The organism is Streptomyces sp. NPDC050388 (assembly GCF_040655635.1).
In the GTDB taxonomy this organism is placed as follows: Bacteria; Actinomycetota; Actinomycetes; order Streptomycetales; family Streptomycetaceae; genus Streptomyces.
Genome location: NZ_JBFAKH010000024.1, coordinates 1 through 54,857 on the forward strand (window position 1 = coordinate 1; position 54,857 = coordinate 54,857).

At 71.4% G+C, this 54,857-nt stretch carries 56 protein-coding genes and 4 pseudogenes; 31 read left to right on the top strand and 29 right to left on the bottom strand.

Annotation, left to right across the window (positions count from 1 at the left end; genetic code table 11):
• The 4 genes from AB0I73_RS15965 to AB0I73_RS15980 all read right to left on the bottom strand — a co-directional run.
• Positions 1–156, bottom strand: a 156-nt coding sequence (locus AB0I73_RS15965; protein WP_363037880.1) for a transposase, incomplete at its 3' end; no start/stop codon positions are given.
• A gap of 204 nt (positions 157–360) precedes the next feature.
• Positions 361–681 (bottom strand): GYD domain-containing protein, encoded by a 321-nt coding sequence (locus AB0I73_RS15970; RefSeq protein ID WP_363037696.1) that lies wholly within the window; start codon positions 679–681, stop codon positions 361–363.
• Positions 682–929: 248 nt separating this feature from the next.
• Positions 930–1,640, bottom strand: a complete 711-nt coding sequence (locus tag AB0I73_RS15975; protein WP_363037698.1) for a zf-HC2 domain-containing protein — start codon at positions 1,638–1,640, stop codon at positions 930–932.
• The gene (locus tag AB0I73_RS15980) at positions 1,637–2,188 is read right to left on the bottom strand and encodes an RNA polymerase sigma factor (RefSeq protein WP_363037700.1); all 552 of its coding nucleotides are present in this window, start codon (positions 2,186–2,188) and stop codon (positions 1,637–1,639) included. Before AB0I73_RS15980 ends, AB0I73_RS15975 begins: the two co-directional genes overlap by 4 nt.
• Positions 2,189–2,415: 227 nt before the next feature.
• On the opposite strand from AB0I73_RS15980, the gene AB0I73_RS15985 reads away from it, so the two are divergent.
• The 3 genes from AB0I73_RS15985 (at position 2,416) to AB0I73_RS15995 (ending at position 3,543) form a co-directional block, all read left to right on the top strand.
• Positions 2,416–2,706 (top strand): hypothetical protein, encoded by a 291-nt coding sequence (locus AB0I73_RS15985; RefSeq protein WP_363037702.1) that lies wholly within the window; start codon positions 2,416–2,418, stop codon positions 2,704–2,706.
• An 18-nt stretch (positions 2,707–2,724) separates the two neighbouring features.
• A complete protein-coding gene (locus AB0I73_RS15990; RefSeq protein ID WP_363037704.1) occupies positions 2,725–3,201 on the top strand; it encodes an SRPBCC family protein in 477 nt (158 codons plus the stop codon).
• 162 nt (positions 3,202–3,363) lie between these two features.
• The gene (locus AB0I73_RS15995; RefSeq protein WP_363037706.1) at positions 3,364–3,543 is read left to right on the top strand and encodes a hypothetical protein; all 180 of its coding nucleotides are present in this window, start codon (positions 3,364–3,366) and stop codon (positions 3,541–3,543) included.
• On the opposite strand, the gene AB0I73_RS16000 is transcribed toward AB0I73_RS15995, so the two are convergent.
• The 4 genes and pseudogenes from AB0I73_RS16000 to AB0I73_RS16015 all read right to left on the bottom strand — a co-directional run bounded on the left by AB0I73_RS16000 (position 3,536) and on the right by AB0I73_RS16015 (position 5,549).
• On the bottom strand, positions 3,536–3,763 hold the full coding sequence (locus AB0I73_RS16000; RefSeq protein WP_363037709.1) for a DUF6480 family protein: 228 nt from the start codon (positions 3,761–3,763) through the stop codon (positions 3,536–3,538). The two genes, AB0I73_RS15995 and AB0I73_RS16000, sit on opposite strands and share 8 nt — an antisense overlap.
• 85 nt (positions 3,764–3,848) lie before the next feature.
• Positions 3,849–4,271, bottom strand: coding sequence for a CBS domain-containing protein (locus tag AB0I73_RS16005; RefSeq protein ID WP_363037711.1), 423 nt, complete (start codon positions 4,269–4,271; stop codon positions 3,849–3,851).
• A gap of 115 nt (positions 4,272–4,386) precedes the next feature.
• A pseudogene (locus AB0I73_RS16010) lies at positions 4,387–4,575 on the bottom strand (DUF6766 family protein); the annotation flags it as partial.
• A gap of 254 nt (positions 4,576–4,829) precedes the next feature.
• Positions 4,830–5,549 (bottom strand): histidine phosphatase family protein, encoded by a 720-nt coding sequence (locus AB0I73_RS16015; RefSeq protein WP_363037713.1) that lies wholly within the window; start codon positions 5,547–5,549, stop codon positions 4,830–4,832.
• A 252-nt stretch (positions 5,550–5,801) separates the two neighbouring features.
• On the opposite strand from AB0I73_RS16015, the gene AB0I73_RS16020 reads away from it, so the two are divergent.
• The 3 genes from AB0I73_RS16020 (at position 5,802) to AB0I73_RS16030 (ending at position 9,071) form a co-directional block, all read left to right on the top strand.
• Positions 5,802–6,467, top strand: coding sequence for a response regulator transcription factor (locus AB0I73_RS16020; protein ID WP_363037715.1), 666 nt, complete (start codon positions 5,802–5,804; stop codon positions 6,465–6,467).
• Positions 6,464–7,567 (top strand): histidine kinase, encoded by a 1,104-nt coding sequence (locus AB0I73_RS16025; RefSeq protein WP_363037717.1) that lies wholly within the window; start codon positions 6,464–6,466, stop codon positions 7,565–7,567. Before AB0I73_RS16020 ends, AB0I73_RS16025 begins: the two co-directional genes overlap by 4 nt.
• A gap of 694 nt (positions 7,568–8,261) precedes the next feature.
• Entirely contained in the window at positions 8,262–9,071 is an 810-nt protein-coding gene (locus AB0I73_RS16030) for a hypothetical protein (protein ID WP_363037719.1), read from the top strand.
• Between the two features lie 62 nt (positions 9,072–9,133).
• Here the strand turns inward: AB0I73_RS16030 and AB0I73_RS16035 are convergent, their stop codons facing one another.
• From AB0I73_RS16035 to AB0I73_RS16060, 6 genes are all read right to left on the bottom strand, one after another.
• Positions 9,134–10,387, bottom strand: coding sequence for a cytochrome P450 (locus AB0I73_RS16035; protein WP_363037721.1), 1,254 nt, complete (start codon positions 10,385–10,387; stop codon positions 9,134–9,136).
• Positions 10,388–10,511: 124 nt separating this feature from the next.
• The gene (locus tag AB0I73_RS16040) at positions 10,512–11,786 is read right to left on the bottom strand and encodes a cytochrome P450 (RefSeq protein ID WP_363037723.1); all 1,275 of its coding nucleotides are present in this window, start codon (positions 11,784–11,786) and stop codon (positions 10,512–10,514) included.
• The gene (locus AB0I73_RS16045) at positions 11,783–12,382 is read right to left on the bottom strand and encodes an ATP/GTP-binding protein (protein ID WP_363037725.1); all 600 of its coding nucleotides are present in this window, start codon (positions 12,380–12,382) and stop codon (positions 11,783–11,785) included. Before AB0I73_RS16045 ends, AB0I73_RS16040 begins: the two co-directional genes overlap by 4 nt.
• Positions 12,360–12,725: a DUF742 domain-containing protein gene (locus AB0I73_RS16050; protein WP_363037727.1), complete on the bottom strand. Its 366-nt coding sequence runs from the start codon at positions 12,723–12,725 to the stop codon at positions 12,360–12,362. The genes AB0I73_RS16045 and AB0I73_RS16050 overlap by 23 nt, the downstream gene beginning before the upstream one ends.
• A complete protein-coding gene (locus AB0I73_RS16055; protein ID WP_363037729.1) occupies positions 12,722–13,129 on the bottom strand; it encodes a roadblock/LC7 domain-containing protein in 408 nt (135 codons plus the stop codon). The genes AB0I73_RS16050 and AB0I73_RS16055 overlap by 4 nt, the downstream gene beginning before the upstream one ends.
• Positions 13,130–13,131: 2 nt before the next feature.
• The gene (locus AB0I73_RS16060) at positions 13,132–14,691 is read right to left on the bottom strand and encodes an ATP-binding protein (RefSeq protein WP_363037731.1); all 1,560 of its coding nucleotides are present in this window, start codon (positions 14,689–14,691) and stop codon (positions 13,132–13,134) included.
• Between the two features lie 468 nt (positions 14,692–15,159).
• On the opposite strand from AB0I73_RS16060, the gene AB0I73_RS16065 reads away from it, so the two are divergent.
• From AB0I73_RS16065 to AB0I73_RS16075, 3 genes and pseudogenes are all read left to right on the top strand, one after another.
• Positions 15,160–15,366, top strand: a complete 207-nt coding sequence (locus AB0I73_RS16065) for a hypothetical protein (RefSeq protein ID WP_363037733.1) — start codon at positions 15,160–15,162, stop codon at positions 15,364–15,366.
• Between the two features lie 170 nt (positions 15,367–15,536).
• On the top strand, positions 15,537–16,955 hold the full coding sequence (locus AB0I73_RS16070) for a hypothetical protein (protein ID WP_363037735.1): 1,419 nt from the start codon (positions 15,537–15,539) through the stop codon (positions 16,953–16,955).
• 345 nt (positions 16,956–17,300) lie between these two features.
• A pseudogene (locus tag AB0I73_RS16075) lies at positions 17,301–17,479 on the top strand (VapC toxin family PIN domain ribonuclease); the annotation flags it as partial.
• 45 nt (positions 17,480–17,524) lie between these two features.
• Here the strand turns inward: AB0I73_RS16075 and AB0I73_RS16080 are convergent.
• Both AB0I73_RS16080 and AB0I73_RS16085 read right to left on the bottom strand, forming a co-directional pair.
• Positions 17,525–18,790: an MFS transporter gene (locus AB0I73_RS16080; protein WP_363037737.1), complete on the bottom strand. Its 1,266-nt coding sequence runs from the start codon at positions 18,788–18,790 to the stop codon at positions 17,525–17,527.
• The gene (locus tag AB0I73_RS16085; RefSeq protein WP_363037739.1) at positions 18,787–20,169 is read right to left on the bottom strand and encodes an MBL fold metallo-hydrolase; all 1,383 of its coding nucleotides are present in this window, start codon (positions 20,167–20,169) and stop codon (positions 18,787–18,789) included. The genes AB0I73_RS16080 and AB0I73_RS16085 overlap by 4 nt, the downstream gene beginning before the upstream one ends.
• Positions 20,170–20,237: 68 nt before the next feature.
• Here AB0I73_RS16085 and AB0I73_RS16090 point away from each other — a divergent pair, with 68 nt between their 5' ends.
• From AB0I73_RS16090 to AB0I73_RS16105, 4 genes are all read left to right on the top strand, one after another.
• Complete coding sequence (locus AB0I73_RS16090; RefSeq protein ID WP_363037741.1) at positions 20,238–20,915, top strand: metalloregulator ArsR/SmtB family transcription factor; 678 nt, start codon at positions 20,238–20,240, stop codon at positions 20,913–20,915.
• Positions 20,912–21,229, top strand: coding sequence for an aminotransferase class V-fold PLP-dependent enzyme (locus AB0I73_RS16095; protein WP_363037743.1), 318 nt, complete (start codon positions 20,912–20,914; stop codon positions 21,227–21,229). The genes AB0I73_RS16090 and AB0I73_RS16095 overlap by 4 nt, the downstream gene beginning before the upstream one ends.
• Positions 21,226–22,074 carry an aminotransferase class V-fold PLP-dependent enzyme gene (locus AB0I73_RS16100; RefSeq protein ID WP_363037745.1) on the top strand — a complete coding sequence of 283 codons (849 nt, stop codon included), beginning with the start codon at positions 21,226–21,228 and terminating at the stop codon, positions 22,072–22,074. The genes AB0I73_RS16095 and AB0I73_RS16100 overlap by 4 nt, the downstream gene beginning before the upstream one ends.
• 455 nt (positions 22,075–22,529) lie before the next feature.
• On the top strand, positions 22,530–23,879 hold the full coding sequence (locus AB0I73_RS16105; RefSeq protein WP_363037747.1) for a phosphatase PAP2 family protein: 1,350 nt from the start codon (positions 22,530–22,532) through the stop codon (positions 23,877–23,879).
• 226 nt (positions 23,880–24,105) lie between these two features.
• Here the strand turns inward: AB0I73_RS16105 and AB0I73_RS16110 are convergent, their stop codons facing one another.
• Entirely contained in the window at positions 24,106–24,651 is a 546-nt protein-coding gene (locus AB0I73_RS16110) for a DUF4232 domain-containing protein (protein ID WP_181383395.1), read from the bottom strand.
• A 325-nt stretch (positions 24,652–24,976) separates the two neighbouring features.
• Between AB0I73_RS16110 and AB0I73_RS16115 the strand changes: the two genes are divergently transcribed.
• The 3 genes from AB0I73_RS16115 to ppk2 all read left to right on the top strand — a co-directional run bounded on the left by AB0I73_RS16115 (position 24,977) and on the right by ppk2 (position 27,884).
• Entirely contained in the window at positions 24,977–26,404 is a 1,428-nt protein-coding gene (locus AB0I73_RS16115; RefSeq protein ID WP_363037749.1) for a helix-turn-helix domain-containing protein, read from the top strand.
• A 230-nt stretch (positions 26,405–26,634) separates the two neighbouring features.
• Entirely contained in the window at positions 26,635–26,877 is a 243-nt protein-coding gene (locus AB0I73_RS16120; RefSeq protein WP_363037751.1) for a DUF6411 family protein, read from the top strand.
• Positions 26,878–26,909: 32 nt separating this feature from the next.
• Positions 26,910–27,884 carry a polyphosphate kinase 2 gene (gene ppk2, locus AB0I73_RS16125; protein WP_363037753.1) on the top strand — a complete coding sequence of 325 codons (975 nt, stop codon included), beginning with the start codon at positions 26,910–26,912 and terminating at the stop codon, positions 27,882–27,884.
• A gap of 149 nt (positions 27,885–28,033) precedes the next feature.
• On the opposite strand, the gene AB0I73_RS16130 is transcribed toward ppk2, so the two are convergent.
• From AB0I73_RS16130 to AB0I73_RS16140, 3 genes are read right to left on the bottom strand one after another with little or no spacing between them, the layout of a single operon-like run.
• The gene (locus AB0I73_RS16130) at positions 28,034–28,228 is read right to left on the bottom strand and encodes a DUF4190 domain-containing protein (protein WP_363037882.1); all 195 of its coding nucleotides are present in this window, start codon (positions 28,226–28,228) and stop codon (positions 28,034–28,036) included.
• 44 nt (positions 28,229–28,272) lie between these two features.
• Positions 28,273–28,998 (bottom strand): 5-formyltetrahydrofolate cyclo-ligase, encoded by a 726-nt coding sequence (locus tag AB0I73_RS16135; RefSeq protein WP_363037755.1) that lies wholly within the window; start codon positions 28,996–28,998, stop codon positions 28,273–28,275.
• A 17-nt stretch (positions 28,999–29,015) separates the two neighbouring features.
• Complete coding sequence (locus AB0I73_RS16140; protein ID WP_363037757.1) at positions 29,016–30,182, bottom strand: helix-turn-helix transcriptional regulator; 1,167 nt, start codon at positions 30,180–30,182, stop codon at positions 29,016–29,018.
• Between the two features lie 179 nt (positions 30,183–30,361).
• Between AB0I73_RS16140 and AB0I73_RS16145 the strand changes: the two genes are divergently transcribed.
• From AB0I73_RS16145 to AB0I73_RS16165, 5 genes and pseudogenes are all read left to right on the top strand, one after another.
• Positions 30,362–30,901 carry an ATP-binding protein gene (locus AB0I73_RS16145; protein WP_363037759.1) on the top strand — a complete coding sequence of 180 codons (540 nt, stop codon included), beginning with the start codon at positions 30,362–30,364 and terminating at the stop codon, positions 30,899–30,901.
• A 152-nt stretch (positions 30,902–31,053) separates the two neighbouring features.
• Entirely contained in the window at positions 31,054–31,197 is a 144-nt protein-coding gene (locus AB0I73_RS16150; protein WP_363037761.1) for a hypothetical protein, read from the top strand.
• Positions 31,198–31,212: 15 nt separating this feature from the next.
• Positions 31,213–32,396 (top strand): annotated as a pseudogene (locus AB0I73_RS16155) (cupin domain-containing protein).
• Positions 32,393–33,289, top strand: coding sequence for an aldo/keto reductase (locus tag AB0I73_RS16160; protein WP_363037763.1), 897 nt, complete (start codon positions 32,393–32,395; stop codon positions 33,287–33,289). The pseudogene AB0I73_RS16155 and the gene AB0I73_RS16160 overlap by 4 nt, the downstream one beginning before the upstream one ends.
• Before the next feature lie 22 nt (positions 33,290–33,311).
• Positions 33,312–34,163, top strand: coding sequence for a phosphotransferase (locus AB0I73_RS16165; RefSeq protein WP_363037884.1), 852 nt, complete (start codon positions 33,312–33,314; stop codon positions 34,161–34,163).
• Positions 34,164–34,722: 559 nt separating this feature from the next.
• Here AB0I73_RS16165 and AB0I73_RS16170 read toward each other — a convergent pair.
• A complete protein-coding gene (locus AB0I73_RS16170) occupies positions 34,723–36,192 on the bottom strand; it encodes a hypothetical protein (protein WP_363037886.1) in 1,470 nt (489 codons plus the stop codon).
• A 161-nt stretch (positions 36,193–36,353) separates the two neighbouring features.
• Between AB0I73_RS16170 and AB0I73_RS16175 the strand changes: the two genes are divergently transcribed.
• Both AB0I73_RS16175 and AB0I73_RS16180 read left to right on the top strand, forming a co-directional pair.
• Positions 36,354–37,589: a molybdopterin-dependent oxidoreductase gene (locus tag AB0I73_RS16175; RefSeq protein WP_363037765.1), complete on the top strand. Its 1,236-nt coding sequence runs from the start codon at positions 36,354–36,356 to the stop codon at positions 37,587–37,589.
• Entirely contained in the window at positions 37,556–38,080 is a 525-nt protein-coding gene (locus tag AB0I73_RS16180; protein WP_363037767.1) for a hypothetical protein, read from the top strand. Before AB0I73_RS16175 ends, AB0I73_RS16180 begins: the two co-directional genes overlap by 34 nt.
• Before the next feature lie 125 nt (positions 38,081–38,205).
• Here the strand turns inward: AB0I73_RS16180 and AB0I73_RS16185 are convergent, their stop codons facing one another.
• From AB0I73_RS16185 to AB0I73_RS16195, 3 genes are all read right to left on the bottom strand, one after another.
• Positions 38,206–38,862 (bottom strand): DUF2064 domain-containing protein, encoded by a 657-nt coding sequence (locus AB0I73_RS16185; RefSeq protein ID WP_363037769.1) that lies wholly within the window; start codon positions 38,860–38,862, stop codon positions 38,206–38,208.
• Positions 38,859–39,554: a glycosyltransferase family 2 protein gene (locus AB0I73_RS16190; protein WP_363037771.1), complete on the bottom strand. Its 696-nt coding sequence runs from the start codon at positions 39,552–39,554 to the stop codon at positions 38,859–38,861. The genes AB0I73_RS16185 and AB0I73_RS16190 overlap by 4 nt, the downstream gene beginning before the upstream one ends.
• 234 nt (positions 39,555–39,788) lie before the next feature.
• Positions 39,789–40,790 (bottom strand): NAD-dependent epimerase/dehydratase family protein, encoded by a 1,002-nt coding sequence (locus AB0I73_RS16195; RefSeq protein ID WP_363037773.1) that lies wholly within the window; start codon positions 40,788–40,790, stop codon positions 39,789–39,791.
• Positions 40,791–40,915: 125 nt separating this feature from the next.
• Between AB0I73_RS16195 and AB0I73_RS16200 the strand changes: the two genes are divergently transcribed.
• Both AB0I73_RS16200 and AB0I73_RS16205 read left to right on the top strand, forming a co-directional pair.
• The gene (locus AB0I73_RS16200; protein ID WP_363037775.1) at positions 40,916–41,647 is read left to right on the top strand and encodes a flavodoxin family protein; all 732 of its coding nucleotides are present in this window, start codon (positions 40,916–40,918) and stop codon (positions 41,645–41,647) included.
• Between the two features lie 631 nt (positions 41,648–42,278).
• Positions 42,279–43,115 carry an alpha/beta hydrolase gene (locus AB0I73_RS16205; protein WP_363037777.1) on the top strand — a complete coding sequence of 279 codons (837 nt, stop codon included), beginning with the start codon at positions 42,279–42,281 and terminating at the stop codon, positions 43,113–43,115.
• A 128-nt stretch (positions 43,116–43,243) separates the two neighbouring features.
• On the opposite strand, the gene AB0I73_RS16210 is transcribed toward AB0I73_RS16205, so the two are convergent.
• Both AB0I73_RS16210 and AB0I73_RS16215 read right to left on the bottom strand, forming a co-directional pair.
• Complete coding sequence (locus AB0I73_RS16210; RefSeq protein ID WP_363037779.1) at positions 43,244–43,507, bottom strand: hypothetical protein; 264 nt, start codon at positions 43,505–43,507, stop codon at positions 43,244–43,246.
• An 885-nt stretch (positions 43,508–44,392) separates the two neighbouring features.
• Positions 44,393–45,007, bottom strand: coding sequence for a TetR/AcrR family transcriptional regulator (locus AB0I73_RS16215; protein ID WP_363037781.1), 615 nt, complete (start codon positions 45,005–45,007; stop codon positions 44,393–44,395).
• Between the two features lie 70 nt (positions 45,008–45,077).
• Here AB0I73_RS16215 and AB0I73_RS16220 point away from each other — a divergent pair, with 70 nt between their 5' ends.
• The 4 genes from AB0I73_RS16220 (at position 45,078) to AB0I73_RS16235 (ending at position 48,457) form a co-directional block, all read left to right on the top strand.
• Positions 45,078–45,680: a peroxiredoxin-like family protein gene (locus AB0I73_RS16220; protein ID WP_363037783.1), complete on the top strand. Its 603-nt coding sequence runs from the start codon at positions 45,078–45,080 to the stop codon at positions 45,678–45,680.
• 402 nt (positions 45,681–46,082) lie between these two features.
• Positions 46,083–46,517, top strand: a complete 435-nt coding sequence (locus AB0I73_RS16225) for a hypothetical protein (RefSeq protein ID WP_363037785.1) — start codon at positions 46,083–46,085, stop codon at positions 46,515–46,517.
• 479 nt (positions 46,518–46,996) lie between these two features.
• Positions 46,997–48,124 carry a glycosyltransferase family 2 protein gene (locus tag AB0I73_RS16230; protein WP_363037787.1) on the top strand — a complete coding sequence of 376 codons (1,128 nt, stop codon included), beginning with the start codon at positions 46,997–46,999 and terminating at the stop codon, positions 48,122–48,124.
• 204 nt (positions 48,125–48,328) lie between these two features.
• Positions 48,329–48,457, top strand: coding sequence for a hypothetical protein (locus AB0I73_RS16235; RefSeq protein ID WP_363037789.1), 129 nt, complete (start codon positions 48,329–48,331; stop codon positions 48,455–48,457).
• Positions 48,458–49,046: 589 nt separating this feature from the next.
• Here AB0I73_RS16235 and AB0I73_RS16240 read toward each other — a convergent pair.
• Entirely contained in the window at positions 49,047–50,279 is a 1,233-nt protein-coding gene (locus AB0I73_RS16240) for a threonine/serine exporter family protein (RefSeq protein WP_363037790.1), read from the bottom strand.
• A gap of 63 nt (positions 50,280–50,342) precedes the next feature.
• On the opposite strand from AB0I73_RS16240, the pseudogene AB0I73_RS16245 reads away from it, so the two are divergent.
• Positions 50,343–51,171 (top strand): annotated as a pseudogene (locus AB0I73_RS16245) (tyrosine-type recombinase/integrase); the annotation flags it as partial.
• Between the two features lie 341 nt (positions 51,172–51,512).
• On the opposite strand, the gene AB0I73_RS16250 reads toward AB0I73_RS16245, so the two are convergent.
• Together AB0I73_RS16250 and AB0I73_RS16255 are read right to left on the bottom strand one after the other, a co-directional pair.
• On the bottom strand, positions 51,513–52,535 hold the full coding sequence (locus AB0I73_RS16250; RefSeq protein WP_363037792.1) for an MBL fold metallo-hydrolase: 1,023 nt from the start codon (positions 52,533–52,535) through the stop codon (positions 51,513–51,515).
• 83 nt (positions 52,536–52,618) lie between these two features.
• Positions 52,619–53,548 (bottom strand): serine hydrolase, encoded by a 930-nt coding sequence (locus AB0I73_RS16255; protein WP_363037794.1) that lies wholly within the window; start codon positions 53,546–53,548, stop codon positions 52,619–52,621.
• 159 nt (positions 53,549–53,707) lie between these two features.
• Here AB0I73_RS16255 and AB0I73_RS16260 point away from each other — a divergent pair, with 159 nt between their 5' ends.
• Positions 53,708–54,667: a LysR family transcriptional regulator gene (locus AB0I73_RS16260; RefSeq protein ID WP_363037888.1), complete on the top strand. Its 960-nt coding sequence runs from the start codon at positions 53,708–53,710 to the stop codon at positions 54,665–54,667.
• Positions 54,668–54,857: the final 190 nt, after the last annotated feature.

A 54,857-nucleotide genomic window follows, 5' to 3' on the forward strand; every position in this document is an offset into this window, starting at 1 on the left:
CTGATCCTGCCTGACCCAGTTGCGCAGCCCCTCGGCGCTGACGCCGAGTTCCCGGGCCACCTCGGTGACGGTCCTGCCGGAGGAGCGGACGAGGGCGACCGCGTCCCGCTTGAACTCCTCCGTGTACCGCCTGCTGCGGTTGCTCTTACTTCCCACCTGGCACTACTTCCTCTGGAACCTCACGTCCCAGTCTCCAGGTGTCCAACATCAAGGGGAAGCTTCAGTCGGGCGTGGATCCGGTGCTTGAGTTCTCCCACGGTGACAGCGTGCGGAACCCGTCCGACGCGCGCCATCGAATTCCCCGGGCACTCGGTCGCCGATGGAGAGATCGGGTCTCAGCGGAAACACCCGTGGCTTCGGCTACGCGCCGGGGGCGCGGAAGGTGACCTCTCGGCGGGTGGCCTCGTCGATCTCGTCGAGGGTGAGGAGCGGGGTGGCCCGGGTCTGGAGGGCGCCGCTGGCCTTGACGGCGAGACTGACGGCGGCCATGGAGACCGCGTCGGGGAGGTCGACGATGATCACGGTGTCGTCCTCCCCGAAGGCGAAGTACATGGCCTCGACCTTCCCGCCGAGGCCGGTGACGACCTGGTCGACGGCGGCGCGGCGGCCGCTCGCGCCGTCCTTGAGCAGGCCCTTCGTGCCTTCGGACGTGTAGGTGGCCTGGATGAGGAACTTCGGCATGGGGAACGCTCCGTGCTCATCGATTGTCGGTGTGCGGAATGACCTTCCCGTTGTCACGTCGGCCGTCGCCCACCGAGCGGCCGGATTCACCCGTTGGAAGCCGAACCACGGCGTAGGGCCGACGAAGGCGCGGACACGGCCCGCCGCGTTCTTCGCGATCGGAGCACCAGGATCCGACCGGGGTTCCGCCGGAACCCGATCGGAGGTGGGCCACGAGGCCGGCCGGGCGGGGCCCTGGCCGACGCAGCTCAGTCGGACGGATGGAGGGTGGCGTGGGCCACGACCGACCTGTCGGCCGCGAGCAGGTGCACCTCGGTCACGGGCGACGAGCCGTCGGGATAGGGGGTGACCCACTGGGCGTAGCCGGCGGCCAGGGAGAAGGTGCCGATGGCGGCGGTGGAACCGTCCGCCCGTTCGATCTGGCAGGTGAGTGTGCCGTGAAGGGCCGCCCGGACGCGCGCGGGGAGGTTGTCGGCGTCCACCGACACGTACAGCCAGTGCGGCCGACCCGTGTAGGCGAAGACGCGTCCGACGTCCTGGCTGTGGGAGGTGAGGCCGGCGCTGAGCAGCCGGTCGGGCCGGGCGGGGCCGGTGTCGGACGGTGAGGACGCGGAGGTGACGCCGATCGCCCATCCGCCCACGGCCAGCGTCGCGGCTGCCACAGCGGCTGCGAGGCCGAGGGCGAACCGTTGGCGCAGTGTCCGGCGACGGCGTCGGGGCGACAGTCCGATGCGCTGGAGCACGCGGGTTTCGAACCCCTCCGGCGGCTCGCGTCCGGGAACCAGGTGGAGCAGTTCGTCGGCCGTGCGCGCCAGCTCCCGGACGCTCTCCCGGCAGGCGGGGCAACGCTGCAGGTGGGCCAGGACAGCGGCGCGCTCCTGGGCGGGCAGTACTCCCAGCGCCACTTCGGCGGCGCTGTCCCGCAGCCGTCGGCACGCGAAGGCGTCGTCGCCGGTCATGATGTCGTGTCCTGCCTGTGCGTCAGGGTCTCGCGCAGTTTGGCCAGCGCCGTCCTGATCCGGGTCTTGGCGGTGCCGAGGGGTATCTGCTCCAGGTCCGCCACTTGCTGCGCGGTCATGCCGTAGATGCCGGCCATGACGATGGCACGGGCCTGGCCCGGTGGCAGCTCCGCGATGGCCCGCCGCAACTCGGCCGACTCCTCGTCGGCCACCGCCAGCCGCTCGGGGGTCTCGGTGGTCACTTCCAGCAGCGGCGCCATCCGGGTGGGGTCCACGGGGACGGCCCTGCGGGAGCGCACGGCGTCGATCGCCAGGTTGTGGGCGATGGCCGCCAACCAGGTACGGACCGATCCGCGGCGCGAGTCGTAGACCTGGGCGTGGCGCCAGGCCTGTTCGAAGGTCTGCTGGGCCACGTCCTCCGCGAGCTGGGCGTCGCCGGTGACCGTCATGGCCACCCCGAAGACCTTGTGCTGGAACCGGCGGACGAACGCCACCGCGAACTCGGGGTCGCCGGTCGTCAGTCCCGCCAGCAGCGCGTCATCGGGCATCTGCTCCAGAGAAAGCCCAAAATGATGCATGTTCCTCATACGTAGCACCATTGCGCAGGGATTGTCCGAGGGTCGGCTCGGGCGCCGGTGGTTCCACGTTCCCGCGGTGGGAGGGCGGCAGCGCGTCGAACGCCGCGGCGAGGGAACCGAGGCCGGGCCGGGCGGCGGGGTCCGGTTCCAGGCACGCCTCGATCGCGGTGGCGAGCGCACGCGGCAGGCGGCACCGGGTGCCCACGGGCGCGTCGCGGATCGTGGCCCGGGCGATCGCCGGGCGCCGGCGCCCGGCCTCCGGGCAGCAGCCTGCCGCGCCGGCCCACGACGGTGTCGCAGCCCTCCGGCAGAGCGGTGACGAAGTCGTGCGCGTCCGCGGCGCGGGCCGCCGCGAGGACCTCCCGCTCACGGGCGATCTGCGCCGGCACGTCGTGTCCGACGAACGTGAACCGGGCTTGATCCGGGTCTTCATGTCCCTGGACCTGGGTACCCGGCGTCGTGCCCGAACGACCGCGAGTGAGCGGTAAGCGAGTAAGGAGGAGTCAGTGAGCACGGTGAAGGAGACGGTGGACGTCGAGGTGCCCGTCCACACCGCCTACAACCAGTGGACGCAGTTCGAGGACTTCCCGAAGTTCATGGAGGGCGTCGAGGAGGTGCGGCAGCTCGACGAGCGGCACAACCACTGGAAGACCAGTATCGGCGGGGTGCGGCGCGAGTTCGACACCGAGATCGTCGACCAGTTGGCGGACGACCGGATCACCTGGCGGGTCGTCGACGGCGATACCCGGCAACGGGGATCGGTCAGGTTCGAGCGGCTGGACGACACCCGCACCCGCGTGGAGCTCACGATGGACGTCGAGCCCACCGGCATGGCCGAGAAGGGCGCGGACATGCTGGGCGTGATCGACCGGCGGGTCAAGGGAGACCTGCACCGTTTCAAGGACTACATCGAACAGCGCGGCGGGGAGACGGGCGCCTGGCGAGGACGCATCCGGCCCGAAGAGCCCGGTTCGGCAGTCTGACGACCCGGGACGCGAGACAGGAAGTCGAGCCGAACGAGCCGAACGAACAGCTCGGCTCCCCTCGGCTTCCGGAAGCGGCCGGATCCCCGGATTCGTCGGCCCTGTCGGCCGAGCCGCTCGGCCGACAGGGCCGACCGGCCCCCTGTCGCCCTTCCTCGCTGTATGAGGGGGCTCGAGCTGCTCACCCAGGTCATGGCGCCGGCACGGAGCGAGCACGGGATCACCGTCGGCTCCGTCGCTCCCGACGGGGTCGCCACGCCGACGACCGGCCGGGGAGTCACCGCCGAGCGACGGCTCGGTGCGCTCCTGCAGCCCCTGCGCGCCGCGGGAGGCGTCACGTGACCAGGGCCACCACCATGGCGATCAGGCCGATCGCCACCAGCACCACCACCGCCATGATCAGAACGATGGCCATCGTCCCCCACCCTTTGCGCGGTTCGTGCGGCTCCGGGTACGAGATGCCGTAGGTGCCGCCTTCGGCGGGTGGCGTCTCGCCGGGGGACACGCCGCCGCCCGGCTCGATCCCCGGGGTTCGCCTCGGATCGGGATCAGGAGTCGTCATGGCGCACGCTCCTCTCGGCGCTCGTCTGCCATCCGCCTACGGGGCGGTTCCCCGGAAATCGCACCACCCTCATGTCGGGGGCGCACTACTGGTTGGGCTCGGCGGCGCTGATGCCGCCGAGGGCCGACTCGGGGTCGCGTTCGATGGCCAGGTCGCCGAGGGAGACGATGCCCACCACGTGTTGGCCTTCGTCGACGACCGGCACCCGGCGGACCGCGTGCTCGCGCATCACCCGGATCGCGAGGGTCAGTTCGTCGTCGGGGCCCACGGTGACCAGGTCGGCGCTGCACGCCTCGGCCGCCGTGGTCCGGTCGGGGTCGCCGCCGCCGGCCAGGGCGCGCACCACCAGGTCGCGGTCGCTGACCAGGCCGCGCAGCCGCTCGCCCTCGGTGACCAGGACGGCACCGATGTCCTCGTCCCGCATCATCCGGGCCACGGCCGTCACCGAGGTCTGGGGCTCGACGGTCACCGGGGCACTCGTCATGACGTCGCTGACATGCTGGGTCATGGGACCATCCCTCCGGGGAGTGGGCGGTGCGTTCACCGCCGTTCGGCCTCCCGAGTACCCGTGGGCGACCGGTCCTCACGTGGTCACCGGAGGCATGTGGGGGGTGGGCCGCGCCCGCCGGCTTCGACTCCGGGGAGCCCCGTTGCCGCGGGTGGGTCGAGAAGACCGCCGTCGAGGCGACGGCCGGCAGTTCGGACCGCCGGTGTTGCGGGGTGCGGTTCCAGAAGTCCGCCGCGCCGAGGTGATCGGCCCGGTTCGGCGGGGCCTGCAGCTGCCGTAGCCGCTGTTCGTCGGCGCACCTCACCCGACCGGATCATCTTGGACAAGTCGGCCGGGGGAGGCCGTCCTGGGCGCCGTTGCCGTCACATCGCATCGGTCGTCACCGCCGCCCGCGCACAGTCGGCCGGCGAGGACATCGCGCCGGCTTGCCGTACGCCCTGACCTGAGAGGGAGCCTGCCCGGGATGTGCCAGGTGGGAGCCGAGCACCACTGCATGGGCACGCTGTGGGAGCGCCGGGGGTGCGTGGTGCGTCAGGGTCGCCGAGCCGAGAGCGGCGCTCAGCGGATGTGCGGCGAGCCCGACGCCTTGCCGCAGGGGCCGCCCGGAGACGGCCCGATGTGGCCGCACAGGGTGGGTGCGTTCAGCCGCGACCCGGCAGCACCACGGCTTCCCGCCCACCGGGGCCTCATGCCCGCAGCAGGAAGACGGCCCGGCCCGACCCGGGGCGTGGTGCCGGGGCGCACGTGCCAACGGCCGTCCCGGGAGGACAGGGACACCGCGGCCGGCGGCACCGTGATGTGCCAGAACGCGCGCACCGGTTCCGACAGGGCGTGGACCAGCGCGGCCCGGGCCACGGCCGGTTCGGTGACGGCCACCACGTGCCCCGCGTGCGGCGGCAGGCCGTCGAGCCAGTCCGCGACCCGTCGGCAGAGCTGGCGCACGGATTCGCCCCCGTGGGGTACGGCATCCGGGTCCGTCAGCAGGGCGGAGAGCCCGTGGGGGTCGGTGGCGGCGACTTCGGCAGTGGTACGGCCGCGCCACATGCCGGGGTCGAAGTCGCGCAGCGCGGGCTCCACCTCGGTCCTGAGGGCGAGAGCATGAGCGGTCCGCGCGCAGCGGAGGGAAGGCGCCCGGACGGCCGTCGAGTGTCGGGGCAGGACCGCTCCGGTGACGTCTGCGCCGGCCGGGCCGTGCGCGCGCACCGCGACGTCGTCGAAGAGCGGTCCGCTCGTGTGGTCCGCGGCGATCGAACGGAGAAACGTCAGACTGATCGGCATCCGGCTGCTCTCCTCACTGTGATCAAGCCCTTGGGAACAGGCGTGTGGTCCGGGTGGTGACACGAGGCACCGACTGCTGTCTCCACAGTCGGGCACCGCCGCTCAGGAACCCATCCGGCACATGTCCGGAGCCCTCCCGCCGACCGGCTGGAACAGCCCCGCCACCTGGCGGCTGTCGGTCTCCGCACCGGGAAGCGCGCCCGGCGGTGGGTACGCATCGGACGGTGGGTCCCGACGGCGAGTGGAGCACGCATGATCCGGGTGATGGTGGTCGACGACGAGGCGCTGATCCGTACCGGCTTCCAGCACATCCTCGAGGCGGCGGACGACATCGAGGTCGTGGCGGCGGTCCCCGGCGGCCAGGCGGTCCGAACGGCACAGGAACGACGCCCCGCCGTCGTACTGCTGGACATCCGCATGCCCGACGTGGACGGCCTCACCGTCCTGGCCGGCCTCCGCGGACTGCCGCACCCTCCGGTGGTGGCCATGCTCACGACGTTCGGCATGGACGAGTACGTCACCGCGGCACTTCGCTCGGGTGCCGCCGGCTTCCTGCTCAAGGACACCGATCCGGAGCAACTGCCCTCCCTGGTACGGGCCCTGGCAGACGGCGGCACCGTCCTGTCGTCGGAAGTCACCCGAACCGTCGTGGACGGCTACCTGAGCGCCGGCCCGCAGCAGGAGGCCGTCCGCAGCCTCGACCGGCTCACCGACCGCGAGCGTGCCGTACTCGCAGCCGTCGCCGAGGGCCTGACCAACGCCGACATCGCCGCCCGGATACACCTGAGCACCGGCACGGTCAAGGACCATGTGAGCGCCGTCCTCACCAAGCTGGAGGTGGGCAGCCGCGTCCAGGCCGCCCTGCTCGCGGAACGCGCCGGCTTCCTCAGACCGCCGCGGGACCAGGAGGAACCATGAGCACCCGCCGCCCGCCCGCCCCGCTGCTGGATGCCGCCCTGGTCGGGGCGGCACTGCTCGATGTCTGGGCCCATGCCGAGGCCTCCGAACCGCTGCGCACGGCCTGCGCCCTGGTCGCCGCGTTCGCCCTCCTCCTGCGCCGGCGCCTGCCGAGGCTCACGTTCCTGTTCACCCTTCCCGCCGTCATCCTCTCCGACTCGGTCTTCGCCGCCCTGGCCGCGCTGTACACGCTCGCCTCGCTCACTCGTGGCCGCACCCTGCTGGTCGTCTGCGCCGTGGCGTTCACCTTCAGCGATCTGATCTCGTTGCCCTCGCCGGGATTCGACTTCTCGACACCGGCGACCTTCATCGCCCTGGGCTACACGGCGGCGACGGCGGCCGCGCCGGTCTTCCTCGGTCAGCTCGTGCAGGCCCGGCGCGATCTGTCGTTGCGACTCGTGGAGATCTCCCGGGCACGCGACCACGAGCGGCAGCTGACCGCCCAGACCGTGCTGGCCAGGGAACGCACGACGCTCGCCCGCGAAATGCACGACGTCGTCGCTCACCAGGTCAGCCTCATCGCGGTGCGGGCCGGAGCACTCCAGGTCGGCAGCCGCGACGCCGAAGTCCGGCAGGCCGCGGCCACGATCCGGAAGCTGAGCGTGCAGACGCTGGAAGAGCTGCGGCACATGGTCAGCGTCCTGCGCACCGCCGGGGGCGATCCGGTGGAACTGGTTCCGCAGCCCTCCCTCGCCGATCTCCAGCGGCTGGTCGACAACAGCGGTATCGAGACCGAGCTGCGGACGGACCTGCCGGACAGCCTGCCACCGCCGGTCCAGCGCGCCATCTACCGCACCGTCCAGGAGGCGCTGACCAACGTGCGGAAGCACGCGCCCGGCGCGACAGCGGTCGTACGCATCCGCCACGAGCAGGCGACGGTCCGCGTCACCGTCACCAACTCACCGCCGACGCGGTCCGCCCTTTCCCTCCCCGGCGCCAACCACGGCCTGGTCGGCCTGCGCCAGCGTGCCGAGCTCCTCGGCGGCACCGTCACCTGCGGCCCCACGACGGACGGCGGCTATCGACTGAACCTGACCCTCCCGGCCACCGCCACCCGGTGACGAGGCGAGCCGGGTGCTCAGCAGGCCCGCGTGCACACGCCTCGCGCCGTTTCCGTGACTCCTCCTCCACTCACCGTCACACGACGCACCGACGTGAGGGGGCCGAAGGGTGCTGAACGGAGCGGCCGGGCAGGGGGGACGCCGCAGCGGGGCCGCCCAGTTCCTCCGGGGCACGTGCCACGGGGCGGGCACGGCCGTGGCGGGTCTGCCGGCGGTGTGGGCGCGGACCCGCTGACGACGAGGAAGCCCCGGGCCGACGGTCTGGGGCTCTCTTCGTCTCTCGTGGAGCGGGTGACGAGAACCGCACCCGCGCTCCCGGCTCGGGAGGCTGCGGGCATCTGCGGCGGACTCAAGGTCGGATGAGACGGAAAGCGAGACGGGCGCAGCGGGCCGTAGCCGTCGACACCGTGCGCGATGCCGCCGGCTCGGGAGCGGCCGCGGTGGTCTTCGGGCCGGGCAGGTCGGGGCCGGCTCCCCCGGACGCGCTGCGGGCGGCCGCCGAGGACGCCGGTACGGCCTCGTACGGGGCCGCACTCGGCTGTTCGGCCGACGAAACGAGATGCCGTGCCGGGCGTCGCGAGCGTCGAAGGCCTTCGGCCTGTGACCATGGGGCGTTCCTCGAAGGTGACCGACGAGGAGCTCCGGGCCGCGGGGCCGATGTGGCGCCACCGCGGGGTGCTCGTGCGAACGCGCTGTGGGTGATGTGGTGGACTGGTTGACCTCGCTGCCGCCGGCGGTGCTGGTGGTGGGCGGGCTCTTGCTCGCCTTGCTGGTCGCGGCCGTGGCGCGGATCGGCGTCCGGATGCTCGTACCGGTCGAGGAACGGGACCGGGTGCCGCAGATCGTCACACCCCTGATGCCGACACTCGGCGCTGCCTTCGCGATCTTCGCGGCACTCTCACTGGCCAGCGAGGCCGGCTACCTGCGTGCGGCAGAGGGGCTGGTGAGCGACGAGGCGGCCGCGGCCTCCCGCCTGGCATGGGCGGCGACAAGTCCGCGAGTCCAGTCGGAGCCGATCCATGCGGCGCTGCTGGACTACTTGCAGACCACGCGTGCCAAGGAGTGGAAGAGTCCGGCAGCGGCGTCCGGCGACGACCCGGCCACCGCTCACGCGATCGCACGGCTGGAGCGGACCGTGCGCACCGAGGCGGCCCGGCCCGCGGTGGGGAGCACGACGGGCACGGAGCTGGTGGTTTCCCTGGACGAGGTCACCAACAGTCGTCGCGCCCGCATCGCGGCCGCCTCGCGCGAGGTTCCCACGCTCTACGTCGTCACGCTGGTGGTCAGCGGACTGGCCCTGATCGTGAACTCCGGCGCACTGGTCTTCCGCAGCAGTCTGCGCACGTCACTGCTCGTCGCGGGTGTGGCGAGTGTGGTCGGGCTGAGCCTGGCGTTGCTCTTCGCACTCAGCGCGCCCTGGAGCGGACCGTTGATCGTCAGCGGGCACCCGCTCGACTCCGTCATCGGGGACCTGAAGTCGGGCTTCTTCCACAGCGGGTCGTAGGCGGCGGGCGCGATCCACCAACGGCCCGGCGGAACCCCCCGTCCGCCGGGCCGCGCAGTGGCTCAGCTCCCGAGCCGCACCGGCAGCGTCGAGGAACTGTTCGAGAACAGGGACGGCACCGGCACGAGGTCGTCCGGATCGACGGCCAACGACAGGTCCGGATACCGCTCGAACACCGCGGGAAGGGCAAGTGCCGCCTCCAGACGTGCCAGTGGTGCGCCGAGGCAGAAGTGCGGACCGTTGCTGAAGGCCAGGTGCCTGCGCTGCTCCCGGGTGATGTCGAAGCGGTCGGCGTCCTCGCCGTGCTGGGCGGTGTCACGTCCGACAGCGCTGAACGGAGCCATGATCGCCTCGCCCTTCGGGATGCGTACCCCGGCGATCTCGACATCCTCCAGTGGATAGCGGAACGGGAAGTTGCCGATCGGAGCGTCCCAGCGCAGCGTCTCCTCCACCACGTTCGCCCAGGTCTCCGCGTCCCCCCGTACGGCGAGCTCCCGCTGGTCGGGATGGGTCAGCAGCGCGCGGACCGCGTTGGTGATCAGGCTCAGCGTGGTTTCCTGCCCTGCCGAGAGCATGAGCAGCAGCGTGCCGACCAACTCCTCCTCGCTCAGCGCGTCCGGGTCGGCGGCACGGGCCGCGATCAGCGCGCTGGTGAGGTCGTCGCCCGGCTCACGCCTACGGCCCTCGACCACCCGCGCCAGCAGCTCGTACTGCTCGATCTGGCTCGCCTGGACCTCCTCGGGCAGCAGATCGGAGCGGAAGATGTTGTCCATCAGCTCCTGCAGACGAGGACGCTCGTCGGCCGGCACCCCGAACAGTTCGCAGATGACCTGCATGGGCACGGGGTGCGCGAAGTGCCGGCGGAGGTCGACGCTGCCGTCGGCCGCGGCGTGCGACGGCAGGTCGTCCAGCAACTGCTCCACGATCTGCTGGATACGGGGACGCAGCTCCTGCACCCGGCGCGGGGTGAACGTCTGGGTGACGAGTTTGCGCAGACGGCGGTGCTCCTGGCCGTCCGAGGTCACCATGTTGGTGACCTTCACCATGCCGATGAGCGGCCAGCCGTCCGCTATCTCACCCCGGATGATGGCGTTCCAGTTGCGCCAGTCCTTGCTGAAACGAGCATCGGTGACCATGTCGTTCAGCAGGGCGTGGTCGGTCACCGACCAGGCCGTCACCTCCCCGGGCAGCCGGACCCGGACCACGGGGCCCAGTTCGCGGAGCCTGGCGGCCTCGCCGTGATGGTCCTTTCCGTGCGGATCCAGGGTGATGACGGGTACGTGCCCCTCGGCGGAGGAGTTCGTGGGCGACGTCATGCTGGGCTGCTCCTTGTCTTGAGGGTCTCGAGGGTCTCGAGGGTCTCGAGGGTCTCGGAGGTCTCGGGGGTCTTGAGGACCCGCCGCCGTGCGGGGGTCTTCTCGGATGTGGGGGTTCGAGGATTCACAGCCCCGTGCCGGTCGGCACGCGGGTCGAGATGCGGGCCGCGGAGAACGCGGTGGGCAGTGCCACCGGCACCCTGGTCCAGGGAGAGGGGCGCCAGGCCAGCTCGTCCGCGGAGACGGCGAGTCTCATGTCCGGCAGCAGATGCAGAGCGGTCTGCACCGCGGTACGGGTGATCAGCCGTGCGGGCACCTGTGCGGGACACATGTGCGGGCCCGCGGAGAAGGCCAGATGAGAGCGGTTGCCCCACCCGTCGTCCGGACCGTCCTGCCGGACCTCCGGATCGTCGTTCGCGGCGGCGAGCCCGAGGATGAGGCAGTCGCCGCGGCGGATGAGCCGGCCTCCCAGCTCGGTGTCGTGGAGCGCGTACCGGGCGGGCATGTTGTTCATGGGCGGATCGCGCCACAGCGCCTCGTCGAGTGCGTCGTCCACGCCGAGCTGTCCGCCGTGCAGCCGGGCGGCGAACCGCGGATCCGTGAGCATGAGACGGAGCGTGTGGGAGATCCACGCCGTGACCGTCTCGTTGCCCGCGGAGATCATCACGACGATCGACTGCAACCGCTCCGCCTCGTTGCGCAGGTTCGGGTGGTTGATGAAGACCGTCGTCATGTCGTCGGCCGGATTCCGCCGACGCTCGCGCACCGTGTCGAGGAGGATCTGCTCGAAGGTGCGGTTGCCCGCCTGGGAGTCGTCCGCGCTGCCGAACAGGGCGATGAGCGCGTCGAGCAGTTCGCGGCCCTCCACGCTGTCCAGGCCGAACAGCGAGGCGAGGGAGAGCATCGGGACGATCGTGGCGTACTCGTTGACCAGATCGGCGCTGCCGCGCTCGGAGAACGCCGCGATCAGCTCCGTGCACAGCGCCTCCACCTCACGACGCACCCTGCGCTGGTCCATCCGCGCGATGCCGTCGTCGAGGGGCTTGCGCAGGCGCCGGTGCTCGGGGCCGTCGGCCCCGATGACGTTGGCACGCCAGCCCATCATCGGCAGGAGCCCCGAATACGGCGGGACGATCCCCTCGTTGAGATCGCGCCAGTTGCGGGCGTCGCGGGAGTACAACTGCTCCTGCCGGGTGATGGTCAGCATCTCCCGGTACCCCATCACCAGCCAGGCGGGCACACCCGGCTCCAGCTCGACCTTCGCGACGCTGCCCCACTTCTCGCGGAGGTCGCGGTACACCGCACGCGGATCGGAGGACCCGACCACGGCGGCGAGCGGAACCGGACCGGTGCCGTGGTGTGCGTGCGCCGGGCACCCCGGCGGCGGCAGCATGCTCACGAGGCGGCCCCCGCCGCGCCCATGCCCGACACGTGTTGCACCAGGGTGATCAGGGCATCGGCCGATGAGGTCCGGTCGCGGGCGTCGCAGGTCACGATGGGTGTCTCCGGGAGCAGATCGAGTGCGCCGCGCAGCTCCTCGTCGGAGTACATCTCACTGTCCGGGAACTGGTTGACCGCCACCGCGAACGGCAGTCCCCGGATCTCCAGTTGCTCCAGGACGTCGAAGCTGTCCTCCAGTCGGCGGGTGTCGATCAGCACGAGCACCCCCAGCGCGCCCTCGGCCAGCCCCTCCCACAGATCCCAGAACCGCCGCTGTCCCGGGGTTCCGAACAGATACATGACCAGCCGGGAGCTGAGCGTGACACGGCCGAAGTCCATGGCGACGGTGGTGGTCGTCTTGCCTTCCAGACCGGCCAGTTCGTCGACGCCCACACTCGCTTCCGTCATGACCTCCTCCGTGCGCAGCGGTTCGATCTCGCTGACGGACCCGACGAACGTCGTCTTGCCCACGCCGAACGCGCCCACGACGAGGATCTTGACGGCCTGCTGCACCGTGTCGGGCAAGTAACGGTCAGCGGAGCCGACGGAGACCATCCAGTACCTCCTGTAGCAGTTGCTTGTCGGGCTGTGCGGCCCGTGGAACACCGGAGCGCGCGGACAGGTGTCCGCTGTCGACGAGGTCGGACGCCAGCACCTTCACCAGACTGACGGGCAGGTGGAGATGGGCGGCGGCCTCCACCAGCGACAGGAGTCGCTCGCACATCCGCACGAGGGCGATCTCCTCCCTGGTGGCGGAGAGGGGGAGGGCCCGGGGAGGGTCGACCGCGATCAGGAGTGTTTCGACGCCGATGGTGTTGCGGGAGGGCCGGGAGCGCCCCTTGGTGATCACGTACGGGCGTAATGCGCCGTTCGTGAAGCCCTCTCCCGACCCGCTCACGCGGAGCCCTGGCGCGGCGGGCTGCTGAGGTTGTGCGCGCCGATCTTCATCACCTGCGCCTGCATCTGCCGCGCGACGAGCTTGGGGTCGACCACCGGTCCCGTCACCACGGCGAGATGCGCGCCGCTGGCACTGCGCATGAACAGGAAACCCCCGTTGAACTCCACCATCTGCTGGTGCACGGTGCCGCCGTCCTCACCGAACTCCCGCCCGAGACCACGGCCGAGCGACTGAAGACCCGAACAGCTCGCCGACAGCCGGTCGGCCAGGTCACGGTCCACGCCCTCCGAGTTGGCCAGCAGCAGACCGTCGGAACTGAAGACGATCGCCAGCCGTACGCCGGGCACCGCGGTGACCTCGGAGATCATCCAGCCGCGCTGCTCGGGGTTCTCCACGTAATGCATGCTCACATCTGTCCTTCCGGGGAATCGGGGTCGGGGGAGGTGCTGTACGGGGGGCCGTACGAGGTGGGGTCCGGAGGCACGGCTCCGGACGGCGGGGGCGCGGATCCGGTCGAGGGGGACGCGGTCCGGCCGCCCTCGAAGAACTGCTCCATCCAGTCGCCCGCGTCCTCCGGCGAACCCGGCGGAGTGACGGCGGTCGGCGCCTCCTCCACCGCGGGGACGTACCCGTCACGCCGCGACCGGCGCTGGGGCAGCCGGCGGTGACGGGCGCCCGGAGCACGCGTGGCGGGCGGGGGCGGCCCGGCCGACGGGGCGGGCTCGGCGGCGGGCTCCGGGGCCTGTGCGGGAACGGCGTGATCGGAGGCGGCGGCCGGCGGGGACTCGGGGGAGGGCGCGGTGGCCGGAGGCGTCGGCACCGGTGGAGCAGGGGGCTGTGCGGGGAGCACGCGCCCGCCGGGCGCCCCGGCGGGTTCGAGGGCCTTCAGGAGCTCGAGAGGCACCAGGATCACCGCGCGGACGCCACCGTACGGTGACGGACCGAGGTCGACGCCGAAGCCGTGCCGGTGCGCGAAGCGGCCGACCACCGCGAAACCGGTCTGCGGGATCTCGCCGACGTCTCCGACGCCCAGAAGGCGGCGGCCCGAGACGATCTCGCGCGCCTCGGTCAGCCGGTACTCGTCCAGGCCCAGGCCGCCGTCGTCCACCTCGATGACCGCGCCGCGCTGCACCGTGCGCACGGTGACCGACACGCTGGTCCTCGGCGGTGAGTACTCGGTCGCGTTGGCGAGCAGTTCCGCGACGAGATGGATCAGGGGTTCGACCACCGACGCGGTGATGCCGACATCGGGATCGCCGGTCACCTCGACACGCTTGAACGAGACGATCCGGCCCGAAGCGGCGCGCACCACGTCGACCAGCGCCAGCGGCTTCTGCCACTGCTGGCCGGGCCACTCCCCGCACAGCACCTTGAGACTCTGGGCGTGCCTGGCCTGCTGCGTCGCCGCGTGGTCCACCTGCATCGTGGCCTCGAGCAGGCCCGAGTCGCCGGGGTGGCGCTCCGCCACACCCGTGATCGTGGCCTGGATCCGGTGCGCCGAGGTCTGAATCCGGCTCGCCAGCTCCACCAGCGCGATGCGCTGCGACTCCTCACGGTCGTCGATCGCCTCGGACACATCCGAGAGCAGCTTGTCGAACCACTGGGAGAGCTCCACCACCAGCGGCTCCTCGCTCTTCGGCGACGAGGGGACCTCGTTCCTGGCAAGAGCGGCGGGAAGCCGCTTCGCCACGAGGAACTCCGCTTCCTGGAGGGCCGCACCGGATTGCTTGCGCACATACGCGTGCCAGTGGGCATCGCGGCGCGCGGCCTCCGCCTCCCGCTCACGTATCTCGGTGTGCAGGCGTGCCGCCTCCGCCGCGCTTGCCCGGTGCTGCCCGCTCAGGCGGACGAGGCAGCCGAGGGCCAGAAGGGAAACGGCCGCATGGGCCACGGCCGCGGCCACGCCGATGCGGGCGACGGGCACCACGGCCGCCGAGAACGCGAGGAGCGTGAGCACCAGAGCCACTGCCCAAAGGGATCTGCTCCCTCGGGGTTCGGGAGGGGACGCGGGGGAACGAGCCATGGAAAACCTTTGAGTCGGCGGTGGGTCGGTGTCCGGTGGGCGCGAGGCGTAGGACGTCAAGAGCTGTGCGACGGGGGGAGGACCGGGGGAGCGGCGGTACGGGGGCGTGAAGCCCCGGACGCACCGTCGGCATGGCCCGGGTCGGGCATCGTCTTCATGGAGGAACCACTTCTGCACCAGAGGTTGTTTGAAGATCGTATCTTCGATTCACCGCAACGGAAGAGTGACGTTCCGTGAACTTTCTTTGCCGCCTTCCCACTTGGGTACGCCGACCCACGGGGCGCCGGGTGCGGGACCCCTGTCGGGCGGGCAGGCAAGGGAACGGGTGCGGTGAAGGGCGACTGGCCGACGGGTCGTCAGGCGGTGTGGTGTCTCCCCGTCCTGCTTCCTGACGGGGGCGTTTTTGCCCCGTTGACTGTCGCGCTGACCGCGCAGGCGGCCGACGTCAACCTCCAGTCGCACACCTCGACCGAGGAGAAGGTCGGCAGGATCCACGCCGTCCACGAGTCCGCCGAACAGACGTCGCCCGGGAGGCCGGTGCGAAGGGGAGACCTTGACGAAGAGGCGCGCCCCGCCGTCGGGACCGCCCTCGGGGTTCCGTCGCTCCCGGCCTCGTAAGCGCTTGAGCTCTGTGCCACAAGGGAGCGAGCGCCGTCGTAGTGCCTTCGTTACCTGCGTCGTTACCTTCGTCCCCCCTTCCCCGGAGCGTCAGACCCGGGGGCTAGCCTGTGCCGATCATGGACGTAGGGGGCCGGGCCCGGTGCCCGGACGCATTGGAGGGGAAGTACATGAAGCTGAGACGCATGGCCGTCCTTGCGGCTGCCGCCGTGGTCGGCCCGACCGTCCTCACGGCCACGCCCGCACTCGCCCAGGAGAACCCGCCGGTCGAGGTGCCGGACTCCGCGTCCAAGGAGGGCGCGACCGACACCGACGTCGTCTCCGCGGGCTTCACCGAGGGCCCGGAGATCTGGATGCGGGACTGGCAGGTCCCGACGAGCTTCGAGCCCGGCGGGAGCCTGCAGGAGCTGACCGTGCTGGTCAACAACGGGGACCGTGCCTCGGTGTCCGGTTACGTTCCGGCCCTCGGCATCTCCGAGGAGACCGGCGCGCTGAAGTCCTCGCACATCACGGCCGAGGTACAGGGCTCGGACGGCAGGTGGCGTCCGGCGGCGCTTCGCCTCGACCGCGGGCCCGGGGTCTTCGAGATCGAGTTCGGGAAATTCGACGTCGCCTCCGACGAGGAGATGTACCTGAGCGTGCGGATCGGCTTCACCTCCGACGCTCCGCAGGTCCCGATCGAGCTGTACACCACCGGCCAGGGCGGCAACGCGGACGGTGACGTCGTGTCGGCCGCGAACTGGTACCAGAGCGCGATCGGTGACGCCGCGCCGGACGGCGAGGGCGGGGAAGGCGAGGTCGACGCCGAGGGTGCGAAGCTGACGCTGGACGGCGTCCCGGCCTCCGGTTTCACCGCCGGGGCCGACTGGACCGAGCTGACGATGCACGTCGACAACACCGGCCGGGGAGCCGTCGACGAGTACGGGTACGTCGTCGGTCTGAACATGACACGCGGGCTGGGACAGGGCGCCTGGCTCGAGGCCTCCCAGATCAAGATCGAGGCTTACGGCCTGGACGAGAACGGCGTCGAGGGCTGGTACCCGGTCGAGGTCGACGGGTCGGAGGAGGTCCACAGCATGAGCGTCGGCGGGCTTCCGCTCGACGCGGACGAGAAGACCGAGGTCAAGCTGCGGATGCGCTTCACCGAGGACGCGGCGCCGGGTCCTCTGAAGCTCCACACCGTCGGCTTCACCTACCACGAGGGCACAGACACGTGGTTCACGTCCGAGACGATGACCTATCCCACGAAGATCGTCGCTGCGTCCCCCGACGGAGGCAGTGAGCCCGGCGACGAAACCGGCGACACCGGTGGCGCCGGGGACGACACCACCGGTGCCACCGGGGACGACACCACCGGCAGTACCACCGGCAACGACCCCGAGCCCGCCACCGGCGGTGCTCAGCAGGTCACCGACACCGGCACCACCGGCACCACCGGCACCCCGACCACCACCGGTGGCCAGCTCGCCCAGACCGGCGCCGACGCCGCCACCACCTGGGCCATCGGCGGCGCCGCCCTCTCCCTCGCCATGGGTGCGGTCTTCGCCGCCGGCACCGGGAGGCGCCGCCGCCCCACTCAGGAGGCATAGGGTTCAGGGCGTCACGCGACCCCCTGTCGGCCCTGTCGGCCGCTGGGGGGCGTGTGGTCCCGGCAGGCCGGCCCGTGGCGCCCTGTCCCGGGCGTCGTGGTCAGTGGGGGCTCCGCGGCGGCGAGCCGCCGGGGCGTGGGCACCAGCCGGTCGAACCGGCCGTTTCGCGACGCTGTCGGGCGACACCGGAAGGGCTCGGGTCGTACGCCGTCCAGGGCGGAGGCCCGTGACGCGATTGTGGACGCGGTCGACCGGGAGGCGGGCTCCGGCCCCGCATCCCGGAACTGCCGCGTAAGCGTTGTCACTGCCGATACGTTCGGCCTCTGGCCGCCCTTGACTCGGCGCACCCGGAGCCGTGCCGTCATGCCGGAGGTCACGGAGGACCACCTGGGCGCCGCCCGGTCGGTCCGTGTCCGCCGCAGCGTGCTCGACCTGGACCTCACTGACGCGGTGAACGTGGTCCTCACCGCGGACTGTGACATCCACGCGGTCCTCCCCTCGACCGACGCGACTTCCGTGCTGTGTGTTCGCCTTCGAGGAAGGCGAGCTGCCGCGTCGCCTGTGGCGCATCACCCAGATGCTGCCCGGTGGTCGGTGATCCAGCGCGCGGCGAGCAGTCCGGACGCGGCGGTGAGGACGGCGGCCGCGACGACGGTTGCGTTCAGGCCGAGGGCGTCTGCCAGGATGCCGGCGACCAGTGCGCCGGCGGCGTAGCCGATGTCGCGCCAGAAGCGGTACGTGCCCAGGGCGTTGGCGCGCCAGGCGGGGTGGGCGTGGTCGGAGACGGAGGCGATCAGGGCCGGGTAGACCATGGCGGTGCCGATACCGAGGAACACCGCTGAGAGGATGCCGGCCAGCAGGGGGCGGTCGAGGAGGGCCAGGGCGAGGACGAAGCCGACGGCCTGGACGAGCATGCCGTAGACGATCAGCGGTTTGCGGCCGATGCGGTCGGCGAGGTGACCGGTAGGGATCTGACCGAGCCCCCACAGGATCGGGTAGAGCCCCTTGATCAGGCCGACGGCGGCGAGGCCGAGGCCGTGGTCGGTGAAGAGGAGTGGGAAGACGCCCCAGGTCAGGCCGTCATTGAGGTTGTTGACCAGGCCGGCCTGGCTGGCGCCGCGCAGGGAGCGGTTACGGAAGGAAGTGAGGGCGAAGGTCGCCTTGAGACCGATGCCTTCGTCGCTGGGCAGTGGCTTGGTGTGCTGGGCGATTTCCAGGGCGACGTGGGCGGCGGTGTCGCGGACGACCAGGGCCAGGGCGAGGCCGGCGGCGACGAAGACGACACCGATGAGTTCGGGGGTGGGGCGCAGGCCGTGGGTGGTGGCCAGGTAGCCGGTGAGCAGGGCGGTGACGCCGACCGCGGTGTATCCGGCGGCCTCGTTCAGGCCGGTGGCCAGGCCGCGGCGGGCCGGGCCGACCAGGTCGATCTTCATGTTGACGGTCATTGACCAGGTCAGGCCCTGGTTGAGGCCGAGCAGGACGTTCGCGGCGACGATCCAGCCCCAGGACGGCGCCCAGGCGAGGGCGAAGGGGACGGGGGTGCCGATCAGCCAACCGGTGACGAGGAGCTGCTTGCGGCGGAAGCGGGCGGTCAGCGCGCCGGCGGCGAGGTTGGTCATCGCCTTCGTGACACCAAAGGCGATGATGAAGGAGAAGACGGCCAGGTCGCTGGTGATGCCGAAGGTCTCGGTGCCGATGAGTGGGACGGTGGTGCGTTCCAGGCCGACCAGGCCGCCGACGCAGATGTTGACGGTGACCAGCAGGGTGAACTGGAGCCAGTTCTCCCGTAGGCCGAGGCGGACGGGCCGGGTGGCGGCCTCGGTGGTGAAGCTCACCGGGCGCTGCCTTCGGTGAGCCGGCGGCCCTGGACGGCTGCGTAGTCGGCCGGTCCGCCGTCGAGTACGGCGATGTCGGTGTGGCCCGCGCGTTCGAGGAGGCTGGCGGCGGTCATGGCGCGCTCGCCGTGCCCGCAGGCTACGACCGGCCTCACGGGGGCGTCGACGGTGTGAGCGGCGAGACCGCCGAGTTCGATGTGCACGGCGCCGGGGACGTGCCCGGCGGCGAACTCCGCTTCCTGCCGTACGTCGAGGTAGGGGCGGTCCTCGGCGCGGTCGGCGGTGACGAACGCGGTGGTGGTCTGCCGGTTGTCGTCGGCCAGCCAGGCGGTCATGCCACCAGCCAGACGTCCGGCGAGACGCTCATATCCGATCTTGTACGCCTGCCAGACGATCTCGTTCAGGTCCTGGTCGTCATCGGTGACGAAGGCGAGCGGAGCAGTGTCGGGCAGCAGCCATCCCAGCCAGGTGGCGAACTGGCCGTGCAGGGGGATGGACAGGGATCCAGGGATGTGGCCGGCCGCGTAGTCGGCTGCGGGGCGCACGTCGACGACGTATCCGCCGTCGGCTAGCAGGGACATGACCTGTTCGGCGCCGAGGGCAGGCAGCATCGGAGCGGACGTGAGGACGGCGGGGCCGCGGCGGTTGGCGTCTGCGAGCCGGTTGAAATAGGCCGGGTAGCTGCCCAGACCGTCCAGCAGTCGGCGTACGAAGGTGTTCTCGTCCGGGGCGGCCAGCAGCGGGTTGCTCTGCTTCTGCACGCCGATGGTGGAGGTGCGTTCACTGCCGGGCGGGGCCGAGCAGAAGGAGCCCGCGCCATGGGTGGGCCACACCGCGACCCTGTCCGGCAGCGTGGCGAGGCGCTCGAGTGAGCGGTACTGGGCGCGTGCCAGTTCCTCGGTCCGCTCGGATCCGAGGAGGTCGGTGCGGGCGGCGGAGTTGACGATCAGTGAGCCGCCGGTGAAGACACCGAGTTTGCGGGAGCCGTCCAGGAGCAGGAAGGACAGGTGCTCGTCCGTGTGGCCGGGAGTGGCCAGGGCCCGCAGCGTCAGGCCGCCCAGGTCGACCTCGTCGCTGTCGGACAGACCGCGGTAGGGGAAGGCGCGGTGTCCGGCGGCGGAGGCCAGTACGGTCGCGTCCTGGTCGTGGGCGAGCTGGACGGCTCCGGAGAGGAAGTCGGCATGCAGGTGGGTGTCCGCCGCGTACGCCACGGTCAAGCCGCGGCGCTCGACGGCCTCCCGCAGGGTGCGCAGGTCGCGGCCGGCGTCCACGGCCAGGGCGCGTCCGTCGCCGAGGTCGACGAGGTAGGCGCTGTTGCCCAGGCCTTCGTCGACCAGGGGTATCAGGTGGTCGTCGGCGAAGCCCATCGGGTTCTCCAAGGTTCGGATGCGAGGGGCGTGTGCCTTTACCGTCACTTACACTATTCCATGGATTTATGGAGGATGTCATGGCGGGAAACACCACGGCCGGCACGAAGGCGCAGCTGTACGACGCGTTCGCAGCCAGCGGCAAGGCGCTGGCCAGCGGAAAGCGCCTGGAACTGCTCGATCTGCTGGCCCAGGGCGAGCGCACGGTCGACGCGCTGGCCAAGGCGGCAGGGCTGAACCTGACGACGGCCTCGGCGCATCTGCAGATCCTCAAGCAGGCCGGTTTCGTCGCCACCCGCCGTGAGGGCGTGCGCATCCACTACCGGCTCGCCGGCGACGACGTGGCCCGGCTGTTCGCGCTGCTGCGCAAGGTCGCCGAAGCCCACCAGGCAGCCGTACCCACAGCCCGGGACGCTTACCTCGGGGAGGGCGGCGCAGGGGAGGTCAGCCGCGAGGAGCTGCGCGCCCGCGTGGCGGCCGGGGATGTGGTGGTGCTGGACGTCCGGCCGATCGAGGAGTACCTCGCCGGACACATTCCCGGCGCGCGCTCCATTCCGGTCGACGAACTGGCCGACCGGATCAATGAGTTGCCCGAGGAGACGGAGATCGTCGTGTACTGCCGCGGCGAGTACTGCGTGCTCGCCTACGACGCCGTGCGGCTGCTGACCGGTCGCGGACGGCGGGCGATCCGCCTGGACGACGGCATGCTGGAGTGGCGCCTGGCCGATCTGCCCGTCGATGCCGGGGACCTGGCATGACCGGCAGCTCCGTGCCGGGACATCCGGGGCCGGCCGGTGGGCCGGTCCACCTGGACTACAACGCCACCACGCCCGCCGATCCACGGGTCGCGGAGGCGATGGCGCCGTATCTGACGGACTTCTTCGGCAACCCCTCCAGCAGCCACCCCTACGGCGCCGAGCCGAAGGCTGCCCTGTCGGCGGCCCGCGCGCAGGTCGCCGGCCTGATCGGTGCCCGCCCGGACGAGATGGTGTTCACCGCCTCCGGTTCTGAGGCGGACCTGCTCGCGCTGCGCGGCGCGGTCCTCGCCTCCGGCCGCCCCGCCCACATGTGATCACGCAGGTCACCGAGCACCCGGCGGCCCTGGAGACCTGCCGTGTGCTGGAGCGCCTGCACGGCGTACGCGTGACCGTGCCGCCGGTCGACCGCGACGGCTTGGTCGACCCCGCCGCGCTGGCCGCCGCGCTCACCGACGACACGGTGCTGGTGTCGGTGATGGCTGCCGACAACGAGACCGGAGCCCTCCAGTCGATCACCGAACTCGCAGTACCGGCCCATGAGTTCGGCGCCCTGTTCCACTGCGATGCCGCCCAGGCGGTAGGGAAGGTCCCCCTCGATGTCTCGGTGCTGGGCGTGGACCTGCCCACCCTGGTCGGACACAAGATGTACGCCCCGAAGGGCGCTGCCGCGCTGTACGTGCGTGACGGCGTGAACCTTGAGCCGGTCGTCTACGGCGGCGGACAGGAGCGCGGGCTGCGTGCCGGGACGGAGAACGTAGCCCTGGGCGCCGCCGCACAGCTCGCCGCAGCCGAACTCGCCGACGGCGCATCCGCCCGGATCGCAGGTCTGCGCGACGACCTCCACCAGCGACTGGCAACGGCTCTGCCGGCCCGCCTCCACCTCAACGGCCCCGAGAAGGAGTGCCTGCCGAACACGTTGAACGTCAGTGTCGACGGAGTCCTCGGAAACGAACTCCTCTCCGCCATACCCGAGATCGCCGCCTCCACCGGTTCGGCCTGCCACAGCGGCACCCACATTCCTTCCCCGGTCCTGACCGCCATGGGCTTGGACAGCAAGCAGGCGCTCGGAACGTTGCGGTTCTCCCTGGGGCGCTGGACTGCGACGGCCGACATCGAGACGGCTGCAGACGCACTCACCAGGGCGGCTGCCGCGCACTGACCGGGCCCGACTGCCCGGCAGGGAACCGACGAAGAGCAGGAGAGGCGTGACCGACTCCACCGTGCAGGAACTGCCGGGTCGGCTCGTCGACCTCCTCCGCGCTCGGCTTCGCTCGCGTGGGGGACCCCGATGACCACTCGTGACGACACGGCCAACTCGTCCCGCTCAAGGACGTGACGGCCGCCCACGCCGTCGGTGACATCACCGTCACCACTCTTGCACCGCGGGTTTCCACGGGCGTCGCCCGCGACGGCGACGGACCCGTCGCAACCCGGGCTGTGCTCTTTCCGTCTTGCTTCGACGGGCGGCTCTTCGTGGAGGGAAAGCGGTTCCGGCCGGAAAGGAACAAGCGAAACTTGCCCTGACATGATCAACGTCTGACAAAGAAGCCAGAAGTGAGACACATGCCACCACGGGACTTTTCGCGAATAGACCAGAGAACCGCGTTCTCTGCGATGCGTCGACCACGGGCGAGACTCTGGGCCGTGGCGGGTGTCGCGGCCCTCGGACTCCTCGTCCTGATGGAGTTCACCGCGCGTCGCCACGGCCTGCCGGGGCCGATCGCCGGCCAGGTGCGGGAGCTGGTGTTCGCCCCCAAGTCGGGCGGCTTGCTGTACGCCGCCATGGCGTTGATGACGGTGGTCCTCACCTGGCGGCAGCGGTTTGTCGCGGTGGGTGCGGCGATCGGCATCGACGTCGCCTTCTGGCTGGTCCGGTGGGCGACGGACGCCGGGACGACCGGCGGCCACCCCTTCGGCAACGGCGCGCTGTGGGTGATCCTGGGCCACGCGGTCGTCGCGGTCACTCGCCGCACCGGCCGGGAACGCGTCCTGCTGCTGAAGGGCGTCGGGCTGGGCCTGCTGCTGGTGGCCGGCCGCAAGACCGGCGACACCTGGCTGCTCATCACCTCGAAGACCCGCCCGACGGTGCTCGACCAGTACGTGGCGACAGCCGATCACGCGCTGGGCGATCCGTCGTGGCTGGTGGGCCGGATCGTCACCGCCACCGGCCCCATCGGCTTCAACCTCCTCGACATCGTCTACGGTCAGCTCGCGGTGGCCGCGGTCGTCGTCGCGCTGTACCAACTGCGCGGCGTGGCGGTCGAGCGCCGCTTCCCGGGCCATCACCTGGTGCGCACCTTCCTGGTGATCGGACTCCTCGGGCCGGCCTTCTACATGGTCTTCCCGGTGGTCGGACCGCTCTTCGCCTACGGCGCCGGCACCGATCACTGGGCGGCGGTCAGCCTGTGGGCGCCGGACATTCCGTCCAGCGAGCACTGGGCGGTGGCCGACCTGTGGCCGCGGACGCCGCCGCCGATCGACACCCCGCACCCCATGCCGTTCGACGGGATCACCCCGCGGAACTGCATGCCCAGCCTGCACACGGCGTGGGCTGCCGCGCTCTTCATCCACACCCGGAAGGGCCCGCGCGTCCTGCGGTACGCGGGAACGTTCTGGCTGATCGCCACGCTCGCCGCGACGCTGGGCTTCGGCTACCACTACGGCGTGGACCTCATCGCCGGCGTGGTGTTCGTGCTCACGGTCGAGGCGGCTCTGCGGTCGTTCGACCGCGGCTGGGACCGATCGGGGATCCGGCTGGTCGCTCACGGAGCGGCGGTCTTCGCCGCGCTGTTGCTGTCCTACCGCTTCCTGCCGTTGGAGATGGCCGAGCACCCGTGGGTGTCCGGGCCCCTGCTCGTGCTGGCGATGACCTCCGTGATCCACGGCTACGTACGGACCACCGCGGCGTGGGAACCGGGGGCCGCACCGGCGCGACGACCGGAACCGCAACCGGAACCGATCTGAACCGTGTCGCACCGGGTCGCCAGCTGCGCGCTCCTTGTCGACGGGGGTGCCGCGGGTGGCAGTCGGTTCGCCCACGGGACCCGGCTGAGGTGCGCCGCTGACGGCCGAGGCCGGATTGCCGTTCACGAGGATGTGAGGGCCGGCCGGGGGCGCCCCCTCCTCGTGCCGACCTGCGCCGCCCGGCGGTGAGGCCGGACGGCGGTTGTGTCGTGGGACGTCAGGGCGGCTACCAGGAGAGGGCGTCCGCCGCGTTGTCCTGCCAGTAGGTGACGGTGGCGGCGCTGTTGAAGAAGACACCGCCGTTCGGCAGCTTCAGGGTCTTCTCCTGGTCGGTCGCGTTGCCCTTCTTGTCGGCGAGGAACACGCCCAGGGTCTTCGCGGTGCTGCCCCCTTCGCCGTCGGGGGAGAACGTCGTGATGCCCGCGTAAGCGGACTGACCGGGCTCGAGCACCACCACGGACTGCGGCGTGGTCTCCCGAGCCCACGGCAGCGGGGCCTGGGCGTCGGTGCCGGCCCTCAGGTAGGGGGCGCTGTAGGCGTAGCAGGGCTTGGTGCCGGTGTTGGTGGCCTTGAGCAGCAGGTGGTTGATCGGGCGGGGCGCCTCGGTGACGGTCAGCTTGGTGTTCGCCGTGGTGCAGGTGACGGCCGAGGAGGCCTTCGCCGTGGCGGCGGAGGCCGCTTGCCCGGCGGTCTGGAAGCCGACGAGCGCGAGGGTGGCGGCGACGACCATGGAGGCGGTCGTGCGAGAGGCGAAACGAGTGGCGATACGCATGAGTGGACTGCTTTCTCTGAACATCAGGAAGATGATTTTTTGGTGGTGAACCGTGTCGGTCGGCTGACCGGCCGACCGGTTTTGTCCTGGCCGTGCCGTGTGGCGGGAGTGCGGGTGGGCACGCCGGAAGGGCGGCCCGTGAAAGGGGAATTGAGCGGGGCGGATCACCGTGTCCGGCGAAGCGCCGTGCTTGGATGGCCCAAGGCTGTGCCATACGGCGTCCCCTTCGCCATTCCATCGGGAGTTTTGGGACGCTGGGATGCGTGACCGGCTCTGACCTGGGGAAACGTGACCTTCGTGGGATGCCGAACGGAATGGGGGACCGGTGGGGGCGGCTGAGGAGATCGCTGATTTCGCGGCGCTGCTGCGCGAGTTGAAACAGCGATCCGGACTGAGTTACGAGGCCCTGGCGAAGCGGGCGCACATGAGTACCTCGACGCTGCACCGGTACTGCAAGGGGGAAAGCGTGCCGGCCGACAACGCGGCCGTCTCCCGCTTCGCCCAGGTGTGCCGGGCGACTCCCGAGGAACGGGTCGAGTTACACCGGCGCTGGGTCCTGGCGGACGCGGCACGGGAACGCGCCCGGCGGGCCACGGCGGACACGGAGCCGGGCTCCACGGACCGGTCCGGAGCGCCCGCGCCCGGCCCGGGCCCGGAGCTCCACTCCGCGCAGGCACGCACGGGGGACCGACCCCGGCCGGAGGTCGTGCCGGGCACCCCGCCCGCGCCCGTACCCCCACCCGCAACCGCGCCCACTTCCATGAGCGATCCCGGGGGCCCTTCCGAGTCCGCCACCGAACCGGCGCCAAAGGCGGCTGCCCCGACTCGCCGCACTCCGGCGCCCCTTTGGACCGCCCGCAGGCGGTGGGCCCTGATCGCGGCGGGCACCGCCGTCGTCGTCGCCGTGTCCACCGCGCTCACGATCGGCCTGAAGGACGGGGGGACGGAGCCGGCGGAGAACGGCCGGCCGGCCGACACCGTGACCTCCTCCGAGGAACCGGCCTCCTCCGCCACCACGCCGCGCCCGGCGGGGCCCACGTCCCCCTCCGCGCACCCCGGCCGCTCCCCGGCCCCGGACCCGGTCCCCGGAACGCCCGACACCGAACCGTCGGCACGCAGCACCGACACGGGCCGTGCCCAGGACAGCGACGAGGTCCCGCTCACGGTGAGCACCCGCACCTATGCCTGGGACGACCCGCAGTGCGAGGGGAAGTACCTGATCGACCGGCCCGCCGACGAAGTCTCGCCGCCGGTGATGGGGCAGGACGTGCCGGGCTGGGTGAAGGCGCACGGCGCCGTCGCCGCCGACCGGCAGCGGGTGGCGCTGACCGTCCAGGGCACCGGGGACGAAACCGTCGTCATCGAGTCCCTGCACGTCCGCGTGGTCAGCTCGGGCGCGCCCCCGGCCTGGAACGCGTACTTGGGGTCGTCGGGCTGCGGCGGAGGCGTGGAGACGAGGTCGTTCGACACGGACCTCGACGCCGGTCACCCCGTCGTCGTGCCGAAGGCCGGCCAGCGCGGTTTCCCCTACAAGGTCAGCCGGTCCGATCCCGAGGTGCTGTACATCACCGCCCGTGCCCGGACCCACGATGTGAACTGGTACGTGGAGCTGCAGTGGTCCAGCGGCGGCCGTCAGGGAACCACACGGATCGACGACCACGGAAAACCGTTCCGCACCAGCGGCAGCCAGGGCCGGCCCGTCTACGAGCACCTGGTCGGCGGCACCGAATGGTTCAGCGTGGCGGAGAACTGATCCCCAGGACCTCGACACCGAGCCGGGTGAGGATCTCCTGCACCTGCCGAGCACGGTCGTCGACGCGGTCGTCGACCGTCCCGGCGAGGAACCCGCCGGGACCGAGAGCTGACTCGGGCGGCGCAGCCGGGGAGCGCGCAGCGGTTCCCCGGTCCGGAGCCTTCGCTGCTCACATGTGCGGGGCGGGACGGGGCATCTGTATGTCCGTCCACCAGCGAAGGGAGCCGAGCATGGTAGTCGTCGCCGTCATCGCCGTGTGTGTGGTCCTGGCCGTCCTGGCCTTCCTCGTTCCCCGTCTCTCCCGCCGTCCCGAACGCGGCACGCAACGTACGCTCGGTGCCGGGGCGCGGGTCGGCGGCAAGGCGCCCGGCATCCTGGGCCGGCTCTTCAGCAAGCCCTTCCACACCGGTTCGCGTGCGGTGAGCCGCAGCAGTTCGGCAGGCCGCCGCTTCCGCGGCCGCATGCCCTTCTGACCGGCTGCGCGAACCGAGCGGGGAGCCAGGTGATGAACGCCGAAGACGTCGAAGACGCCGAAGACGGGGACAGGCTGCTGGACGGGCTGACTGTGGATGCCAGTCGGCGGGAGCAGCCGATCGTGCTGGACGCGGACGGGCGTCCCCTCCGGACATGGCGGGAGAACCATCCGTACGACCGCAAGGTGAGCCGCAAGGAGTACGAGCGGACCAAGCGCATCCTGCAGATCGAGCTGCTCAAGCTCCAGCGGTGGGTCAAGGACACCGGCGCACGCCTGGTCGTCGTGTGCGAGGGGCGTGACGCGGCGGGCAAGGGCGGCACGATCCAACGGCTCACCGAGCGGCTCAACCCGCGTGGCGCACGCGTGGTCGCCCTCGACAAACCCACCGAGCGCGAGACGGGCCAGTGGTACTTCCAGCGGTACGTCGCGCACCTGCCGACGGCCGGGGAGATCGTCTTCTTCGACCGCTCCTGGTACAACCGGGCCGGCGTGGAACGCGTGATGGGATATTGCTCCAAGGACGAGTACGAGCTGTTCCTCGACCAGTGCCCGGCCTTCGAGCGGATGCTGGTCGACGACGGCATCCTGCTGGTGAAGTTCTGGTTCTCCGTGTCCCGCTCCGAGCAGCGCACGCGCTTCGCGATCCGGCAGGTCGACCCGGTGCGCCAGTGGAAGCTCTCGCCCACCGACCTGGCGTCGCTGGACCTCTGGGACGACTACACCGAGGCGAAGGTCGACATGTTCCGCGCCACGGACACCGCCCACGCCCCCTGGACCGTCGTCAAGAGCAACGACAAGCGGCGCGCCCGGCTGGAGACCATGCGCAGTCTGCTGTCGCGCATCGACTACGCCAGCAAGGACGATGAAGCGGTCGGCACACCCGACCGCCTCATCGTCGGCGCCGCCGACACCCTTCTGGAGCCCGGTGAGGAGGACACCGCCCTGTCACCCACTCCGTTGTCCCCCGGCGCCGAGGGGCCCGGCAAGCACCCCGGGACCGACTGACGCCACGGGCCGTGAGGTTCCCCGAGATGCGGGGAGGCGGCGGCCTGATGGGGCGGATCGCCCGGTTCCCCGCATTCCGCGGACCGGCACGCCGCCCTCGGCGGCCACCCACCCGTCAGCCGCGTCGACAACGCCGCGGGTCAGTACACCTAGCCGCCCACGTACCAGCTGAATCCGCCGTTGCTGGTGGCGACGGCCAGGAGCACGAGCCAGAGGACCACGTCGACGACGCCGAGGATGATGCCGGCCTTCGCCATTCCGGCGCCGTTCCTGACTGCCGCCTGGCGGCGGGCGACGGCACCGAAGACGATGGCCAAGGGGCCCAGAACGATGTTCAGTGGGATTCAGGCGTCTGTCCGGTCCCGGGAGATGCTTGACACTTCGGTGGTCAGACACCCTGCCGAGCCGCGAGTGCCGGGATTGCGGCGATCTTCTCTGCGGTGAGGGCCGACCAGTCGACTCCTGCCGGGCGGTGGGGGTTCGGGCAGGTGATGGTTTCGTCGGGGGTCACGATCAGGTCGACGCCGACGTCGTGCCCGGTGGTGGGGATCGGGGTGTCGGTCACCTGGAGGGCGTGGACGGTGGTGACGACAAGGGTCTCCGGCGTCACCAGGCCGGCCTCGGTGAGCAGGGCGAACTCGATGTCGGAGTAGCCGGCGCCCTTGCCGATGCGGGCGCCGTCGCGGTGGACGGCGACGCTGCCGAGGATGATCAGGTCCAGCGGTCGGAGGGCGTCGACCTCGACGGTGGGGGCGATGGCGGCGGCGGTGCGGCCGGCCGCGGCCTCGGCGGGTGGGACGGTGAGGTTGGCTGGGTCGAGGAGGTAGAAGGGCTTGGGGGTGGCCAGCTTCGGGACCGCCATGTAGACGGTTTTGCCCTCCTCCAGGGCCCGCGCCCGGACCGGGAGCTGGGCCTTGTCCGGTACGGATTTGACGACGCTCGCGCGCTGCCAGGCCGGGAGTGCCGCGAGTCGGGCCGCGGCTTGTTCGGCGCCCTTGAAGTGGGGGATACGGCCGTGGACGGAGGGGTCGTGGACGGCGTCCGCAGCGGTCAGGGCGTCCCAGACCTGCGTGCGTACCGCCTGCTTGGCGCGGTCCAGGGAGTTGGCTGCCACCGGTGTCTCCTTCTCTCCTACGCTGCCGTCATCAGGCCGAGCAGTCTGTCGTGGACCTCTGCGACGAGGGGTTCCTGTCGCCAGGGGCGCAGTTCGCGGGCGGCTCCGAAGACGATGTTCATGCCGCCGCCTCCGCGTGTGGTCTCCAGCTCGGCGATGGCCTCGGTGAGGCTGGCCACCCCCGCCTCGACATCGCGTTGACGGATACGGGCGAGCGTAAGGTTCCCCAGCACGATCGCGCGTGACTTTCGCCTGTCCCGTAGCTTCTCCGCCGTGCTGGCCAGCAGGGTTTCGGCCCGTCGGTGGTCTCCGAGGGAGAGGTAGCAGGAGCCTGCGAGGCGGCCGAACTGGGTGGGCGACACCAGGTCGGCGGCTGCGTCGCTGCCGTCCGCGTGGTCGAGGTGGCGTTCTGCGCGGGAGAGAGCGCGTTCGCAGTCCGAGGTCGACCGCAGTATGGCGTGTGCCTCGGCGACGTGCAGGAGCGCCAGTCCGGTCAGGGCGGGGCTCGTGCGCTCGGCGGTTTCGGCTGCCTGCTCCGCGAGCGCGAGCCCTGCCTGCGCGTCGTGTGCGCCGTACAGCGCGACGTAGCAGGTGCGCAGTAAGGCATGGGCTTCGAGAGTGGTGTCCCGTAGGTGGCGGGCGAGGTCGGCGCTCTGCTCGTAGTACGTCTTCGCGGTGGTGTGGTCGCGCCGCTGGGAGGCGTCCCAGACCAACTGCCCCATGAGGGTGCACGCGTCGGCGTGCAGGGCGTGGAGTTCCCTCTGGACGCGTCCGCGGGCGGAGCCGGCGGCGAACTGGTCGATGCGGTTGAGATGTGCTGCTGCTTCTGCGATGAGGCCGGCCGAAGGCACATGGTCGTAACGAGCGGCGCAGTCGTCGAAGCGCGTACGAAGGGTGGCGACGGCGGGCAGATCGATGCGGTCCGGATGAAGCATCACGTAATCGAGGGCGTCCTGTTCCTGCGTGCCACCTGGTAACCGTGCGGTCAGCAGGTCATTGAGGCCCTCGGCATTGACGCGCAGAAGGCGGGCCAGCCGTGGACGCATCCAGGGCTGCGGGGCGGTGCGGCCTGATTCCCAGCGGGTGATGGTGGAGCGGTCCACCTGCATGTGCTCGGCGAGGGCCTCTTGGGTGAGGCCCACGGTTCGGCGGCGCGCTGCGAGGCCGTTGCGGTGGTACGTCATGACGTTGTCTCCCCGTCTCGCCTGCCTTGCCGAGGATGTGCGGCTGCGGGATTTCCCCAGGTGAGGTGCGGGTGTGACGCACGGATGCCGCATTGGTGCGTCCATTGTGCTCTGGGCGTTGTCGGCCGTGGGCGGTTGTGTGGAACCCCGACGCACACCGCCAGGAAGGTTCGCCCTCCATGACGTTCCGAACACCCGCTCCGAAGTCCTCATCCTTCCGTGTCCCGTCCGACATCGGCTCCGTGCCTTCCGCTCGTCACAGGGTTGTCGCGATCGTCCGTACCTGGGACTTGCCGCTCGCGGAGGACACGGTCGAGACGCTGGAGCTGCTGGCCGGTGAGGTGATCGCGAACGCCGTGGTGCACACGGGGGAGGGCTGCCAGGTCACGATGAGCTGGGACGGGACCCGCGTGCGCCTGGAAGTCGAGGACGCGGAAGGCTGCCTTCTCCCGCAGCGGGCGCCGGCCGACCTGGACGAGGAGAGCGGGCGCGGACTGCTGTTGGTCGCCGGCCTTGCCCAGAGGTGGGGTGTCCGGCCGACCCCGGGCGGAAAGGCGGTCTGGTTCGAGGTCGGCAGTTGCTCGCCTTCGCCGTCCCACCCGTCTCCCGCCGCACGCGAAAGCGATCTTTCGTTCGGGGGTGCTCGGCAGCCGGTGGCGGTTGCCGAGCCGGGATGCGGCGTGCTCAGCGGCTCCCGTGCGCATGTCACTGCCACCTGATCACTGACCACCTGACTTCGGATGCATGAGTCCCGAAGTCAGGTACAGGCGCCTCCGGCCGGGCCGCCACCGCCTGGTGGGGCGGCTGGAGACGCCATGACCAGGGAGCGGGCAACCGGCTCGCTTCCGCCCACACCGAAGGAGACACAGCCATGCCCGAGCAGAACGTCACCACGAACGGTGGTCCGGAGGACCACGGCCTGCTGGTCGCCCGCCGCCGGATCGCCGCCGCCCGCTCGCGGGCCGAGCAGCCCTCGGACGGCGGTTCCACCGGCCGTTCCGACGGCAACGACTGAGAAGGGCCGCAACCGATGACCACCGACGTACCCGCGGTGGTCGCGCACCTGGGCGAGGACTTCCTCGCCCAGGTGTACGGCCGCACCTACCGCCACTTCCCCGGCGAGCCGGGTCGCTTCGGCGGCCTGCTCGGCTGGGACGATCTGAACGCCCTGCTCACCCACCACCGGCTCGAACCGCCCCGCCTGCGCCTCTCGGCGGGCGGCGAGGCGCTTCCCCAGCACGCCTACTCGGTTCCGGTCACCACCCGTCGCAGCACCGTGTGGCACCGGCTCAAGCCCGCCGAACTGCACCGCCACCTCGCCGAGGGCGCCACCCTCGTCCTGGACGCGATCGACGAGTTGCACCCGGGCGTCGGCCACCTCGCCCAGGAACTGGAACGACATCTGCGTACCGGCATCCAGGTCAACGCCTACGCCTCCTGGACCCCCGAGGAAGGCTTCGGAGTCCACTGGGACGACCACGACGTGCTCGTCCTCCAGCTCGACGGCGCCAAACGGTGGCGCATCCACGGTCCCACGAGGCAAGCCCCGCTCCACCGGGACACGGACGTCCCCGAACCGCCGCCGAACGAGCCGCTCGTCGAACTGGTCCTGCACGCAGGAGACATGCTGTACCTGCCGCGCGGTTGGTGGCACGCGGTCGCCGCTTCCGAAGGCGTCCACTCCCTCCACCTCACCTGCGGCATGCAGACGGCGACCGGAGCCGACCTCCTCCAGTGGCTCTCCGAGGACCTGCGCCGCGAAACGACCGTGCGCAGCGACCTGCCACGCTTCGGGACCGAGGAAGAGAAGGCGGACTTCGTGCGGTCTCTCGGCGACCTCGTCATGAAGGAGTTCGAGGACGGGACGCTGCTCGACCGCTTCCTCACCATGCGGGACGTCACCGACCGGGCCCGCCTCGTGCCCTCCCTGCCGTACGTCGAGGGCGTACCGCCCGACCCCGCCGTCGTCGTACACCTGGTGACCGCTCGCGCCCGGCTGCACAGCGACAGAGAGGGCCACGCGGTGCTGAGGGCAGGGGGAGAGGAATGGACCTTCTCCCCGCAGGCCGCGCCCGTGCTGTCCCTCCTCGTGGACGGAGGCCACCACGCCTGGACGCACTCGCCCGAGCGGCCGGACTGCGCGTCGGGCAGGTGGCGCTGCTCGTGAGCGAACTGGTGGACGGCGAGGTCGCGGCCGTGGGGAGGGCTGGATGAGCGCCCGACTGGCGGCTGGGACGTACCGGTGCCGTGACGTGTCCCAGTCGGTGGTTGCGGCCGTGGACGCCGGGGTGGCATGGATCGACACGGCGCCGAACTACGCGTCCGGTACGGCCGAGGCATCTCTGCGGCCGGTCCTCGACGCGTGTCCACAGGTACGTGTCTCGACCAAGGTCGGCTTCGTGCCCGACTCCGACCGGCAGGCCGCTCGGGACGCCGGGATGCCGCCGTACGACCGTGAACAAGGCCACTGCCTGGCTCGCCCCTACATCGCCTGGCAGCTCGCCCGCAGTCGAGCCCGCCTCGGCCGCGTCCCGGACCTGGTCTTCGTCCACAATCCGGAACACGGCCGGACGGACCGGGTCGATCTGTCGCGGACGCTGACCGAGGCATTCGAGGAACTGGAGAGCGCGGCGGACGCCGGCCAGATCGGCGGTTACGGCGTCGCCACCTGGGCGGGCCTGTCGAGCGGCATGTTCACCATCCCTGAACTCACGGCACTTGCGGAAACCGTGGGCGGGCTGCACCACCGCTTCCGAGCTGTGCAGCTCCCGGTCTCACTCATTCGACTCGCCGTGGTGGCGGACGCACTCGACGGGCGTGGAGCACTGGTGGAGGCACGTGAAGCGGGGTTCGATGTCTTCGCATCGGCCCCGCTCGGAGGCGGCGAGCTCCTCGGCGCGATGACGGAGGAACTGGTGCGCGTCATCGACCCCGCCGCCTCTCCGGCGCAGGCCGCGCTCTTGGTAGCCCTGTCGGCTCCCGGGGTGTCGCGTGTCCTGCTGTCGTCGAGCACACCGGCACACTGGGCCGACGCCCTGGGTGCTGCGGCCTGCGAGCCCTTGTCGCCCGATCGCCTGAGAAAGGTCATCGATGTCCTTGGAACCTGACGATCCCGAGGTCGCCGCGCACATGCGGAGGGCTCATACCGTGGCGTGCGGCTTCCTCGGGGCGGTCCTGGACGCTCGGCCGTCCGGCGGAGGCACGCAGGAGGCGTGGGGGTGGAGGGGACGCACGCTGGGCCGACCCGTCACCGGGCCCTACGGGCCGGCATGGCTGCGCGTCGTCCACAGCCCGGTGGACAAGGCGAGCGGCAAATTGTGGACGGGTCCGGAGGATGCCGAGCAGTTGGTACCCCGGCAGGTGCCGCGCCCTCGTCTGCGTCTCGTACGGCAGTGGACAGAGGGGGAGGGGGCGTACAAAGCAGAGCTGTATGACCTTGTCGCCGACGGAACTCTTTCGTCCACTCCGGTACTTGCTGCCCAGCCCCGCCTGACAACAGCCTGGTGGGATGGTCTCCGTAAGGCCCTCGACCGCCTCTCGGCGGTTCGCACCGACCGGACGGCCGTACGCCGGGCATACCTGGATCGCGCCATGCCGAAGTACCTCGCTTTCCTCGGCCGCGGGGTGCCCACGACTCCGCCCGCATGGTCCACCTCACACGGTGACCTGCACTGGGCCAACCTCGCCGGTCCCGAACTGGGCATCCTGGACTGGGAAGGCTGGGGCACCGCCCCGACCGGCTATGACGCAGCCCTCCTGCACGCCTACAGCCTCACGGTGCCGGAGACCGCCGGGCGCGTCCGCCGGGAACTTTCCACCGTTCTCGACAGTGAGGGCGGGCGCTTCGCGGAGCTGGTGGTCATCACCGAACTCCTGCAGAGTGCCGAACGCGGGGACAACCTGGAACTCGTTCCCGCTCTGCGGCAGCGGGCGAAAGAGGTCTGGCACCGGATGACGGCCGGCGGGGCGATCGGCCTCTGAGCCGCTCACCGCCGGGTCGGGGGGAGGCCGGACGACCCCGGGCAGGCAACGCTGATCCATCAGGCCGAGGCCCGGCCACGGGAGGCCGCCGCCTGGCTCGTTGACCTTGTGCGGGTCGAACGTGCGAAGCACCACACCGGCGACCACGCGCACCGCAAGGGGGAGCCACCGGAGGGCCAATGGTGCGGTTGTGGTGCACGCACCGCCGACCGGTCTGGACGACAAAGAACCCCCGGGTCGCTGACCTGGGCCTTCTGCGTGGAGCGAGTGACGAGAATCGAACTCGCGCTCTCAGCTCGGGAAGCGACGGCGCCTGCGCGGCCAGATGGGCGCTGGCCTGCGTCGATTCGCTGCGCTGACGCTGTTTCACGGGTCCGGTCGCACCGCTGTTGACCGTGGTTGTCCGCCCTTACGGGCATGGATGGAGGCACGGCCTCGAACTGTGCCGCTCGGCATTCCCCTCTTGCTGGTGGGGAGCTGTACCGGCGGCACGTCGACAGCCGCCCCCGGCCGTCACGGCGATTGCCATGGCTTCAGGCTTCCGCATCCTCGGGAGCGGTCACCACCGGGTGAACAGCAGGTGGTTGAGGAGCAGGGCGAGCAGCGCCTGGGCGGTGAGCCAAGCGCGGACGGGGGTCCCTCCTGCTCGTGGGGGTCCCCCCTGTTCGAGCAAAGTCGAGAACTTGGGGGAGGAGCCGGAAGCTTGGGGGAGGGTGAGGAATGCGCACGCCGGGAGCAGCCACAGGGTGAAGGGCAGCCAGATGCGTTCCGTCTCCGCCTTGCTCATGCCGGACAGGTCGGCGACCAGCAGGGCGAGGAGTGCGGCGGACACGAGGAGTGCGAGACGGGCCTCGGCCGCCTGGCCGGTGCCACCGCGACGGCGCCGGAGGAGCACCGCACCGGTCCGCCGCAGGCCCGCCGCCGTCGCCAGGCCCGTGACGAGCACCGCACCGGTCCGCCGCAGGCCCGCCGCCGTCGCCAGGCCCGTGACGAGCACCGTGCAGGCGAGGTTGGCCCACACCCAGTAGCCGTAGGGGCGGATGCCGCCCACGCCCTGGTGGTAGCGCGTGACCAGCAGGCGGTACGCCTCCCACCAGTCGAACCCGGCGAGCGTGAACGCCGTCGGGACCACCGCCAGCCCGGCGAGCAGGGGCACCAGCAGGGCGGGGCGCCCCCGGACCCCGTGTCGGCCGAGCACCATGACCGCCGCCGCGATCAGCGCGACGAGCGTGAGGCCGTACGACAGGTAGCAGGCCAGGCCGAACAGCAGCCCGGACGCCCCCGCCCACCACGGGGACCGCCCGGTGACCGCCAGGGCGAGCAGCGCCACCGCCCACGCGGCCACCGCCGCGAAGTACGCGTCGGCCGAGGTGCCCATCCACACGGCGGCCGGGGCCAGGACGACGAAGGGCGCCGCCCCTCGCGCGAGTCCCTCGCCGGTCAGGGCGCGGACCGCGACCAGCACGGCCACGCAGGCCGTCGCCCCGACGGTGACGCACCACATCCCGGCCCAGCCCCCGCCCCGCAGCCCGATCCGGTCGAGCAGGACGAAGGTGAGCGTGGCCGCGGGCGGGTGGCCGGCGGTGTGGGCGGGCCAGTGGTCGGGGGAGCTGAGCAGGATGTGCCCGGTGAAGCCCCGCAGTGCCGCCGGGATGTCGTGGAAGCGGTCGATGACCGGGAGGTACTCGTGAGGGGTGGTGAGCCGGCCGGCGATGCCCCGCTGCCAGCCGTCGACCAGGGCGAGGGAGCAGGTCCACGCCGTGGCCGTGCCCCACGTCAGGGGCAGCAGGGCCCGCCAGGGGAGGCGGGCCGCGAGGACGGGGCCGTACGCCACGGTGGCGATCGCCACCAGGACGGCCGCCGGAGTTCCGGGGCCGAGGTGGGGGTTCCAGGACGCCAGCAGTGGCGGCCAGTCGGCGAACAGCGTACGGCTGGTCCCCTGGATGTGGCGGCCGACCAGCACGGCCGTCGTCACGAGCAGCACGGCGGCCCCGGCCGCGCACAGGTCACGGCTCGGGCCACGGGGCACGCCGGAGTGCTCGGTGCCGGGCTCGGCGGAGGACAGGGGGCGGATCACACCGGAACGCTAGGCTGCCCGGCCGGTCCCGGACCGCCGTCCGGGCCCCATGTCAGTGTTTCGTCAGGGGTCGCTCACCCTTTCGCGGGGTGGTTGCGACCTACCGTCGGGGCATGCGCGACCCCGACACCCCACGGCTTCCCTCCTCGCCCGGTTTCTGGCGCAGCCCCCTGCGCGGTCCCTGGTTCACCTCGGTGCTGGGCCTCGTCCTGCTCGCCGGCATCACCGTGCTGTTCGTGACGGGCCTGGTCTCGTACGCCGCTTACAACCCCGATCTGTCGCCGGTGAACGACAAGACACCGGACAAGGGGATCCTCGGCTTCTACCTCTTCGCCTGGCCGACGGACCCGCACTGGCTGTACCGGCTCAACCAGGGCGTCCACGTCACCCTCGGCATCACCCTGATCCCCGTCCTGCTCGCCAAGCTGTGGTCCGTGGTGCCGAGGCTGTTCACGCTGCCGCCGGCCCGCTCGCTCGCGCACGCCCTGGAGCGGATCTCGCTGCTGCTCCTGGTGGGCGGCGCACTGTTCCAGTTCGTGACCGGTGTGCTCAACATCCAGCTCGACTACGTCTTCCCCGGCTCCTTCTACCGGCTGCACTTCTACGGGGCGTGGGTGTTCTTCGCCGCGTTCGTCGTCCACGTGCTGCTGAAGATGCCCACGGCGCTGCGCAATCTGCGGCACCTGCGGGAGGAGAAGGACGACCTGGTGTCCCCGCGCCCCGACGGGCCGACCTTCTCCCGGCGGGGCGCCCTGTGGTTCGTCGGGGGCGGCTCGCTGCTGCTGTTCGCCACCACGGTGGGGCAGAACTTCGACGGTCCGCTGCGGCGCACCGCCCTCCTCGCACCGCACGGCGGCGGCGATCCCGGCAGCGGCCCGAACGGCTTCCAGATCAACAAGACCGCCGCGTACGCCGGGATCGACCCGGCGGAGACGGGCCGGGACGTGTGGCGGCTCGTCGTCACGGGACGTACGGGCACCGTCCGCCTGAGCCGGGACGAGCTGCTCCGGCTCTCCCAGTACAGCGCGGCGTTGCCCATCGCCTGCGTGGAGGGCTGGTCGACGTCGGACCAGTGGTGGCGCGGGGTGCGGCTGCGCGACCTCGCGGCGCTCGTCGGGTACGACGACCCGCCGGACGTGTTCGTCGAGTCCCTCCAGCGCAGCGGCGCCTTCCGGGAAGCCGCCCTGCGCACCAACCAGGTCGCCGACCCGCGTTCCCTGCTCGCCCTGTACGTCAACGGCGAGGAGCTGTCCCCCGACCACGGCCACCCGGCGCGGATCATCGTGCCCGCCGCGCCCGGTGTGCTCAACACCAAATGGGTGGCCCGGATGACGTTCGGAGACCTGTGATGCGTCCGCGGCTTCCTCGGCTTCCTCGGATTCCCCGGTTTCCGGGGCTCTTGCGCGTTCCGGTCGGCAGCCCCCTGCAACTCCTTTTGCTCGCCTGCTCGTTCGCGCTCACCGCCTACGCGGGGGTGCGGCTGCTCGCGGACGACTGGTTCGGCGTGGCGCTGTGGTTCGTGGGGGCGGCGCTGCTGCACGACCTCGTGCTGCTGCCCCTGTACACGGTCGCGGACCGGGCGGTCGTACGGGGGCTCGGTGCGGTCCGGCGCCGGGAGTGGGTGCCGTACGTGCGCGTGCCGGCGGCCCTCTCCGGGCTGCTCCTCCTCGTGTGGTTCCCGTTGATCAGCGGGAGGGTGGAGCAGCGCTACCGAATCGGCACCGGGTTGTCGACGGACGTGTTCCTCGCCCGCTGGCTGCTGATCACCGCCGTCCTCTTCGGCGGCGCGGCGCTGCTGCTGGCGCTGCGGCTGCTGCGGCTGCGCAGGGCGGCGGCGTAGGGGCCGGCAGGCGCAGGGCGGGGGCGGTGGTGGGCGGGGTGCTCATCGGGGTGCGGCCGGGGCGGAGTCGGCCCCGCGACGGGCCGGGGCCGGTGGGGAGTCCGGTCGTTCGGTGGGGAGTCCGGTCAGTCGTCCGGTGGGTCGGCCCCCGTGACCGGCCGCGCATCCGGCTCCGCGACCGCCGTGCACCGGGCCAGCCGTGCCGCGAAGCGGCCGTGCGGGGCCAGGGCGGCGACGGCGTGGGCGTCGGCGGCGGTGTCGACGTCGCGCAGGGGCGGCAGGTCGCGCACCCGCAGACCGGCGGTGAGGAGCCGGTCCCGTTGGGCCGTTCCCGTCACCGGGGTCGACATGGGCACGCCCCGCAGCAGGGCGGGATCGGGGCGCGCCAGGCCGAGCGCCCAGAAACCGCCGTCCTCGGCCGGGCCGAAGTGGGCGTCGCAGTCGGCGAAGTCCACGGTGAGCAGCTCCGGCGTCACTTGCGGGGTGTCCATGCCGATGAGCAGGGCAGGACCGTCGCAGCGCGCGAAGGCGTCCGCCAGCCGCTCGTCCAGCCCGCCCGCGCACTGCGGTACGACGTCGAAGCCGGGCGGCAGCCAGGGGCCGGGGGCGCCGTCGAGGACGAGCACGCGCCGGGAGGCGGGTGTGGCCGCCACGGCGTGCAGGGTGTCCGCGAGGGCCGCCTCGGCCAGCTCCGCCGCCTGGCCGGGCGTGAACGGCGGGGTGAGCCGGGTCTTGACCCGGCCCGGCCGCGGCTCCTTGGCGATGACGAGGATCGTGGTCAACGGACGGCTCCTCCTCCGTGCGCGGGGGGTTCGTTCAGCACGCGGCTCATGTCCCGTACGGCCTGCCAGGTGCCGCGCCAGGTGCCCGTCACCTTCGAGGCTCCGGTGCGCGGCAGGTACGGCACGTCGTGCTCGGCGATCCGCCAGCCGGCGTCGGCCGCGCGGACGACCATCTGGAGCGGATAGCCGCTGCGCCGGTCGGTGAGGCCGAGGGCGAGCAGGGGCTCGCGGCGGACGGCGCGCAGGGGACCGAGGTCGTGCAGGCGCAGCCCGGTGCGGCGGCGCAGCATCCGCGCGAGTGCGAGGTTGCCGGCGCGGGCGTGCGCGGGCCACGCGCCCCGGCCCCGCGGACGCCGGCGGCCGAGCACCAGGTCGGCCTCGCCGTCCCGGACCTCGCGGACGAAGGGGACGAGGAGCGACGGGTCGAGGGAGGCGTCGCCGTCGCAGAAGCACACCACGTCGGCGGTGGCGGCGGTCAGCCCTGCGTGGCAGGCGGCGCCGAAGCCCCGGACCGGCTCGTGCACGACGGTCGCGCCGTACGCGCGGGCGACCTCGGCCGAGCCGTCGGTGGAACCGTTGTCGACGACGAGCGCGCGCCAGCCCGGCGGGATCCGTTCGAGCACCCAGGGAAGGGCCTCGGCCTCGTTCAGGCAGGGCAGCACCACGTCGACGTCCGAAGGGGCCGTTGTCACGGTCTCACCCTACGAGCGCGGACCGGTCATACCGGACTTCCGCTCCTTGTGAAACGCGGACCTTCAGAGCCGGGGTGGCGTTCGGGGGATCGTGCAGGCGTACCGAGGCGGGGATCGTGCAGGCGCACCAGGGTCGGGCCGCCGCACGCGATGTTCCCGGCGGTCGCCGCTTCGAGGTGGCGCTGCCCGCCGCCGCTTCCTGAGCGCGGGCGGCACCGCCGGTCCACCGCGGTCCTACGCCCCCCGCGTTCCGGCCCGCGCGAACTCCGCCATGCCTTCCTCGAAACCGACCTCCGGCCTCCACCCCAGCCCGGCCCGCAGCCGCGAGGAGTCCGCGGTGATGTGCCGCACGTCCCCGAGCCGGTACTCGCCGGTGACGACCGGCTCGGGCCCGCCGTGGGCGGCGGCCAGCGCCCGCGCCATCCCACCGACGGTGTGCGGTTCACCGCTGCCGGTGTTGTACGCCGTGAGCACGCCCCGGGCGGCCTCCGCCTCCAGCGCCACCGCGTTGGCCGCCGCCACGTCCCGGACGTGCACGAAGTCCCTCAGTTGCCGCCCGTCCTCGAACACGCGCGGTGCCTCACCCCGGGCGAGCGCCGAGCGGAAGAAGGAGGCGACACCGGCGTACGGGGTGTCGCGGGGCATTCCGGGGCCGTACACGTTGTGGTAGCGCAGCGACACCGCCGACCCGCCGGTGCAGCGGGCCCAGGCGGCGGCCAGGTGCTCCTGGGCGAGCTTGGTCGCCGCGTACACGTTCCGGGGGTCGGCCGGGGCGTCCTCGCCGACCGGGCCGGGGGAGAGGCCGTCCCCGCACACCGGGCAGGCGGGATCGAACCGACCCGCGTCGAGGTCGGCGACGGTGCGCGGCCCGGGCCGTACGACTCCGTGCCGCGGGCACTCGTACCGCCCCTCCCCGTAGACGACCATCGACCCGGCCAGCACGAGGCGCCCGACGCCGGCCTCCGCCATGGCGGCGAGCAGCACGGCGGTGCCCAGGTCGTTGCGCGAGACGTACTCCGCCGCGTCGGCGACCCCGTCGCCGAGCCCGACCATCGCGGCCTGGTGGCACACGGCGTCCACACCGGACAGGGCGCGGCCGACGGCAGCCGGGTCCCGTACGTCGGCGCCGGGATCCTCCCGCACGTCGAACACGAGCGGCTCGTGTCCGCGCTCCCGGAGCGCGGTGACGACACGGGACCCGATGAACCCGGCCCCGCCGGTGACCAGTACGCGCATGCGGTCACGTTAGGTCCGCACCGGCGCCGCACCACGGGACCGCGCCCGTATGCCACGACTCCGTAAGCCGTACGTGGGTGCGTCGAACCAGGGCGGACCGGGAAACGTGCGAGAGGCTGCCACCCGTGACAGCCGCACCCTCCACCGGCACCCCGTACCGCTACGACGACCTGACCGCCCTCTACGTCAACTGCACCCTCAAACCGTCCCCGCAGCTCAGCCACACCCAGGGCCTGATCGACAGGAGCCGGGCCGTCATGGACGCCGCCGGCGCGACCACGGACCTGATCCGCGCCGTGGACCACGACATCGCACCCGGCGTCCACCCGGACATGACCGAGCACGGCTTCGCCACCGACGCCTGGCCCGGGCTGTACGAGAAGGTGATGGCCGCCGACATCCTCGTGCTCGCCGGCCCGATCTGGCTGGGCGACAACAGCTCCGTCACCAAGCAGGTCGTCGAGCGTCTCTACGCCTGCTCCTCGCTGCTCAACTCCCAGGGGCAGTACGCCTACTACGGCCGCGTCGGCGGCTGTCTGATCACCGGCAACGAGGACGGTGTGAAGCACTGCGCCATGAACGTCCTCTACAGCCTCCAGCACCTCGGCTACACGATCCCGCCCCAGGCGGACGCCGGCTGGATCGGTGCGGCCGGCCCCGGGCCGTCGTACCTCGACCCGGGCTCGGGCGGCCCGGAGAACGACTTCACCAACCGCAACACCGCCTTCATGACCTGGAACCTGATGCACCTCGCCGCCCTGCTGAAGCGCGCCGGAGGCATCCCCGCCCACGGCAACCAGCGCACCGAGTGGGACGCCGGCTGCCGCCCGGACGCGGACAACCCCGAGCACCGCTGACCGCTCCCCGGCGGACGTGAGGGTTCCGTCATCCGCCGAGCGGCCCAGGACGGCCGCTCGGCCCGTCGGACGGGAGTGAGACGAGAGGGGCGCACCCGTGTTCCGCCCGGAGTGTGCGGGGCTTGCGCCGGGGCCGGCCCCACTCGCCTCGTAGCGGCGGCGGCCGGCCCGGCCACCGCCCTCACCGTCGGAGCGCCGTCCTCCGTCCAGGCAGTGCCCCCGTTCTCGCTGACGACACAGAAGCCGCCGGCCCCACCGACGACGGGAGACGGCGCTCCCTCCGCGGAGCGCCGCCGTGCGGAGACGACCGCTCCCACGCAAGCGGGGGAGTGGTGCAGAGTTTTGACCTCAGGTGTCGTCATCGTTCCTCTGCTCTGGACCAGCGCTCCGTCGGGCTGACGGATGCCGAACTCAACCGGGCGTCGGAGACACCGTCCTGCACAGCGTCCGTCTCGCAGGTGTTCCGTTGCTGCGCGACCTGGTCCCTGGTGCTCCGATGAGTTTTCCGCCCCACGGGGGTCTCAGCGGCAGCAGCTCACGCCACAGCAGTACGGCCCCTATGTGAGTACGGCCCCTATGTGAGTACGGCCCCTATGTGAGTACGGCCCCTATGTGAACGGGAGAGAAGGGCATGTCAGCAACCCAAGGGCAGGCAGCCAAGGCCGACGCACGTGTCGTCTCCGCGGACGGCACCGAGATCGCGTTCGAGCAGTCGGGCAGCGGGCCGGCTGTCGTCCTGGTGGCCTCGGCCCTGGCCGATCGCTCTGACACCACCAAGCTTGCCGCCCTCCTCGCCGAGCACTTCACAGTGATCAACTACGACCGGCGCGGCCGGGGCGCCAGCGGTGACGCCGACGCTTACGCCGTCGAGCACGAGATCGAGGACATCGCCGCCTTGATCGAGCACGTCGGCGGCTCGGCGTCGCTGTTCGGCTCGTCCTCCGGGGCGGTCCTCGCCCTGCGCGCGGCCGCTGCCGGGGCGAACATCGACCGCTTGGCCCTGTACGAGCCGCCGTTCGTGGTCGCCGACGGCGATGACGGCCCGCCCAGGGACCTCGCGCAGCAGGTCACCGCGCTGCTTGCGCAGGGCCGCGACAGCGACGCGGTCAAGTACTTCATGACAAGGGTGCAGGGCATGCCCGGTATCGCCGTGTTCTTCATGAAACTGATGCCGAAGGTGTGGGCGAACCTCACCAGGTTGGCCCGCACCCTGCCCTACGACATCGCGGTCATGGGCGACACCCAGCAGGGCAAGCCGCTCGACGTCGAGGAGTGGAAGGGGGTGAGCGTGCCCACCCGGGTGCTGACCGGAGGCAAGAGCCCGGCCGCCTTCCAGCGCGCCGCCCGCGCCGTCACCGAGATCCTGCCGCAGGCCGACCACCGCACCTTACCCGGTCTCCACCACGGCGCGGTCGTCACGGCACCGAAGAAGATCGCTCCGCAGATCACCGAATTCCTCAGAGGATGACCTGGCTCCACCTTTGACTTGATTCCGAATCGGCACCACCGCCTGATGGCCGAGCCGGGCGAAGCACGCGCCGGTCACCAGGCCGATGCGGCCCGCGCTGAAGACGGCGATGTCGCGCGGGATGTCGATCATTGGCGGAAGTCGTCCTCCGTCGTGCCGCCCTGGCTTCGGCGTCCCTGGTTTCTGGGATGGTTGCGGGCCGTGCGCTCGTTGCCGAACTTGTACGAGCCGGTCCAGCGCGCCATCACCTCCTGCGCGTCGCCGGCCTCCACCTCCTCGGTGAAGCGGACGGCGCGCCGGCCGCGCAGTGTGGTGGCCCTGCGGCCCCGGTGGGTGATGACGACGGTGCCGTCGGCACGCGTCTCGTAGCTGAATCCGAAAGGTGCGGGCATGGCCGGCTCCACCTCGTGTCTGTCGTGTCGTACGGGTGTTGTGTCGGTGCACAACCGTCGGTGCACAAACGCCGCGGGGCAACCGCCGGTGCGCGATCGACGGCGGGCGGGCGGCAGCGCGCGCGGACCCCAGCCGGTGCGGCGGACCGCCCCGTCCGGGACGGCCGGTGCCGGCGGGAGGTGCACCGGGAGGGGACGCGGGACCGTTCCCTCCTCTTCGGCGAGGCGGGCGCGGGCGAAGAGCGCACCAGCGGATGCAGTCGGTACCCGTACCCGCCGCGCTGCCGGACCACCTCGCACCAGCGGGCCTCGGCGAGTGCCGCGAGCAGTTCCTCCGCCCGGTCGGGAACGGTTCCGAGTGCCCCCGCGGCGGCGTGCGGCAGCAGCGGGTGCGGGCCGAGGGCCGAATGGAACCGCAGGGCGCGCCGGCTCTGCGGGTCCAGCCTGCGGTATCCCGTCCCCAGGCGGTCAGCCGACGACAGATCGGCCAGGGTGAGTTCGGTCAGGGTGTGCCGGGACTCGGCCGGCCGACGCCGTTGCAAGGGACTGATCGCACCGCCGTTGACCGTGGTCGTCCGCTCCCACGGGCACGCTGTGGGCACGGCCTCGAAGCGCGGCGGGCGGAGCGCCTGGACGAACGTGCTCCGTGCTCGGTCCGGCTGGTTCGGAGGGCCGGCTCGGGGAGCCTTCGCGAGCGCACGGCCCTTCTGGTGAAGTGTGCCCCCGTCAGGGGATCGACTCTCGTGCTTCCTGACGACAGCCGGTGCTCGGAACCGGCTTGCTTGCCTGCCTCCGCGTGCTGTCCGCGCCGGGTGAGGGCGTCCGCACCCGCCGGGCGCGGTCGTCGACGGGTATCGGTCCGGAGAGGGTGCGGGATCGACCGCCTCACACGCCGAGACCGTCGAGCAGTACGGCGAGTCCTCCCAGGAACTCCTGGTCGGCACCGATGTTCCGGGCGTCTCGGGCGGTCTCGGTCATGTGCGGGAACTCGGCGGGCGACAGCTCGGTGATGGCTGTCGTCCCCGGACCGGACAGGGCCCCGAGGTGTTCCAGCTGGATCGCTCCGATGGCATAACTGAGCAGGCCGCGCAGGGCGATGACCCGCCGCTCGCCCTCGACACCTGCCTCGGTGAGGACTGCGAGCACGGTCTCCGCCCAGCGCAGCACCCCGAGGGAGTGGTGCCGGTGAGCGATGGTGAGGGGGACGACTTCCGGATGGGCGCCCACGGTGTCGCGCAGGCGCCGCACCAAGACCTCGACCTGTTCGCGCCATGACGCGCCGGGAGCCGGCGGCTCGGTGTCCACGGCGCTCAGTACGAGTTCGACGACGAGCCTTTCGAGCTCCTCGCGGTCGCGCACGTATCGGTAGAGCCCCATGGTGCTCATGCCCAGTTCCTGGGCGACGGCGCGCATCGACAACCCGGCGAGCCCGGCGCGGTCGATGACGGCGAGAGCGGCCGAGGCGAGCTGATCGGGGGTGAGGGAGCGAGGGCGTGGCATGGCGGTTGACAGCGTACGGCATACGCCTACGCTGGTAGGCGTACGGCATACGCCTACGGAGGGAATGTTCATGCGCATGTCCCGCAGTCCGATCGAGCCCGGCTCCACCGTGGACGAACGCAGTCTCACCGCCGTCTCCGGCGACCAGGTCGCCGTCCCCGACCCCGACCGTCTGATCCACCTCCAGTTCCGGCGCTTCGCCGGATGCCCGGTCTGCAACCTGCACCTGCGGTCGGTGGTACGGCGGCACCGGGAGATAGAGGCCGCCGGCGTGCGCGAGGTCGTGGTCTTCCACTCACCCGCCGAGGAACTGGCGCCCCACACCACCGATCTCCCGTTCGCCGTCGTCGCCGACCCGGCCAGGCGGCTGTACGCGGAGTTCGGCGTGGAACGATCGCCCCGTGCCCTGCTCAGCCCGCGAGCCTGGGGACCGGTCGTCCGGGCGGTCCTCAGCGGCGTTCGGAACGTCGTCCGCGGGCGGGAGCACCTGCCCTCCAACAGCCCGCACGGCGGCCGACTCGGCCTTCCCGCCGACTTCCTCATCGCACCTGACGGCCGCGTCCTCGCCGCCAAGTACGGCGAGCACGTCTACGACCAGTGGTCGGTCGACGAACTGCTGGAACTGGCGGCCCGCAGGGATGCACGGACGATCGACCGGGTGGCCGATGCCTGACACCAGGCGGCGGTCGGTGCGGGAGCGGTCGCTACGGCTCCCTGGACCTCGACCTCGCCGACGCGGTGAACGTGGCCTTGCGGGGGCGCGCTCTTTCCAACCGTGTTGGTGGGGCGGTGGGCTGTGGGCGGGGGCGTTCACCAGCGTTCACAGGCGGCCGGACGCCGGGGCGAGCCCGCCGCATGACCCCCTCTGAACAGCCGTGAACGGGGTGGGCCGATACGAGAACTGAGACGGTGTGGGGTGGCAGGAGCGGTAGGGCGTACTGTGCTGCGGTGTCGCGATGAGACGTGGTGCGCGAGACGTCGAGGGGGGACTGTGAGGGCAGACGATCACGAGACGGCGTTCGCAAGCAGGCGCACGAGGACTGCGCTCCGCAGAGCGGCAGCGCACCTCGCCGCCATGCACCTGAGCGGAGTGCTGCTGTCGCTCACCTTCCTTGTGCCACCGGCCTGGGCCCTGGACGCTTACGGGGCGGCCCCGGCCCATGACCTTTCGGCGGACGTGCCGCCGTTCGTGATCTTCCTCGCGGTCGTGTTCAGCTGTTTGAGCTTTCACGTGGTGGTGCAGATCCCCTCGGGACTGCTGGGCACTTGGCTCGGCCGGGACCGCACTGCCGGCGTCTGTTACGTGTGCGTCCTGGCGGTGGCGGGTGTCCTCACGATCGTTCTGGTGCGGGGGGTCCTGGAGGTCGACGGCGTCGCCCAGCTCCTTTCTTCATGGGCCGACTTCATGGCCCGCGGCTCGTTGGCCCTGGCCGCGTATGTCTGGCTGAGCCGCCGCCTCCGGGCCTGGCCTGTGCGACGACCTGAAGACCTTGAGGCCGCAGCATCCTGAGACGCCTCCAAAGCCTTCGCCGGGGCGTGGGGAGACAGCGACCCCAGCCTGGGAAGCTCGGGTCATCACCGTGCAGTTGCCGGGCTGCCCTGCGACGGAGCGGCGGCGGGGCTTGCCCGGCCCGCTGACCTGGTCCCCGCCGTTCCCTGCGGTTCCCCGCACGATCTGGCACCCGGACGGCACGTGGGCCCTCGGCCGGTTGCGGCCTCACGGTCGTTGACCCGGTGCTCGGAAGACGCGGGCACTGATCTGCGGAGGGACCTGACTGATGGGTGCTGCCGCGGTCGCCGACTGCCGACCGTCGCTGTCGTCCGCCGCTGTTGCCGTCACTACCGTCCAAGCGCGGGGCCATGGACGTTGCCGACGGTCGAGTTGGACGGCGCACTCCACACACAGCGCCCTGAGCCGCGGTGGATTACCCCGAGATGCGGAGTTGCGTGACAGGGGGTCAGATGGGTCTCGTGAAAGGAGCCCGGACGATGCCTGCCCCGAGGAAACATCCGCTGGAGCCGTGTGAGCGTGCGGTGCGGACGTACCGCACGGCCGAGCCGAAGCCCGTGATCCGCAACGTGATCACCCTGATCCCGGCCCACAACGAGGCCGGCGCCATCGCGGACTCCATCCAGGGGCTGTACGGGCAGACCGTGCCCCCGCAGCGGGTCATCGTGGTCGCGGACAACTGCACCGACGCCACCGTGGCCATCGCGGACTCCCTGGGGGCCGAGGTCTTCGAGACCCGGGGCAACCGGCACAAGAAGGCCGGAGGGCTGAACCAGGCCCTGGCCGGCCTGCTGCCCGATCTGCACGACGACGACGTGGTCCTCGTGACGGACGCGGACAGCGCCCTGGATCCCGGCTTCGTGGCTTGTGGGGTGGAGCACCTCGCGAAGGGTTACGGGGGAGTGGGCGGCACCTTCCGGGGAGGACCCGGCGGGGGCTTCGTGGGCCACCTCCAGCGCAACGAGTACGCCCGCTACTCGCGGGACGTGAAGCGCCTGGGCGGCAAGTGCCTGGTGCTCACCGGCACGGCGGCCATGTTCCGGGTGCAGGTGCTGCGGCAGATCTCCCAGGCCCGCCTGGAGGGCCGTCTCCCGGCCGGGGACGGGCTCGGGGGCATCTACGACACCTCGGTGCTCACCGAGGACAACGAGCTGACCTTCGCGGTGCTGCACCTGGGCCACCGGGTGCTCTCGCCGGAGGGCTGCACGCTCACCACCGAGGTCATGCTGACCTGGAAGGCCCTGTGGGACCAGCGACTGCGCTGGAAGCGGGGAGCGGTGGAGAACTGCGTCCAGTACGGCCTGACGCGCATCACGTGGCGCTACTGGGGCCGTCAGCTCCTGAGCATGACCGGCCTCCTCGTGACTGCCGTGTACATGGTGACCATCGCCTACTCCCTGGCCTCGGACTCGTTCAGCGTGCACGAGTTCTGGCTCTGGGTCTCGCTCGTCTTCGTGATCGAGCGGGTTGTGACCGTACGGGAGCGCGGCTGGAAGCGGATGCTGCTCGCCGCGTCCATGTACGAGCTGCTCTTCGACTTCCTGCTCCAGGCCTGCCACGCCAAGGCGTACCTGGACTCCGTGTTCCGCCGTGAGCGCGCCTGGTAGCAGGTCGCTTCAGAAACCGTCAGAGATCATTTCGGAGGGACCCTTGTACAACAACCCTGCAACGACTGTGGGCGGTGGGGCGTTGGCCTCCACCGGCATCGGACTGACGACCGGTGTGTGGCTGGGCCTGACGGCCTTCGCCCTGGTGGCCCTGGGGACCGCTGTGCTGCGGATCGTGCCCCGGGGCCGGAGCCGCTCCTGATCGTGCTCCGCAAGCCGACCGTGGTGGCCCTCCTGCCCCTGGGAGTGGCCACCCTGGCCGCCTGCCACGGCTTCGAGCACGCGCCGGGCTCGAAGGACACGGTGGCCGTCCAGAGCCCGGCGGGGCGATGAACAGCCGAGCACCACCTGCAAGCGGCTGCAGCAGCGGACAGGAAGCAGCCCGTCCACGAGCGACTACGGCATCGACTTCTCGCGCAGCTCCGGGAACACGGTCAGCCTGAGGACGACGGCGTCGTGGACATCGTCCACGCGGGTGACCACGGCGCCTACCCCTTCGGAGTGCCGCATGCGGAACAGCCCACCTGTACCGATCTCCGCGGAGCGGCACCGCGCACCGCCGAGATCCGTTTCGCAGTGGGACGAGCGATCGACCAGACCTTCCTCAACCCTGCTTCACTGATCGGCACCTGCGCCGGTGCCCGAAGCGCTGTCTCTGAGCAGGGGAAGTGCCGTCGTCGACTGTCGTCATCTGTCATCGTTGAGCGCCCTCGCACGGTCCAGAGACGGCCTGCCGGTGCGGCGGCGCGGGCGGCTTGACGCTGCCAGGGAGAAGCAGCCCGACAGGCCTTGGATCTGTTCCAGCGTGGTTCTCGCCACGGAGCGGTCGGCGGTCCGCGCCGTGGGCGGGGCCCGGCTCATGCGGGCCGCGTCGTCCTGCTCGGCGAAGGCCGCCGGTGCGTGGGTCGTGGTGCCGCTTCGTCTACGTGTCGCCGTGCCCCTGCGTGAGTGCTTCGCCGACCACCAGGCCGAGGGCGAGGGCGGTGACGATGGTGACCAGCTTCAGCAGGTCCTGGAAGCCCTCGACATAGCCGCCGGCCAGAGTGGTCAGGCCGCGCATGCCGAGCGAGCCGACGGTGAGCGCGAAGAAGCCGGGCAGGATCAGGATCAGCCGGGGTGGGCGGTGCGGCCCGCGCGCGATCAGCGTGGCCGTGGCGGCGAGGACGACCGCGGCGACGAAGGTGCCGCCCGTCTCCCCGGCGAGCTTCGTGAACGCCGACTGCACACCGACGGTGACGTAGACGAGCAGGAGCAGCGGCCAGAAGAAGCGCAGGGGGATCGCGAAGGCGAACAGAGTGCCCGCCGTGAAGACGATCCAGGCCAGGAACAGCGTCCACCGGGGCAGGTCGGAGTGGGCGGCGACGTCGAAGAGGGCGTGGGGGGAGGCGCCGGCGAAGAGGACGCCGAGCAGGACACCGACGTACAGCTGGACCAGCAGGAAGACGGAGTAGACGAGCCGTATCGCACCGGTGGTGATCAGACCGGCGACCAGCTCGGCGGTCGCCGCGCTCAGGTAGTCGCCGGGGACGAAGTAGAACAGCGCCGGGAGCATCAGCAGGACGGGACCGCCGTGCGCAGGGTTGTCGGCGAACAGCTCGATCGTGACGACGGAGACCGTCGTCGACACCGCCAGCGGAAGGAACCGGTGCAGCCGGGGCACGCGGTCGGCGGTGACCGCGAGAGTCGCGGCGAGCGCGCCCAGCACGGCCGTGGTGGCTATCTCGTACCAGGTGGGCTGCATCAACGGCGCGAAACCCAGCGCGAACAGCACGATGCCGAGGAACTTCAGCCACCACGGGTACGGCACCGCCGTCTCGATCTCCCTCAGCCTGCGGTCGGCCTCCGCGACCCCGGTCCGGCCTGCCCGCACGTCGGCGAGGAACGGCTTGAGCGCGGCCACCTGGTCGAGGCGGAAGACCTCCGGGAAGCCGTGCACGATGACGGCGCGGGTACCGCCGTCCGCCGCGGTGACCGTGAGCACCGCCGCCTCCGGCACCAGCAGCAGGGACGCGGCACCGCCGAAGGCACGGGCACTGTCGGCCACGGCTCGCTCGACGAGATGGGCACCTTCGCCGGACGAGCGCAGCAGCAGGCCGGTCAGCCGGACCAGGAACGCCGTGAGGTCGTCGAGGTCCATGACCGATCGTTGCTCCACGCCCGCCTCCTCGCTCCGGGACCAGGAGTTCCAGCCTGGGTGGACGGCCGGCTCCCGGCATCTCGGACAGCACGGTCCCCGTCCCCCGAGCGGCTGCGGATCACGGGCGCCAAGACGATCACAGCCGAGGCGTACCGGCTCCTGAAAGCCACCGCGGAAACCGCCGTCGATGACGAGCTGATCCGGCGCAACCCGTTCCGGATCAAGGGCGCCGGTAAGGAGAAGGCTGTCGAGCGGCGTATCACCACCGTCGCCCAGGTCGACGCTCTTGCCAATGCCGTAGGAATGCGGTGGCGGCTGATGGTGTACCTCGGCGCTTACGGGCCGATGCGACCAGAAGAGTCGGTCGGCCTCCGGCGCCGGGACGTCGACGTCGACGACCTGCGCATCCGGGTCCGCCTCGCCGAGCCGGAGCGCATGGATGGTCGGCGCGTCCGGGGCGACACCAAGTCCGAAGCCGGAACTCGGACTGTGATTCTTCCCGCGTTCCTCCGCCGGGAGCTCCGGTGGCACCTGGAGAGCTACGCCGAGCCGGGACCGGATGGGCTGATCTTCGTTGGCGAGATAGGGAGCGCCGTTCCGGCGCAGCACCTTCGGGCGGAAGTGGCGACGGGCGCGTGAGAGCGTCGGCATGCCCGAGGGCTTCCGGTTCCACGATCTCCGCCACACGGGGCACACGCTGTCCACACGGTCCGGGGCCACCCTCAAGGAGACGACGGTGCGCGCCGGGCAGTCCTCCGAGAAGACTGCGCTGATCTGTCAGCACTCCGACGAGGAGCGACAGGAGGGGGTCGCCGCCGTCCTCGACGTAACCGTCCGGAAGGCTCGAGCCGAGGCCGCCAAGAAGAGGGCCGAGAAGCCTTCTGACACGCATCCGGCACGCGGCGAGTGATCACAGAGCACAGCAAGAAGGCCCGGGTCTTTGACCTGGGCCTTCTTCATGGAGCGGGTGACGAGAATCGAACTCGCGCTCTCAGCTCGGGAAGCGACGGCGCTTGTCAGGCCATGTGGCCTCTGACCTGGTCGTACGCGGCTGATACGGGGCCGCCGGCGTGCCGGAACGCACCGCTGTTCACCGTGGTTGCCCGCTCTTACGGGCACGCTGTGGGCACGGCGCCGCGAAGTCGAGGAGCACGGTGTCGGCGTGGCCTCCACAGTGCTTGGAGCATCTCGACTCGCAGACCGGCTGAGCGGTGTCGTTGCACCTGTACGCATGCATGGCGTACCGGCCTGCTATTCCCCCGCGGGGCGCATGTCGCCGTCGTACACGGTCCGGTAGTCCGGGAGGACGACTCGCGCTGCCGGGGACACCTTCTCGACCTGGGCGAGGAACGCGTCCAGATCCATCGCCGGGTCCCGCACGGGTGAACTGCTCAGAGGAACTTCGAAGTTGTCCCAGTGGACGGGTACGACGACACCGGGGGTGTCCAGCGCACGCAGCAGTCGGGGCACGTAGCGGGGGGTGACCGTGCTGGAGGGTACGGCGATCATCGCGAGGTCGGGGTGCAGGCCACGCACTGCCCGCTCGGAGAAGTCACTGGCACCCATGAGGAACGCCGACGGGCCGCCGGCCCCGGCGGTTACCTGGAAGGCGAGGGTGTCGCCCTCGGGCAGGTCCGCGATGGTGCTCGGGACCGTCGTGGGCGGGGCGTTCAGCGTGCCCGGGGCGAAGTAGGAGAACTTCTTGTTGCGGCTGTGCAAGCTCGGCACGACCTCGACGGTGATCCCCCCGAAGTCCAGCACCTCGCCGCCCTTCACCACGGAGATCTGTCCCGCGTCCACCCCCAGGGAGACCAGCAGGTGGTACGTGGTCTCGGTGCCGACCACGCGGGCGCCGGTGGTCCTGGCGATGTGAGGCACGTCGGCGAGGTGGTCCCAGTGGGAGTGGCTGACCAGGACGAGTTCGGGGCGGCCGATGTGCGCGTCCACGATCTCCGGCCGGGTCCGCAGGGGGGTCCGCGGATCGAAAGAGCCGTCGAACAGGCCCGTGGGGAAGCGGGTGAGATACGGATCGAAGAGTACGGTCCGGTCGCCCACGTCGATACGCCAGCCGGCGGTGCCGAGCCAGCGGAACGACGCCGAACCGGCGGCTGGGCCACGGCCCCGGCCGCTGTCCCCGGCCGAGGCGGTGGCGGTCGTGGCCGGGATCAGCGGGGAGGCCGCGCCGAGCGCGGCACCGCGCAGCACCGTACGACGGTCGAGCCCGCGGTTGGAAGGTACGTCCGACCTGTCCGTGACATGTGTGTCCTGGGTCATGGCGTCAGGAGATCAGGGCACGAACTCCCTTGTCCAAGACCAGAATTCGGCTCGATTGATACGTGAACGCATATGTGGCCTGGTCATCGGCCGTCGTCGCTTTCCCGGAGGAAGCCGACCGCGATCCTGGCGGCTCTGCCTATCGCGGCGTCCACCGTGGGGCGGGAGGCGGCCAGGTCGTGGGTGCGGGCGAAGACGGCGATCGCGTAGTGCGCGCCGTCGGGGTAGCGGGCGACGCCCGCCTCCATGTGGAGCCCCGGCAGGGTTCCGGTCTTGGCCGTAACCGTGACGTCGTCCGGGAAGCCCGACACCAGACGGTGCCGGAATACTTGGCGTCCCATCAAGTCCCGTACGAGCGCGCAGGCTTCCGGCGGACCGGCGGCATCGCTCCAGATGAGCCGGAGCAACCGGGTGATTTCGCGGGGTGTGCTCGCCGTGGTGTGGCGGGGGTCCAGTACGGCCAGCCGTCTCTTGCGGTCATCCGGCAGGGCGGGGTAGTGGACGGCGAACTCGCGCTCGTCGCGCGCCCCGACCTCCGCGAGCATCGACTCCAGCAGGTCTCGCGGACCGCCCGCGATCCGGGTCCGTTCCAGCCCGAGTTCCTCCGCGAGCAGCCGTACGGTGTCCAGGCCGACGCGGGCCAGCAACAGGTCGGCCGCCGTGTTGTCGCTGACCGACATCGCGAAGTGGGCCAGGTCGCGCAGTGACAGTTCGACGTCGTCCAGACAGCCGGCGGTGCCCCAGCCGCCGAGTCGGTCGGCCGCGGTCACCCGCACCCGCTCCCGCGGGTCGAGCTGGCCGGCGACAACCTGCCGGGCGAACTCCAGCGCCAGCAGCACCTTGAAGATCGAGGCGATCACGACGGGGGTGTCGGCGCCCACGGCGACTTCACGGGCACCCGGCTCCGCGCCGGCCTCTCCAGCGGCCCCCGCGCGCACGTGAATGGGGAGGACGTGAAGCTGCCCTTCGGCGCCCGCACCGGCGAAGACCTGCCGGATCCGTTCCTCGGCCACTGTTTACCCCTTGCCGTCGATTCGTTTTGATCATCGGATTGTGGTCGGCCTGGCCGGCCAGGTGTTGTCCGGACGATCATGGGAGTCCCCGGTGATGGCGAACAAATCATCATGGAGCCCCTCGCAGCGGCCTCACGTACGATCCTGACCGTGGATCTCTTGCGCCACCTGCGTCTTTTCGTCACCGTGGCCGACGAGCTGCACTTCAGCCGGGCCGCCGAGCGGCTGGGCATGGCGCAGCCGCCGCTCAGCCAGGCGATACGTCGGCTGGAGAAGGAGCTCGGTGCAGAGCTGTTCGACCGCTCGCAGCGCGGCGTCCGGTTGAGCGCCGCCGGGGCGGCACTGCTGGAGGAGGCCCACGAACTCCTCGCCCGGGAGGAGAGGCTGCGCGCGCTGGCCCGCCGTGCCACCGACTGTGGCCTCGGCACACTCCGCGCGGGCGTACCGCCCGACACCACGGCCGCCATGCTGTCCGCACTGCTGACCGCCTGTGCGGAGCACGCTCCGGGGCTCTCCGTCGACCTGCAGGAAGTCACCACCGAGGAGCAGGTGCGGCTGCTCTCCTCCGGAGGGCTGGACGTCGGACTCGTGCACCACCCCGTCGACGCCACCGAACTGCGACTCGGCCCCGAGATCTCACTGGACCTGGGCGTCGTCCTGCCTCGTACCTCGCCGCTGGTTCAGCTGCCGGAGGTGACGCTTGGTGAGCTCTCGGGCTACGACCTGGTGCTCTTCCCACGGGCACACGCACCCGGCTGGTACGACCGGATCCTCGACGTGTGCCGCACCGAAGGCTTCGTACCCGGCCGCCTTCGGCATGCGTCCAACCCCGAGTTCCTGCTCGCCCTCGTGACAGCGGGCCGCGGAGTCGCCTTCGACCAGGGGCCGGTGGCCCGCAAGGAGCCCCGCGTCGCCTGGCGGCCACTGGCCGACCGCCCCCTCACCCTGCGCATCAGCGGCGCCTGGCCCGTCGGCCGCGGAGCCCACCCGGCCGCCCGCCGCTTCGCGGAACTCGCGGCCGACGTCCTGGCCCGCGACCACACGGCAACCTCGAGACGCGAGGGCCTCCCGCGCCTCCCGGACGAGTCCCCCCGCCCGTGGTCGGTGGTCTACGGCTAGGTGCGCTGTCGCGTCGCACGAGGCACTGGCGTCCAGAGGATGAGCCAGGGGCGGTGGCGGATCCGTCAGGCCGGCACAGCAGGGCGCGGAGCGCCACGGAAGACCTGGCGGGTATGCCATGCGCGGTGGCCGGCCGCGAGCGGGCCCGCCCACTGCAGCGGGTTGTGCACGTAGGCCCAGAGGGGCGGGC

Coding starts and splice junctions, on each gene's coding strand:
- AB0I73_RS16160 (WP_363037763.1), top strand. CDS start 32,393: ATGAGCGCCCGACTGGCGGCTGGGACGTACCGGTGCCGTGACGTGTCC.
- AB0I73_RS16145 (WP_363037759.1), top strand. CDS start 30,362: ATGACGTTCCGAACACCCGCTCCGAAGTCCTCATCCTTCCGTGTCCCG.
- AB0I73_RS16165 (WP_363037884.1), top strand. CDS start 33,312: ATGCGGAGGGCTCATACCGTGGCGTGCGGCTTCCTCGGGGCGGTCCTG.
- AB0I73_RS16020 (WP_363037715.1), top strand. CDS start 5,802: ATGATCCGGGTGATGGTGGTCGACGACGAGGCGCTGATCCGTACCGGC.
- AB0I73_RS16055 (WP_363037729.1), bottom strand. CDS start 13,129: ATGCATTACGTGGAGAACCCCGAGCAGCGCGGCTGGATGATCTCCGAG.
- AB0I73_RS16230 (WP_363037787.1), top strand. CDS start 46,997: ATGCCTGCCCCGAGGAAACATCCGCTGGAGCCGTGTGAGCGTGCGGTG.
- AB0I73_RS16110 (WP_181383395.1), bottom strand. CDS start 24,651: ATGCGTATCGCCACTCGTTTCGCCTCTCGCACGACCGCCTCCATGGTC.
- AB0I73_RS16105 (WP_363037747.1), top strand. CDS start 22,530: ATGCGTCGACCACGGGCGAGACTCTGGGCCGTGGCGGGTGTCGCGGCC.
- AB0I73_RS15980 (WP_363037700.1), bottom strand. CDS start 2,188: ATGCCCGATGACGCGCTGCTGGCGGGACTGACGACCGGCGACCCCGAG.
- AB0I73_RS16180 (WP_363037767.1), top strand. CDS start 37,556: ATGGGTGGCCCGGATGACGTTCGGAGACCTGTGATGCGTCCGCGGCTT.
- AB0I73_RS16090 (WP_363037741.1), top strand. CDS start 20,238: ATGGCGGGAAACACCACGGCCGGCACGAAGGCGCAGCTGTACGACGCG.
- AB0I73_RS16195 (WP_363037773.1), bottom strand. CDS start 40,790: ATGCGCGTACTGGTCACCGGCGGGGCCGGGTTCATCGGGTCCCGTGTC.
- AB0I73_RS16215 (WP_363037781.1), bottom strand. CDS start 45,007: ATGCCACGCCCTCGCTCCCTCACCCCCGATCAGCTCGCCTCGGCCGCT.
- AB0I73_RS16000 (WP_363037709.1), bottom strand. CDS start 3,763: ATGACGACTCCTGATCCCGATCCGAGGCGAACCCCGGGGATCGAGCCG.
- AB0I73_RS15970 (WP_363037696.1), bottom strand. CDS start 681: ATGCCGAAGTTCCTCATCCAGGCCACCTACACGTCCGAAGGCACGAAG.
- AB0I73_RS16225 (WP_363037785.1), top strand. CDS start 46,083: ATGCACCTGAGCGGAGTGCTGCTGTCGCTCACCTTCCTTGTGCCACCG.
- AB0I73_RS16025 (WP_363037717.1), top strand. CDS start 6,464: ATGAGCACCCGCCGCCCGCCCGCCCCGCTGCTGGATGCCGCCCTGGTC.
- AB0I73_RS15975 (WP_363037698.1), bottom strand. CDS start 1,640: ATGACCGGCGACGACGCCTTCGCGTGCCGACGGCTGCGGGACAGCGCC.
- AB0I73_RS16095 (WP_363037743.1), top strand. CDS start 20,912: ATGACCGGCAGCTCCGTGCCGGGACATCCGGGGCCGGCCGGTGGGCCG.
- AB0I73_RS16005 (WP_363037711.1), bottom strand. CDS start 4,271: ATGACCCAGCATGTCAGCGACGTCATGACGAGTGCCCCGGTGACCGTC.
- AB0I73_RS16140 (WP_363037757.1), bottom strand. CDS start 30,182: ATGACGTACCACCGCAACGGCCTCGCAGCGCGCCGCCGAACCGTGGGC.
- AB0I73_RS16250 (WP_363037792.1), bottom strand. CDS start 52,535: ATGACCCAGGACACACATGTCACGGACAGGTCGGACGTACCTTCCAAC.
- AB0I73_RS16035 (WP_363037721.1), bottom strand. CDS start 10,387: ATGACGTCGCCCACGAACTCCTCCGCCGAGGGGCACGTACCCGTCATC.
- ppk2 (WP_363037753.1), top strand. CDS start 26,910: ATGAACGCCGAAGACGTCGAAGACGCCGAAGACGGGGACAGGCTGCTG.
- AB0I73_RS16205 (WP_363037777.1), top strand. CDS start 42,279: ATGTCAGCAACCCAAGGGCAGGCAGCCAAGGCCGACGCACGTGTCGTC.
- AB0I73_RS16210 (WP_363037779.1), bottom strand. CDS start 43,507: ATGCCCGCACCTTTCGGATTCAGCTACGAGACGCGTGCCGACGGCACC.
- AB0I73_RS16045 (WP_363037725.1), bottom strand. CDS start 12,382: ATGGTCTCCGTCGGCTCCGCTGACCGTTACTTGCCCGACACGGTGCAG.
- AB0I73_RS16220 (WP_363037783.1), top strand. CDS start 45,078: ATGCGCATGTCCCGCAGTCCGATCGAGCCCGGCTCCACCGTGGACGAA.
- AB0I73_RS15995 (WP_363037706.1), top strand. CDS start 3,364: ATGAGGGGGCTCGAGCTGCTCACCCAGGTCATGGCGCCGGCACGGAGC.
- AB0I73_RS16120 (WP_363037751.1), top strand. CDS start 26,635: ATGGTAGTCGTCGCCGTCATCGCCGTGTGTGTGGTCCTGGCCGTCCTG.
- AB0I73_RS16070 (WP_363037735.1), top strand. CDS start 15,537: ATGAAGCTGAGACGCATGGCCGTCCTTGCGGCTGCCGCCGTGGTCGGC.
- AB0I73_RS16150 (WP_363037761.1), top strand. CDS start 31,054: ATGCCCGAGCAGAACGTCACCACGAACGGTGGTCCGGAGGACCACGGC.
- AB0I73_RS16015 (WP_363037713.1), bottom strand. CDS start 5,549: ATGCCGATCAGTCTGACGTTTCTCCGTTCGATCGCCGCGGACCACACG.
- AB0I73_RS16175 (WP_363037765.1), top strand. CDS start 36,354: ATGCGCGACCCCGACACCCCACGGCTTCCCTCCTCGCCCGGTTTCTGG.